The 57,671-nt window shown below is 37.2% G+C and carries 44 protein-coding genes, 4 tRNA genes, 6 pseudogenes and 1 other annotated feature (2 of these 55 cut by a window edge); of the genes and pseudogenes, 16 read left to right on the top strand and 38 right to left on the bottom strand.

Going from position 1 to position 57,671, the window contains the following annotated elements; all coding sequences use genetic code 11:
- The 4 genes from cysS to pnp all read right to left on the bottom strand — a co-directional run.
- On the bottom strand, positions 1 to 5 hold the 5' portion of the coding sequence (gene cysS / locus MHH90_RS09520) for a cysteine--tRNA ligase (protein ID WP_011680619.1). 1,339 nt of this gene lie to the left of the window's left edge; only the first 5 of its 1,344 coding nucleotides appear in the window; its start codon is at positions 3 to 5; its stop codon lies beyond the left edge, outside the window.
- A gap of 381 nt (positions 6 to 386) precedes the next feature.
- On the bottom strand, positions 387 to 1,007 hold the full coding sequence (cysE, locus tag MHH90_RS09525) for a serine O-acetyltransferase (RefSeq protein WP_002948444.1): 621 nt from the start codon (positions 1,005 to 1,007) through the stop codon (positions 387 to 389).
- A 72-nt stretch (positions 1,008 to 1,079) separates the two neighbouring features.
- Positions 1,080 to 1,850 (bottom strand): SseB family protein, encoded by a 771-nt coding sequence (locus MHH90_RS09530; protein ID WP_011680618.1) that lies wholly within the window; start codon positions 1,848 to 1,850, stop codon positions 1,080 to 1,082.
- An 8-nt stretch (positions 1,851 to 1,858) separates the two neighbouring features.
- Positions 1,859 to 4,084: a polyribonucleotide nucleotidyltransferase gene (gene pnp, locus MHH90_RS09535; RefSeq protein ID WP_024704296.1), complete on the bottom strand. Its 2,226-nt coding sequence runs from the start codon at positions 4,082 to 4,084 to the stop codon at positions 1,859 to 1,861.
- 208 nt (positions 4,085 to 4,292) lie between these two features.
- On the opposite strand from pnp, the gene pbp3 (MHH90_RS09540) reads away from it, so the two are divergent.
- Both pbp3 (MHH90_RS09540) and pbp3 (MHH90_RS09545) read left to right on the top strand, forming a co-directional pair.
- On the top strand, positions 4,293 to 5,540 hold the full coding sequence (gene pbp3, locus MHH90_RS09540) for a D-alanyl-D-alanine carboxypeptidase PBP3 (protein WP_041826942.1): 1,248 nt from the start codon (positions 4,293 to 4,295) through the stop codon (positions 5,538 to 5,540).
- A gap of 144 nt (positions 5,541 to 5,684) precedes the next feature.
- A pseudogene (gene pbp3, locus MHH90_RS09545) lies at positions 5,685 to 6,941 on the top strand (D-alanyl-D-alanine carboxypeptidase PBP3).
- A gap of 127 nt (positions 6,942 to 7,068) precedes the next feature.
- On the opposite strand, the gene MHH90_RS09550 reads toward pbp3 (MHH90_RS09545), so the two are convergent.
- Together MHH90_RS09550 and MHH90_RS09555 are read right to left on the bottom strand one after the other, a co-directional pair.
- A complete protein-coding gene (locus tag MHH90_RS09550; RefSeq protein WP_024009698.1) occupies positions 7,069 to 9,519 on the bottom strand; it encodes an ATP-dependent Clp protease ATP-binding subunit in 2,451 nt (816 codons plus the stop codon).
- On the bottom strand, positions 9,520 to 9,975 hold the full coding sequence (locus MHH90_RS09555) for a CtsR family transcriptional regulator (RefSeq protein ID WP_340725908.1): 456 nt from the start codon (positions 9,973 to 9,975) through the stop codon (positions 9,520 to 9,522).
- A gap of 243 nt (positions 9,976 to 10,218) precedes the next feature.
- Here MHH90_RS09555 and MHH90_RS09560 point away from each other — a divergent pair, with 243 nt between their 5' ends.
- Positions 10,219 to 10,689 (top strand): COG2426 family protein, encoded by a 471-nt coding sequence (locus tag MHH90_RS09560; RefSeq protein WP_011225296.1) that lies wholly within the window; start codon positions 10,219 to 10,221, stop codon positions 10,687 to 10,689.
- Positions 10,690 to 10,798: 109 nt separating this feature from the next.
- Here the strand turns inward: MHH90_RS09560 and tsf are convergent, their stop codons facing one another.
- The 5 genes and pseudogenes from tsf to MHH90_RS09585 all read right to left on the bottom strand — a co-directional run bounded on the left by tsf (position 10,799) and on the right by MHH90_RS09585 (position 15,971).
- Entirely contained in the window at positions 10,799 to 11,839 is a 1,041-nt protein-coding gene (tsf, locus tag MHH90_RS09565; RefSeq protein ID WP_002949105.1) for a translation elongation factor Ts, read from the bottom strand.
- A gap of 110 nt (positions 11,840 to 11,949) precedes the next feature.
- Positions 11,950 to 12,717: a 30S ribosomal protein S2 gene (rpsB, locus tag MHH90_RS09570; protein WP_002944541.1), complete on the bottom strand. Its 768-nt coding sequence runs from the start codon at positions 12,715 to 12,717 to the stop codon at positions 11,950 to 11,952.
- A gap of 314 nt (positions 12,718 to 13,031) precedes the next feature.
- A tRNA-Cys gene (locus MHH90_RS09575) sits at positions 13,032 to 13,102 on the bottom strand.
- A 363-nt stretch (positions 13,103 to 13,465) separates the two neighbouring features.
- Positions 13,466 to 14,746: pseudogene (locus MHH90_RS09580) on the bottom strand (ISLre2 family transposase); the annotation flags it as partial.
- Positions 14,747 to 14,795: 49 nt separating this feature from the next.
- Complete coding sequence (locus MHH90_RS09585) at positions 14,796 to 15,971, bottom strand: IS256-like element IS1191 family transposase (RefSeq protein WP_340725732.1); 1,176 nt, start codon at positions 15,969 to 15,971, stop codon at positions 14,796 to 14,798.
- A 283-nt stretch (positions 15,972 to 16,254) separates the two neighbouring features.
- On the opposite strand from MHH90_RS09585, the pseudogene MHH90_RS09590 reads away from it, so the two are divergent.
- Positions 16,255 to 17,324 (top strand): annotated as a pseudogene (locus tag MHH90_RS09590) (IS3 family transposase).
- Between the two features lie 144 nt (positions 17,325 to 17,468).
- Here the strand turns inward: MHH90_RS09590 and MHH90_RS09595 are convergent.
- Both MHH90_RS09595 and MHH90_RS09600 read right to left on the bottom strand, forming a co-directional pair.
- Complete coding sequence (locus tag MHH90_RS09595) at positions 17,469 to 18,353, bottom strand: glycosyltransferase family 92 protein (RefSeq protein WP_340725910.1); 885 nt, start codon at positions 18,351 to 18,353, stop codon at positions 17,469 to 17,471.
- 112 nt (positions 18,354 to 18,465) lie between these two features.
- Positions 18,466 to 18,822, bottom strand: a pseudogene (locus MHH90_RS09600) (IS3 family transposase); the annotation flags it as partial.
- A gap of 182 nt (positions 18,823 to 19,004) precedes the next feature.
- Here MHH90_RS09600 and MHH90_RS09605 point away from each other — a divergent pair.
- Positions 19,005 to 19,853, top strand: a complete 849-nt coding sequence (locus MHH90_RS09605; protein ID WP_174220601.1) for a DUF4097 family beta strand repeat-containing protein — start codon at positions 19,005 to 19,007, stop codon at positions 19,851 to 19,853.
- A 36-nt stretch (positions 19,854 to 19,889) separates the two neighbouring features.
- Here MHH90_RS09605 and MHH90_RS09610 read toward each other — a convergent pair whose 3' ends face one another.
- A complete protein-coding gene (locus MHH90_RS09610; protein ID WP_011681750.1) occupies positions 19,890 to 22,259 on the bottom strand; it encodes a YhgE/Pip domain-containing protein in 2,370 nt (789 codons plus the stop codon).
- Positions 22,260 to 22,387: 128 nt separating this feature from the next.
- Here MHH90_RS09610 and MHH90_RS09615 point away from each other — a divergent pair, with 128 nt between their 5' ends.
- Entirely contained in the window at positions 22,388 to 22,927 is a 540-nt protein-coding gene (locus tag MHH90_RS09615; protein ID WP_002952253.1) for a TetR/AcrR family transcriptional regulator, read from the top strand.
- Between the two features lie 77 nt (positions 22,928 to 23,004).
- On the opposite strand, the gene MHH90_RS09620 is transcribed toward MHH90_RS09615, so the two are convergent.
- Positions 23,005 to 23,367, bottom strand: a complete 363-nt coding sequence (locus MHH90_RS09620; protein ID WP_340725911.1) for a DUF1304 domain-containing protein — start codon at positions 23,365 to 23,367, stop codon at positions 23,005 to 23,007.
- A 115-nt stretch (positions 23,368 to 23,482) separates the two neighbouring features.
- Here MHH90_RS09620 and MHH90_RS09625 point away from each other — a divergent pair, with 115 nt between their 5' ends.
- Entirely contained in the window at positions 23,483 to 23,671 is a 189-nt protein-coding gene (locus MHH90_RS09625) for a hypothetical protein (protein WP_023910021.1), read from the top strand.
- Between the two features lie 226 nt (positions 23,672 to 23,897).
- On the opposite strand, the gene rpsD is transcribed toward MHH90_RS09625, so the two are convergent.
- The 17 genes and pseudogenes from rpsD to yfmF form a co-directional block, all read right to left on the bottom strand.
- On the bottom strand, positions 23,898 to 24,509 hold the full coding sequence (gene rpsD, locus MHH90_RS09630; RefSeq protein ID WP_084829177.1) for a 30S ribosomal protein S4: 612 nt from the start codon (positions 24,507 to 24,509) through the stop codon (positions 23,898 to 23,900).
- Positions 24,510 to 24,706: 197 nt separating this feature from the next.
- Complete coding sequence (locus tag MHH90_RS09635) at positions 24,707 to 25,009, bottom strand: Veg family protein (RefSeq protein WP_002952260.1); 303 nt, start codon at positions 25,007 to 25,009, stop codon at positions 24,707 to 24,709.
- A 23-nt stretch (positions 25,010 to 25,032) separates the two neighbouring features.
- A complete protein-coding gene (gene dnaB, locus MHH90_RS09640) occupies positions 25,033 to 26,394 on the bottom strand; it encodes a replicative DNA helicase (protein WP_002952261.1) in 1,362 nt (453 codons plus the stop codon).
- A gap of 43 nt (positions 26,395 to 26,437) precedes the next feature.
- The gene (gene rplI, locus MHH90_RS09645) at positions 26,438 to 26,896 is read right to left on the bottom strand and encodes a 50S ribosomal protein L9 (protein ID WP_002952263.1); all 459 of its coding nucleotides are present in this window, start codon (positions 26,894 to 26,896) and stop codon (positions 26,438 to 26,440) included.
- 1 nt (position 26,897) lies between these two features.
- Positions 26,898 to 28,862, bottom strand: coding sequence for a DHH family phosphoesterase (locus tag MHH90_RS09650; protein WP_011681753.1), 1,965 nt, complete (start codon positions 28,860 to 28,862; stop codon positions 26,898 to 26,900).
- Between the two features lie 73 nt (positions 28,863 to 28,935).
- Positions 28,936 to 30,837, bottom strand: coding sequence for a tRNA uridine-5-carboxymethylaminomethyl(34) synthesis enzyme MnmG (gene mnmG / locus MHH90_RS09655; protein ID WP_011681754.1), 1,902 nt, complete (start codon positions 30,835 to 30,837; stop codon positions 28,936 to 28,938).
- 274 nt (positions 30,838 to 31,111) lie between these two features.
- On the bottom strand, positions 31,112 to 32,233 hold the full coding sequence (mnmA, locus tag MHH90_RS09660) for a tRNA 2-thiouridine(34) synthase MnmA (RefSeq protein WP_084829182.1): 1,122 nt from the start codon (positions 32,231 to 32,233) through the stop codon (positions 31,112 to 31,114).
- A gap of 143 nt (positions 32,234 to 32,376) precedes the next feature.
- The gene (locus MHH90_RS09665) at positions 32,377 to 34,086 is read right to left on the bottom strand and encodes a hypothetical protein (protein WP_084829239.1); all 1,710 of its coding nucleotides are present in this window, start codon (positions 34,084 to 34,086) and stop codon (positions 32,377 to 32,379) included.
- Positions 34,087 to 34,187: 101 nt separating this feature from the next.
- Positions 34,188 to 34,819, bottom strand: a pseudogene (locus MHH90_RS09670) (hypothetical protein).
- Between the two features lie 239 nt (positions 34,820 to 35,058).
- Complete coding sequence (locus tag MHH90_RS09675) at positions 35,059 to 35,613, bottom strand: LysM peptidoglycan-binding domain-containing protein (protein ID WP_100262447.1); 555 nt, start codon at positions 35,611 to 35,613, stop codon at positions 35,059 to 35,061.
- 303 nt (positions 35,614 to 35,916) lie between these two features.
- Positions 35,917 to 36,711 (bottom strand): energy-coupling factor transporter transmembrane component T family protein, encoded by a 795-nt coding sequence (locus MHH90_RS09680; protein WP_084829184.1) that lies wholly within the window; start codon positions 36,709 to 36,711, stop codon positions 35,917 to 35,919.
- A complete protein-coding gene (locus MHH90_RS09685) occupies positions 36,704 to 37,546 on the bottom strand; it encodes an energy-coupling factor ABC transporter ATP-binding protein (RefSeq protein WP_084829185.1) in 843 nt (280 codons plus the stop codon). Before MHH90_RS09685 ends, MHH90_RS09680 begins: the two co-directional genes overlap by 8 nt.
- A complete protein-coding gene (locus MHH90_RS09690) occupies positions 37,522 to 38,352 on the bottom strand; it encodes an energy-coupling factor ABC transporter ATP-binding protein (RefSeq protein ID WP_084829186.1) in 831 nt (276 codons plus the stop codon). Before MHH90_RS09690 ends, MHH90_RS09685 begins: the two co-directional genes overlap by 25 nt.
- 12 nt (positions 38,353 to 38,364) lie before the next feature.
- Complete coding sequence (pgsA, locus tag MHH90_RS09695) at positions 38,365 to 38,907, bottom strand: CDP-diacylglycerol--glycerol-3-phosphate 3-phosphatidyltransferase (RefSeq protein WP_084826205.1); 543 nt, start codon at positions 38,905 to 38,907, stop codon at positions 38,365 to 38,367.
- Between the two features lie 12 nt (positions 38,908 to 38,919).
- Positions 38,920 to 39,777, bottom strand: coding sequence for a helix-turn-helix domain-containing protein (locus tag MHH90_RS09700; protein ID WP_084829187.1), 858 nt, complete (start codon positions 39,775 to 39,777; stop codon positions 38,920 to 38,922).
- A gap of 58 nt (positions 39,778 to 39,835) precedes the next feature.
- Positions 39,836 to 41,115, bottom strand: a pseudogene (gene yfmH, locus MHH90_RS09705) (EF-P 5-aminopentanol modification-associated protein YfmH).
- Position 41,116: 1 nt separating this feature from the next.
- Entirely contained in the window at positions 41,117 to 42,367 is a 1,251-nt protein-coding gene (yfmF, locus tag MHH90_RS09710) for an EF-P 5-aminopentanol modification-associated protein YfmF (RefSeq protein ID WP_084829188.1), read from the bottom strand.
- 77 nt (positions 42,368 to 42,444) lie between these two features.
- Between yfmF and yaaA the strand changes: the two genes are divergently transcribed.
- The gene (gene yaaA, locus MHH90_RS09715) at positions 42,445 to 42,822 is read left to right on the top strand and encodes a S4 domain-containing protein YaaA (protein ID WP_084829189.1); all 378 of its coding nucleotides are present in this window, start codon (positions 42,445 to 42,447) and stop codon (positions 42,820 to 42,822) included.
- 2 nt (positions 42,823 to 42,824) lie between these two features.
- Entirely contained in the window at positions 42,825 to 43,925 is a 1,101-nt protein-coding gene (gene recF / locus MHH90_RS09720; RefSeq protein ID WP_084829190.1) for a DNA replication/repair protein RecF, read from the top strand.
- A gap of 168 nt (positions 43,926 to 44,093) precedes the next feature.
- Here the strand turns inward: recF and guaB are convergent, their stop codons facing one another.
- Together guaB and trpS are read right to left on the bottom strand one after the other, a co-directional pair.
- Entirely contained in the window at positions 44,094 to 45,575 is a 1,482-nt protein-coding gene (gene guaB / locus MHH90_RS09725) for an IMP dehydrogenase (RefSeq protein WP_084829191.1), read from the bottom strand.
- Between the two features lie 176 nt (positions 45,576 to 45,751).
- A complete protein-coding gene (gene trpS, locus MHH90_RS09730; RefSeq protein WP_084829192.1) occupies positions 45,752 to 46,774 on the bottom strand; it encodes a tryptophan--tRNA ligase in 1,023 nt (340 codons plus the stop codon).
- A gap of 42 nt (positions 46,775 to 46,816) precedes the next feature.
- Positions 46,817 to 47,058 (bottom strand) — a binding site (T-box leader).
- 143 nt (positions 47,059 to 47,201) lie between these two features.
- Between trpS and MHH90_RS09735 the strand changes: the two genes are divergently transcribed.
- From MHH90_RS09735 to MHH90_RS09745, 3 genes are all read left to right on the top strand, one after another.
- A complete protein-coding gene (locus MHH90_RS09735; RefSeq protein WP_064355694.1) occupies positions 47,202 to 48,074 on the top strand; it encodes a YitT family protein in 873 nt (290 codons plus the stop codon).
- A 66-nt stretch (positions 48,075 to 48,140) separates the two neighbouring features.
- Positions 48,141 to 49,763: an ABC-F family ATP-binding cassette domain-containing protein gene (locus MHH90_RS09740; RefSeq protein ID WP_011226709.1), complete on the top strand. Its 1,623-nt coding sequence runs from the start codon at positions 48,141 to 48,143 to the stop codon at positions 49,761 to 49,763.
- Positions 49,764 to 49,812: 49 nt separating this feature from the next.
- Complete coding sequence (locus MHH90_RS09745) at positions 49,813 to 52,419, top strand: YfhO family protein (RefSeq protein ID WP_084829193.1); 2,607 nt, start codon at positions 49,813 to 49,815, stop codon at positions 52,417 to 52,419.
- An 89-nt stretch (positions 52,420 to 52,508) separates the two neighbouring features.
- Here the strand turns inward: MHH90_RS09745 and MHH90_RS09750 are convergent.
- Positions 52,509 to 52,582, bottom strand: a tRNA-Asn gene (locus tag MHH90_RS09750).
- Positions 52,583 to 52,604: 22 nt separating this feature from the next.
- Positions 52,605 to 52,676, bottom strand: a tRNA-Glu gene (locus tag MHH90_RS09755).
- A gap of 189 nt (positions 52,677 to 52,865) precedes the next feature.
- Between MHH90_RS09755 and MHH90_RS09760 the strand changes: the two genes are divergently transcribed.
- Positions 52,866 to 52,939 (top strand) — tRNA-Arg (locus tag MHH90_RS09760).
- 25 nt (positions 52,940 to 52,964) lie between these two features.
- Here the strand turns inward: MHH90_RS09760 and MHH90_RS09765 are convergent.
- Both MHH90_RS09765 and rlmH read right to left on the bottom strand, forming a co-directional pair.
- On the bottom strand, positions 52,965 to 53,648 hold the full coding sequence (locus MHH90_RS09765; protein WP_084829194.1) for a YoaK family protein: 684 nt from the start codon (positions 53,646 to 53,648) through the stop codon (positions 52,965 to 52,967).
- A 15-nt stretch (positions 53,649 to 53,663) separates the two neighbouring features.
- Positions 53,664 to 54,143, bottom strand: a complete 480-nt coding sequence (gene rlmH / locus MHH90_RS09770) for a 23S rRNA (pseudouridine(1915)-N(3))-methyltransferase RlmH (RefSeq protein ID WP_084829195.1) — start codon at positions 54,141 to 54,143, stop codon at positions 53,664 to 53,666.
- A gap of 204 nt (positions 54,144 to 54,347) precedes the next feature.
- Here rlmH and MHH90_RS09775 point away from each other — a divergent pair, with 204 nt between their 5' ends.
- The 3 genes from MHH90_RS09775 to dnaA all read left to right on the top strand — a co-directional run.
- A complete protein-coding gene (locus MHH90_RS09775; protein WP_084829196.1) occupies positions 54,348 to 55,583 on the top strand; it encodes a S1C family serine protease in 1,236 nt (411 codons plus the stop codon).
- 65 nt (positions 55,584 to 55,648) lie between these two features.
- Positions 55,649 to 56,416: a ParB/RepB/Spo0J family partition protein gene (locus MHH90_RS09780; protein ID WP_011681768.1), complete on the top strand. Its 768-nt coding sequence runs from the start codon at positions 55,649 to 55,651 to the stop codon at positions 56,414 to 56,416.
- 238 nt (positions 56,417 to 56,654) lie between these two features.
- On the top strand, positions 56,655 to 57,671 hold the 5' portion of the coding sequence (dnaA, locus tag MHH90_RS09785) for a chromosomal replication initiator protein DnaA (protein WP_084828394.1). 348 nt of this gene lie beyond the right edge of the window; only the first 1,017 of its 1,365 coding nucleotides appear in the window; it begins with the start codon at positions 56,655 to 56,657; the stop codon falls past the right edge of the window.

Below are 57,671 nucleotides of genomic sequence, written 5' to 3' on the forward strand. Positions count from 1 at the left end.
ATCACTAGAGATTCCTTTCAATTAATTGGAGACTATTTTTTATCCCTAAAATGGTTTAAGTATAAACATAAGAGTATAACGAGAATGATAATCCCCATGGCCGCAACTAGCAGACCTTGAGCCAAAAGAAACAAAGCAGAAACAAAGCTCCCAACTATATAAAATAAAAGACCAAAAAAGGATTACTTTTGAACAATTTTTTCACAACTCAAGTCTCACTTGTGACGTTGCTTGTAGACAATACCAGCCCACAAAAAAGAGATACAAAACCATAAAGCAGTCCTGCTATAATCCCCTCTATGTAAAGCAATGTAAACAAGAGCGAGTGGACCTACAACGGTCAGTCGAGTCACCTTTGAACTAAAGAGTCTCATCTTTTTCTTTCCTTATAGACGTGATGAGTGAAAGCTAGCTGCTTTTAGAAGATCTTCTAGCTTTTCGCTATAGTATTCACGACCTTCCTCAATGTCATGAATCACTTCTTCATCCTTTTTACCGTGAACACGTACGACCTTAGCAGGGACACCAACTACCGTAACATCTTCTGGGACATCGGCAACAACCACAGCTCCTGCACCTACCTTGGCATTTTTTCCAATCTCAATAGGGCCAATAATCTGAGCATGGGCTGAAACCAATGCACCCTCACGAACGGTTGGGTGACGTTTTCCGACATCTTTACCAGTACCACCTAAAGTAACACCGTGATAGAGCATAGCTCCTTTTTCAACCACAGCTGTTTCACCAATGACAAGGCCAGAACCGTGATCAATAAAGACACCTTCAGCAATCTGAGCCCCAGGGTGAATCTCAATCTGAGTCCAAAATCGCCAAAATTGACTATGCATACGAGCTAAGAGTCGACAATTGTGGCGCCAGAGAAAATGTGAGATACGATGAGCGGCCAAGGCTTTGAGACCAGGATAGGTTAAAAGAACCTCCAAACTTGTCCGAGCCGCTGGATCATTTTTCTTTACAATATCAATACTTTCTTTCCACCACCCCATATAGGTCACTCCTTATATCATTATTGTTTACTGTCGCCTTATTATTTTTTCAGAGGTTTGATAATACCAGGATTACTTGCTATCATCCTCAAAATAAGCCCAATCGACTAACTCAGGATGCTCATCAAAAGGATTGATGACAACACCTTGAACCTTGTCCAACTCATTTTCGCCACTTGAAGGCTGGTAAATTTCTGCCAATGGCCACTGCAGAATGGTCCCTTTAGCCTTACGGAAAGGTAAACCAAAAGTCTCGCTCCCGTACCATTTAGCAAAGCTCGTCAAGTTTGTAAACACAGGCACATAGCTCTGCCCCTCTGCATTCGACATAGTCGCAAAGAAACGGTCATCCTGACCATCTTCCTCGCGCTTGTGAACAAAGGCTGGAACAAGATAAATCTTATCCTTAGGATCTGCCTTTTGATTTTTCTCACCCAGAAGATTATTAAGAGTCTGAGTAAAATAGTTGATGAATTGAATTAATTCACTGCTTGCAAAAAGAGTGGTGTTCGAGAAGTCACCCTCCTCTTTAAGGTTAAAAGCAAGGCCAAAAAGTTCTGCCTCAACAAGCTGAGATAGAATATCTAAACTTGAACATTTTACCCAAGTCTGCTCTTTGGCACTATCTTGAGTATCTTTAAAGGTTTGCAAATCCTGCTCACTTGTAAAGATAGGAACAACCTTCTTCCCTTCTACTTCAACTGCATAAAGGCTTTGAGTTGCCAATACCGGAGTATGTTGGAGGTGATTAACCAAGGACAGACTAGTCAAAAAATGGTCTGGTTCCGTTAAAAACTCTCTCAAGGTTTCATCAAAGGCTTGCAATTCTTGATTTTCTGTCATTCTTCTATTTATTCTTTCGTTTCTGATTCATCACTTTTTTTCGGTGCTTCCATACTTTCACTATGATGGTCTGGTTTATGATGAGAACAACAGCAGTGACGATGCTCTTCTCCATTTTCCCCGTCTTCATTTTTTTCAGGTTTAGGAAGCAAGGTTTTGATTGAAGCATCAACACGACCTTTTTCATCAATTTTGATAATTTTAACGGTTACCATATCCCCAACCTTAACCACATCTTCAACATGCTCAGTGTGTTTCCAAGCTAATTCTGAAATGTGGACTAAGGCATCAGTCTTATTGAAGAGGTGGACAAAGGCACCGAACTTTTCAATACGCACAACTGGTACGGTGTAGACCTCGCCAACCTTAGCTTCACGTACAAGGTCAGAGATGATTGTTTTAGCACGGTCAATAGCATCCTGATCACTAGAGAAAATCTGAACGAGTCCTTCTTCATCGATATCAATTGTGACACCTGTCTCAGCGATAATCTTGTCAATGGTTTCACCACCCTTACCGATGACAACCTTAATCTTGTCAACAGGAATCTGAATACTATCGATCTTAGGAGCTGTTGGGGCCAATTCCGAACGTGGTTCAGCAATCGCTGACTCAATAACATCAAGAATTTCAAAACGTGCCACCTTAGCTTGAGCTAAAGCTTCCTCAAGAATAGCAGGTGTAATTCCTGAAATCTTAATATCCATCTGAAGAGCTGTAATACCTAGACGTGTACCAGCCACCTTAAAGTCCATATCACCAAAATGATCTTCTAAACCTTGAATGTCGGTTAGAACAGTGTAGTTGGTTCCATCTGAAATAAGACCCATGGCAATTCCCGCAACAGGTGCCTTAATCGGCACCCCACCGGCCATAAGAGCCAAAGTGCCTGCACAAATAGAAGCCTGTGAAGAAGAACCATTTGACTCCAAGACTTCAGCTACCAAACGGATAGCATATGGAAACTCTTCAACGCTTGGAAGAACTTGAGCAAGGGCACGTTCACCTAAAGCTCCGTGACCAATTTCACGACGGCCTGGTGCACCGTAACGCCCTGTTTCACCCACCGAATACTGAGGGAAATTGTAGTGGTGAAGGAAACGTTTCTTATACTCTGGATCCAAACCATCAACGAGTTGTGTATCACTCATAGGGGCTAAAGTCAAGACTGATAAGGCCTGGGTTTGCCCACGTGTAAAGAGACCTGATCCATGAACATTTGGCAGAAAGTCAATTTCAGCATCCAAAGGACGAATTTCATCCACACGACGACCATCAGGACGAATCTTGTCTTCTGTAATCAGACGGCGCACTTCAGCATGTTCCATCTGCTCAAGGATTTCTACCACATCACGTAGAATGGTTTCCTTATCTTCATCTTCTGCAAAACGTTCTTGATAAGAAGCGAGGACCTCTTCTTTAACAGCCTTGGTTGCTGCCTCACGCACCAGTTTTTCTTCCACCTGAACAGCCTTAGCTAACTGATCATAATAAACTGCTTCAATTTCAGCCTTCAAATCAGCATCCACTTGGAACAGTTCAACCTCAGCCTTTTCCTTACCAACAGCCGCAACAATATAATTTTGGAAATCAACCAACTCTTGAATAGCTTCATGTCCCTTCAAAAGTGCTTGCAACATGATGTCCTCTGACAATTCCTGAGCACCTGCTTCTACCATATTGATGGCTTCCTTGGTACCTGCCACTATCAAGTCTAAATGTGAAACTTCTTTATCTGATGCACTTGGGTTGATGATGAAATCTTCCGCTGCATAAGCCACTTGAACCCCAGCAATAGGACCATTGAAAGGAATATCCGAAATAGAAAGTGCTAAAGAACTCCCAAACATAGCGGCCATTGGCGCACTAGCATTCTCATCATAAGAGAGAACAGTATTAATGACTTGAACTTCGTTACGAAAACCCTCCGCAAACATGGGACGAATAGGACGGTCAATAAGACGAGCAGTCAAAGTGGCATCAGTCGAAGGTCGTCCCTCACGCTTGCTAAAGCCTCCTGGGAACTTACCAGCCGCATACATTTTTTCCTCATAATTAACCTGTAAAGGAAAGAAATTTGCAGTTGCCATCTTTTTAGACATAACAGCTACTGACAATACGGTTGTATCTCCATAACGTACTACAACGGCACCATTAGCCTGCTTGGCTACCTGTCCCACTTCCACAACAAGTGGGCGTCCTTCAAAGGTCATCTCAAAAGTTTGTTTAGCCATGTTTGATCCCTCTTTTTATCCATAACCAGCCCCACAAAAATGAACTGGTCAACTTTATATCATTCATTTGATATAACTTCCATTTTACCATATTATAGTCGAAAATGGCAGAGCTTCGGCATAAGTTGCGCTCCAAGCTTTTCTCGATTTCAGATATTTAAGTGGTTTTGTGATATAATAAACACTTATGAGAGACAAAGGAATGACTATGAAAAAATTACAACACATCATTATGATTGCCTTAATCTTAATAGGCCTAGCAACACCTGCCCTAGCACAAGATCAGACTGATTCCTTCAATGTTGCTGCAAAACATGCGATTGCTATCGAAACCACTACAGGAAAAGTGCTCTATGAAAAGGATGCTACAACTCCTGATGGTGTTGCTTCAATGACGAAAATCCTGACAGCCTACATGGTCTACAAAGCTGTTGATCAAGGTAAAATTACTTGGGACACTGAGGTAGGTATCTCAGATTATCCATTCAACTTAACAGTTAATTCAGAAGTTTCAAACGTCCCACTAGACTCTCGAAAATATACTGTCAAACAACTCTTAGATGCCACCCTCATTAGTAGTGCCAACAGTGCAGCAATTGCTCTAGCTGAAAAAATCTCAGGAACAGAGAGTACCTTTGTTGACACTATGACAGCCCAACTAAAAGAATGGGGCATTACAGATGCTAAATTATTTAACGCTTCAGGTCTGAACAATAAATATCTAGGAGATAACCGTTATCCTGGCTCTAAACCAGATGACGAAAATACCATGAGTGCTCTAGATATTGCGATTATCGCAGACCATCTCATCAAAGACTATCCCCAAGTACTCGAAATCACCAAACAAACCGAGGTTGATTTCGAGGGTGACAACAAATTGACTACCCACAACTATATGTTAGAAGGCCAAGAAAACTACCGTGAGGGGGTTGATGGGCTTAAGACTGGAACAACTGAACTAGCTGGGGCATCCTTCGTAGCCCACTCCAATGAAAATGGCATGAGCTTGATTACAGTCGTTATGAATGCGTACAATGGTGGGGACGATGAATCTGCACGTTTCACAGCCACAAATGAGTTGCTAGATTATGTGACACAAAACTGGGAAATCAAAACCCTCAACACTAATGGACAAATCGTCAAGAAAAATGATATCAAGGTAGCCGATGGAGACAGAAAAACCATCTCTGCTAGGCTCGAATCAGATCTTACAGTCGTCCAAAAAATAAATAGCCGAAATGATTCAGTAAAAATCCAAGCCAAAACCGTGACAGCTCCTATCAAAAAAGGAGATACCATTGGAACAGCAATCTATGATGATAAAGATCTCGTAGGAACAAGTTATATTTCTGATCCACCTCAAGTTGATGTCACAGCCAACCAGTCCATTAAGAAAAGCTTCTTCTTAAAAGTTTGGTGGAATCATATCCTTAATTTCTTCACAGGAAACAAGTAAACACAAAACTATCTTTTAATATCAAAAGATAGTTTTTATTTGCTTTGAAAATCGTGGTATAATCGTAAAAGCTCCTTCTCAACACCTTAAGTTCCTCTCAAAATGTGGTATAATAAATATCCAAAACACATGAAAGAACAAACCATGAAAAAACTGATTACGCTTATTATGACCTTCTTACTCTGTCTAGGAAGCGTAGCTCCTACTTTTGCAGCAGATAAGAAAAAAGGATTTGATGCCTCAGCCAAGCATGCTATTGCTGTCGAAGCAACTACCGGTAAGATTTTATACGAAAAAGATGCGACTACCCCTACTGGGATTGCTCTATTACCAAACTTCTAACAGCCTATATGGTTTATAAAGCGGTAGACCAAGGAGACCTCAAATGGAACACTAAAGTCGACATTTCTGACTATCCCTTTGAATTGACTGTCAGTGCCGGAGTGTCCAATATTCCACTAGATGCCCGTAAGTACACTGTCAAACAGCTCCTCGACGCAACTCTTATTTGCCAGTGCCAACAGCGCAGCCATTGCCCTAGCCGAGGAAATCGGAGGCACTGAGAGTAAGTTTGCCGATATGATGAAAGCCCAACTCAAAGACTGGGGTATCACTGATGCCAAGATTGTCAATGCCTCTGGTCTTAATAATTCCTATTTAGGTAATAATATTTATCCAGGTTCTAAATCAGATGAAGAAAACACCATAAGTGCCAAGGGTGTTGCTGTCATTGCACAACATGTGATTAAAGAATATCCCGAAATCCTCGACGTCACTAAAAAGACAGAAGCTAATTTTAATGGTGTCAATAAACTCAAAACCTTTAACTATATGCTTAAGGGACAGCCTAGTTACCGCAAGGGAGTTGATGGGCTCCAAACGGGTACCACTGATTTGGCCGGAGCCTCCTTCGTAGCCCGTTCAAATGAAAGTGGGATGAGTATTATCACAGTCATCATAAATGCTGAGCACACCGATACGGATGACTATGCCTGGTTTACCGCAACCAATGAACTCCTTAATTACGTGGTCTACCATTGGGAAAGTAAGACTATTGCTAAGAAAGGACAAGCCATCAGCAAAAGCCAAGTAGATGTCCTCGATGGTAAATCCAAGCAAGTGTCTGCTGTCGCTAAGTCTGACTTTAATATTATCCAAAAAATAGATGCTAACAATAACAAACACATTAAAGTCACTACCAACCAGATTCAATCCCCTGTCAAGTCAGGAGACAAGGTGGGAACAGCCACCTTTGAAGATAGGACTCTTGTAGGAGATGGCTACCTACCTAACCAAGGCATGCCAAGCATGGAACTGGTTGCTGGTAAAGAAGTTAAGAAGAGCTTCTTCCTCAAGGTTTGGTGGAATCACTTTGTCACCTTTGTCAACGAGAAACTCTAATACTTACAGTCGAGCGTGGCTCGGCTTTTTCTTTTACGCCTGCTTTACGGAAAGGTTGACTCTATCTTGACTCTTATCGACACAAAAAGACAGATTATGGGTATAATCTGTCTTTGATGTTTAATATTTACACTACTGTAAAGGTTAATTTATCTTTCGAGCAACCAATCTTAAGGGTCTGTCCGCTAACAACTTGGCCACCTAGTAATAACTCAGACAACTTGTCCTCCACTTGAGTTTGAATCGTACGACGTAATGGACGAGCTCCCATCTCAATATCATAGCCATCCTTAGCCAAATGCTTAAGAGCAGCTGGTTGGAATTTTAAGCTTATACCTTTATCGGCTAGAGCTGAAATTAATGGTTTAACCATAATCTTGACAATGTCATGTAGTTGTTCTTCCTCTAAGCTGTGGAAGACAACCTTCTCATCAATACGGTTAATAAATTCTGGACGATAGGACTTCTTAAGCTCTTCCATAATGCGTGCTTGCATGGCTTGGTGATTATGAGAAATAGTTTGAGCACCAAAACCAACAGTTTTATCATCACGAAGAGCTGTAGCTCCCAAATTTGAGGTCATAATGATGATAGTGTTTGAAAAATCAACCTTACGACCACGGCTATCTGTTAAAACACCGTCATCCAAAACCTGTAAGAGAATGTTGAAGATATCTGGATGAGCTTTCTCAATCTCGTCAAAGAGAAGAACTGAGTAGGGCTTATTTCGAACTTTCTCTGTCAACTCTCCACCCTCATCATATCCGACATACCCTGGAGGAGCACCATTAAGGCGACTAGCCGCAAATTTTTCCATATACTCCGACATATCAAAGCGAAGCAAAGCTGATTCATCATCAAAGAGAACTTCCGCCAAAGCCTTAGCCAATTCTGTCTTACCAACACCAGTAGGTCCAAGGAACATGAAGGAGCCAATAGGACGTTTTCCAGTACGAATACCTGACTGATTACGACGAATAGCACGGCTGATAGCCGAAACCGCCTCATCTTGACCAATAACACGTTTGTGGAGTTCTGATTCAAGATTCAGGTAACGCTTGCTGTCAGTCTGCGTCATCTTCTCAACAGGGATACCTGATAAACGACTAAGAGTTTGCATAATCTGATCCGCATCTACCAAAGCAGGTTTAGGAAATTTTGCCTTTTGGTTAGCCTTATACTGTTTAACAGCAGCCCCAATATCCCCAGATATAAGTGCTTCATCCAAAGGCGTTATCTCACGTTTGGCCTCTTTTTTGATACGAACTTGAACAGTTGCACTCGCTTCATCTAAAAGGTCAATTGCCGAATCAGGCAAATTCTTACTCGTCAAATAGCGATGCGCTGCCTTGACTGCCGTCTCAACTGCCGCGTCCGTAATAGTCACACGATGATAGTCTTCATAAGACGAACGCAAACCATTTAAAATATCGATTGCTTCAGATACACTTGGTTCTTCAATTGTAATTTTAGCAAAACGACGGGATAAAGCTGCATCTTTCTCAATATGCTTTTGGTATTCAGCTTGCGTGGTTGCTCCAACCATGTGAAGTGTCCCGCGCGCAAGGGCCGGTTTCAAAATATTAGCCGCATCCAAGGTACTATCAATACCTGAACCAGATCCAATAATCGTATGTAGTTCGTCAATAAAGAGAATGATTTTCCCATCAGCTTCAATCTCATCAATGATCTGATTCATACGCTCTTCAAAATCACCACGGAAACGTGTCCCTGCAACAACGCTCATCATGTCAAGCTCTAAGATACGCATATCAGCCAATTCAAATGGTACTTCGCCTGAAGCAATACGTTGCGCTAAACCAAGAGCAAGTGCTGTCTTACCGACACCAGCTTCACCTACCAAGACAGGATTATTCTTCGTTTTACGACTCAAAACCTGAATCATACGTGAAATTTCTTCATCGCGTCCAATAACGGGATCAAGATTTCCTGACTCCGCTAATGCAGTTAAGTCTTTGGTATAATCTGCCAGTTCACCAGTAGATGATTGAGGAGGTTGCATCATATTGGCAAAATTCGCAGATGCTTTTGATTTCTTAGGTTTACGAAGATCGTGAATTGCCTTCAAATCTTGCTTGCTAAGACCAGCATTACGCTCCAAAGAACGTCGTAAATCTATGATGCGAGGTTTATCGCTATCATCTTTATATTGAAAACCAGCCACTTCAAGGAGGCGACAAACCATTAAATCCTTATGAAGAAGGAAGGCCATCAATACATGTTCAGACCCCACCTCTACAGCACCAGTCACACTAGCGATTCCTTGCGCCTCTTGCAACATAGCCTCTAGCGCAGGTGACTGTGCACGTAAATCGATAATATCTGATTCCGACAAGTCTTTTGGCCTCTTCTCCATAGCCAATACAGCAGCTGTCTCAATCTCTTCCGAATGAATACGGTCCTCAAAATCAGTAAATGTTAAGTAGGCTACAGATCCCGGAACCTCAACCATAGCTAGAAGCACATGCCAAGTCTCCAAGAAAGGACTTTCAAAACGCTCCGCTTCAAGCTGAGCACGATGGAAAATGGCCTGCATTTTTCTTGAATATATCGTCATCTAATTCCCTTCTCTATCCAATCTAAGTAATAGCGAGCGTTGAATACGCGAACGAATGATAGCCGCATCTTCGCCTAAAACATCATCACTAGCAGTCGCTAAAATCAAATTTCCCTCACGCTCAGTGATAATCTTTTCATCAAAAAGCAACTGAATGAGGTCTGTAAAGACTTGTTCGCTGAGCTGATCTGCCAAATTTTGCAGCAAATCATTAATCATATGGTGTTTGTCGGAGAATCTAACTTTGACAATGCGAATATAGCCGCCACCACCACGTTTGCTCTCAACAATATACCCACGACTCTCTGTAAAACGAGTCTTGATAACATAGTTAATCTGACTTGGTACTACTTGAAAAGCATCTGCTAAGTTCGAGCGTTGAATCTCAGCAGTTCCAGACTGGCCCAGCAATTCTTTAATATATTCTTCTATACTATCTGATGTATTTCTTGCCATCTTAATTCCTCCAGTCTAATTTGACTATAACTGACTATTATTATACCAAAAATGTTAGCACATGGGAAACTATACTCTCGAAAAGCTTTTTAAAGTTGTCATTAGAGAACATATAAGATACAATAGATAAGACTAAAAATAGTAGGTTTCTCAATTTTTTTACTGAAATATCCTGAACACCACGATAAAACTCACATTCCTTGAATTTTATCTCTTATTCCATTTCCTTATGAAAGGTTACTCATGAAATACATCATTGCATTCTTAATCTCTATGACTCCCCTTGTTGAACTCCGCGGAGCAGTTCCTATTGCTATCGCCTCAGGTATTCCTTGGTGGCAGGCCCTTGTCCTTTGTATGATTGGGAACATGCTTCCAGTTCCAATTATTTTCTTCTTCGCCCGCCGTGTTCTCAAGTGGGGTGCTGACAAACCTCTTATCGGTGGTTTCTTTACCTGGTGTCTAAAAAAAGGCCATAGTGGGGGTCAAAAGCTTGAAAAAGCTGCTGGAGACAAGGGTATCTTCTGGGCCCTTCTGCTCTTTGTAGGAATTCCACTTCCAGGAACAGGAGCTTGGACTGGTACGCTTGCAGCATCTATCCTAGACTGGGACTTTAAGCGCAGTGTTCTAGCTGTTATGCTCGGAGTTATCCTCGCAGGTATCATTATGGGAACTCTCTCTCTTCTATTTGGAGTAGACACTCTTGCTCATTAATAGAAATGTTTAGACATCTGGAGAAATGCTCAGATGTTTTCTAATTACAACAAAAAAGAAGTTACGATTGATTCACGTAACTTCTTTTCTTTTTATCTAGCAACTAGAATTAGTTGTTAAGAGCTGCTGCCATTGTGGCTGCAACTTCTGATTCAAAGTCGTTAGATGCTTTTTCAATACCTTCACCAACTTCAAAGCGAACGAATTCTACTACTGAAGCATTTACTGATTCAAGGTAAGCTTCAACTGTTTTGCTATCGTCCATGATGTAAACTTGGGCAAGAAGAGTGTACGCTTGGTCAACTTTAGTGTTGTCAAGAATGAAGCGGTCCATTTTACCTGGGATGATTTTATCCCAGATTTTTTCTGGTTTACCTTCAGCAGCCAACTCAGCTTTGATATCTTCTTCAGCTTGAGCGATAACTTCATCAGTCAATTGAGCTTTAGATCCATATTTAAGGTGTGGAAGAGCTGGTTTATTAACCATTGCACGGCTTTCGTTATCTTGATCGATAGCATGGTTAAGTTGTGCCAATTCATCTTTAACAAATTGTTCGTCCAATTCAGAATATGAAAGAACAGTTGGTTTCATCGCTGCGATGTGCATTGAGATTTGTTTTGCAATAGCTTCATCTCCACCTTCGATAACTGAAACAACACCGATACGTCCACCGTTGTGTTGGTAAGCTCCGAAGTGTTGTGCATCGGTTTTCTCAACAACTGCAAAACGACGTAATGAGATTTTTTCACCGATAGTAGCTGTAGCAGTTACGTATGCAGCTTCAAGAGTTTCACCTGAAGGCATAGTCAATGCAAGTGCTTCTTCATTGTTAGCTGGTTTACCTTCAGCAATCACTTTAGCTGTTTCGTTTACCAACTCAACGAATTGAGCGTTTTTCGCAACGAAGTCAGTTTCAGCGTTAACTTCAACAACTGCTGCAACGTTACCGCTAACGTAAATACCTGTCAAACCTTCAGCTGCAATACGGTCAGCTTTCTTAGCTGCTTTAGCCATACCTTTTTCTCGAAGTAATTCAATCGCTTTTTCGATATCGCCATCAACTTCAACCAATGCTTTTTTTGCGTCCATGACACCAGCACCAGATTTTTCACGCAATTCTTTAACAAGTTTAGCTGTAATTTCTGCCATTTTGTTTTTCTCCAAATTTATTTTATAAAACTAAGGGGCTGGGCTGAGCCCCGCCCCTTAGGTGTTTGTCGTATCTTTAGTGGGCAACACGCCCTAACCAATCTTAAAGATTAGTTGTTGTCACCTTCGACAACTTCAACGATTTCTTCGATTGAATCAGCTGCAGCTGCTTCTTGGAAATCTGCAGAAGCGTCTTCACCTTGATTACCTTCGATGATAGCGTCAGCCATTTTTGAAGTGATCAATTTAACGGCACGGATAGCATCATCGTTAGCTGGGATGATTACATCGATCTCATCTGGATCAGCATTTGTATCAACCATTGCTACAACTGGGATACCAAGTTTCTTAGCTTCTTTAACAGCGATTTGTTCTTTGTGTGGGTCAACGATGTAGATTACATCTGGAATACGAGGCATATCTTCGATACCACCCAAGAATTTTTCAAGACGTGCACGTTGTTTGTTAAGAAGTGCAACTTCTTTCTTAGGAAGAACTTCGAAAGTTCCGTCAGCTTCCATTTGTTTGATTTCTTTCAAACGAGCGATACGTTTTTTGATAGTATTCCAGTTTGTAAGAGTACCACCCAACCAACGGTGGTTGATGTAGTATTGACCAGCACGAGTTGCTTCTTCAGCAACTGCTTCAGCTGCTTGTTTTTTAGTACCAACGAACAAGATTACTGCATCGTTAGCTGCTGCTTCACGAACGAATTCGTAAGCTGTGTCAACCATTTTTACAGTTTGTTGCAAGTCGATAACGTGGATTCCGTTACGTTCTGTGAAGATGTACTTAGCCATCTTAGGATTCCAGCGACGAGTTTGGTGACCAAAGTGAACACCAGCCTCAAGAAGTTGTTTCATTGAAATTACTGCCATGAGTATTTCTCCTTAAAAAATTGTTTTCTCCTCTCCCAGACTTCATCTTGCAAACCCACCCATAAAGAGCAACAGATTCACAATACATCCAGAATGAGTATTTGTTGCATAGTACAACTATCATATTTTACCATAAAAGCCCCATTTTGACAAGTCAAATGCGACCTTAATAAATCTTTTCTTTAAAGTATTTTGGAAAAGATTTTTGCATACTTCCTATCATAAAATATCTGCCATGATAAATTATTGTTCCCTTATTACGAAAATAAAAGCCCGACAGAATCGGGCTTTTTGTGTGTAAACACATTATACAAAGGCGGTAGACGGATTTGAACCGACGATCAAGCTTTTGCAGAGCCGTGCCTTACCACTTGGCTATACCGCCATAACTAATAATATTCTACCTTAAAATCTAAATGGCGTCAAGTAGTTTTCTTAAATTGTTTGTGTCTATTTTTTTGAGAATAATCATCAAGCCTATAAATCAAGAGATTTCTCTGTTGAATTTTTTCAAAAAAATACCGAAACAAAGGTTTCCTTGCTTCAGTCTTGACTTTATTGGCTTTTTCGTGTTACAATAACTTCAGACTGATTAAGCAAAGTGTAGATTTGTCTTAATCGGTGGAGTAGAAGCTGTAACTTCTACTCCTTTTTTGATTTTCTATAAAGGTATTATAACAAAATTGTCAGAAAAACGCAAACAAAAACAACTTAAAAAAGCCTTAAAATCCAAAAAATTTTAAAGTTTTTAATACTTAAATTTTTGGCGGTCAAGAGAAGTAAATTTCCCAGCACGTTGAAAAATTTTGCGTGATTTAAATATCGTTTGTTCCTTCGCTTCTCGGAGATAACCAACGCTTAAACGTTGATTTTGATAGTATTCGTACTCTTTTCGCCAATTACCAAAAAATAGATCATCAACAAGATTAATTCTATCTAGAATAATTAATCTCGACATTGTGTAAGCACCTTTCAAAGACCAATACATTCCTCTATGCTTCATGCGATAAGTAATTTTTCGATGCTGACTCTCCATGACACCTATTCCTTTGGCTGATAAATTTCTTAATTTAGCAGGCTTTGTGTATTTGAAATTATTAAGAATTTTTCGGCGAAAATTAAAATAATTATAGTGTTCTTCATCATCTCCATCAGCAATTAAAGACTCAACAGTATCAAGAACGGTTTTCATCAGCTCTCTTTTATGAGTATTAATTGCCTCAAAAGCTAGTTCTTTTAACTCAGCTGGATATTTTTTAAAAAATATTTTTATCTTTTCGTTTAGATGATAAGCATCCCAAAAGTGCTCGTGTATTTTAATGCCAAGCGCTTTTTTAATTTCTTGAAAAACTTTTGGAGTATAGCCTTTACCATTATCAGAATTAGTGATTAATATCGTCTCATCTGTGATCTCGTAATGATTATACAAATAGTCTAGTAATTCTTCTTTTGCCTTTTCGTAATTTGTGTGAATTATCTCATGCTTATTTTCCAAAACATAACGATTTTTAGCAATTTTTTTAGAACCTGTGTGAAGAAGAAAGTGTGCTAAATCAACATTTCTTTTGTCATCTCTAGCAGAATCTGATGATTTCACCATCACGCCATCGCCTTCAATATAAAGGATTTTTGGATTAATTTTCTTGGTCGGTTCTTCCTCTAGCCAAAAGCGAAATTTTTCTTTTTCAGATAGCAATTCCCCAGCTCGCTTAACGGCTTTTAAAACAGTATCCTTAGTAATCTCAAGATGATAAAACTCTTTAACAAAATGACACACTTGACGATATGACATTACTGTAGCCATTTTAGCTACATGGCAAACCAATTCAGGAGAAAAACGCATGTACTTTTTGAGTCCTAGCCATTCATCAACAGGATAACGTGTTTTGCTTCCTTTTCTCCAGCGAGACCTTGAAAAAGTTACTTCTCCAAAAGTAAAAGCAACCGTTCTCTCTGTTTGATTGATACGTTTGTATCCAGCTATCCGCATTGCTGAGGCAATATTTGCATCATACGTTTCAACTCTTTTTGATACTATCAATAATTATGTGTAAACACTCAAGTAGAGTTGAAGAATGTTAATCAAATAAGCTTTCAAGTGTGTCAGCACATTGGCCAAACCCTTTATGGATGCGTTGATTTTGCTTGAAATTATAATCTTCAAACAGGGTAACTAAATAACGTTCCAGAGCCTCCTCGTTAGGAAAAAGAACCTTCTTTTTCGTTTGACGTTTGATTTCTTTGTTAAGAGACTCAATGAGGTTTGTCGAATAAATGCTATGCCAAATCTGGTAGGGAAACTGATAAAAAGTTAAAAGATTATCCGTATTCTCCAGACTTTCCATGACTTTCCTATACTTTGGTTTCCATTCGGCGATAAAGTTCTCTAAAATTTGCACTGCCATTTCTAAATTTTCAGCACGATAAATCGTTTTAAATTGCTCCAGAATAACCGCTCTATCTGCTCGTTTCACTTTACTAGCTAGATTTCGACTAATATGAATTAAGCAACGTTGTTGTTTAGCTAATGGGTAAGCCTGATTGATAATCTGTTCAAGCCCCTTGAAGCCATCGGTCACTACAAGAGAAACCTGTTGGATTCCTTGGTTTTGAAGCTTGTCTAACAGGGTGGACCAAGAAGCATTGTTTTCATTTGGGGCGATTTCATATCCAAGAACAGCCTTCTGTCCTTCTGGTGTAATGCCAAGTGCGATATGAATACATTCTTTACTAACGGTTCCACGTCTTAAGGGAAGATAGGTTCCGTCAAGAAATAAAACAGAGTAATTGGCTTCTAAGCTTCGCTCATGAAAAGTAGCGACATTCTCCTGAGTTGCTTTTGAGATATTAGAAATTGTGGCAGGACTATAGTGATGACCATACATTCGCTCGATGATATCACTAATTTCTCGAGTCGTTACACCGGTTTGATAGAGTTTGATAACCATCTCTTCCAAGTGGTCATCTCGACGTCCATAAGCGGGAAGCAAAGCTGGACTAAAGTTCCCATTACGATCTCTAGGAATACTCAACTGAACAGTCCCATATTTGGTTTCGAATTTCCGTGCATAGCTTCCGTTACGACTATTCCCAGAATTATAGCCTAATTTATCGTAAGGTTCATACCCTAAAAAGGCTGATAACTCTGCTTGAAGCAGATCATTCATTGCTGTTTCAAGAGAAGTACGGAAAAATTCATCAATATCTTGCTTTTGGGCTAGGAAGTTAAGTAGTTCTGTGGTAAACTGAGTCATAGGAATAAATCTCTTTCTAGTAATGTTTTGCAACTCTACTATAACGGATTTATTCCTTTTTGTGTTTACACAACTTATTTTACACTACCGAAAATAGTGGTAGAAATGATAGTTTAGCAAAGAAATATCATAATTCTTGATTAACTGATATAACTTTTGTTTAGTTGTACCACTTACTCTTGCATTGATGTTATCCTTAAACCTTAGAGTCACTATTGTATAATTTAGACAAAGGACAAAAACATGAAAAAAACGCTACTCAAAAGAATTTAAAGAAACCCTTATCGCCTTCTATCATTCTGGTCAATCCGTCACCCAGCTGTCTAAAGAATACGACGTGGCCCCTGCAACAATTTATAAATGGATCGACCTCTATTCTAAATCTAATGAAAGCTCCGTCTCTAAAGCTGATTTTCTAGAATTAAAAAGACAACTGGCTAAAGTTAAGGAAGAACGAGACATCTTAAAAAAAGTATTGACCATATTCGCCGAGAAAAAGAAGTGAGTGCTGCGGATATGGCTCAAACCATACAAACTTTAGCACTCAATGTCAGACTAAGCTGTCAACTCCTTGATGTTCCTGAATCAAGTTATTATGAACGGATTAACCGACATCCATCTAAAACTCAATTAAGGAGACGATACCTGTCACTCAAAATTTCTCAACTCTTCAATGCTAACCGAGAAATCTATGGTGCTCCTAAAATTCATCATCTTCTACTTAAACAAGGGGAAAAAGTCGGGTTAAAACTGGTACAGAAGCTAATGAAGCAACTTCAACTCAAGTCTGTAGTCATTAAGAAATTTAAGCCTGGATACTCACTAAGTGATTACATCAATCGAAAAAATCTCATACAGACTGAATCTAAAAAAAAATAAGGTTTGGTCAACCGACATTACTTATATTCCTACTCAACAAGGATGGGCTTATCTCTCAACCATTATGGATCGTTATACTAAAAAAGTCATTGCTTGGGATTTGGGCAAGCGAATGACTGTAGAATTAGTGCAAAGAACTTTAAATAAGGCCATTAAATCACAAGACTATCCAGAAGCTATTATTCTTCATTCTGACCAAGGAAGCCAGTATACGAGTCTAGAGTATGAAGAGTTGCTTAAGTATTATGGGATGACTCACTCTTTCAGTCGAAGGGGATACCCTTATCATATGCCAGTCTTGAATCTTGGCATGGACATTTAAAAAGAGAGTGGGTGTATCAATTTAAATATAAGAACTTTGAAGAAGCCTATCAGAGTATTTTCTGGTACATCGAAGCCTTTTATAATTCAAAACGAATCCATCAAAGTTTAGGGTATCTTACACCTAATCAATTTGAAAAGGTAAGTGCTTAAATAAATAGATTAAAATTCTACGTTTGTTACTCTAAAAACTTGACTTAACGTCAAATTTATTTCATAAACGAAAGATAAAAATGTTGTAAAAATTATTCCAAAAATATAAACTATCAATTTATTTTCCTATTTTTTTATTTCTCTCTAATATATTTTTTTAATAATTGGAATATACTTGTCCATTATTGGATCAAAAATATCATTTTTGTCTTGAATAATAAAAGTTTTTTCATTTCTATAATTAGGATTTTGGTGAGTTGCTACTCCAGATTTCCTTTTATTCATATATTCTTCGAAACTTCTAGTGAAATAATGATTAATTCTTATATTTTTGAAGCAAGCTTCACGTTCCAAAAACATAATATCATTTTCTTTATGATCAGTATTCACACTTTTTAAATGTCCAAAATATTTATGAACATGAACACTAGCTTGAAGAACTGTTCGAGGGTTGCATATTGTTTTCACATTTTTATTTACCTCGAAACTCGGTAGTGAATGATTCTTAAATCTCTCAATTACTAATCCCTCTCGTTGTTTTAACTCTCCACTACTGCCATATAACAACCAGTTCACTTCAACACCAGGCGCATATTCGAATTCCTTTAGTATCTTAGGAATACTATCTTCACTTATTGGAACAATAAATTCATCTGTATCTATTAAAGCTAACCATTTTGATTTTTTTTCCGCACGATTTATTGCATCATTACACATATATATTTGTCTATGTTTCCCCGGAAAATAAATATATTCGACGATCCCCTGATCAATATATACTTTCAAAATATTTTTTAAATCATCCGTGGATTCATTATCATAAATATAAAATTTATCAACTCCTACTAATAAATGATATTCTATCCATTCTTGAATATATTTGGATTCATTTTTTATCATTAAAGCAAGGCTAAGATAATTTTCAAAATTATTTTTTTCTTCTCTAAATTTCCAATTTATATATCTTTTTATATTAAAAAAACGAATTATTTTTATAATTTCTTTTAATTTAGTCAATTTAGTATTCATTTACCTTAATCCTTATTATATCTTATTATATATATAATAGTAAGTATATCTCATATTTTGACGTTAAGTCAAGTTTTTAGAGTAACAAACGTAGAATTTTAATTTATTTATTTTAAGCACTTACCTTTTCAAATTGATTAGGTGTAAGATACCCTAAACTTTGATGGATTCGTTTTGAATTATAAAAGGCTTCGATGTACCAGAAAATACTCTGATAGGCTTCTTCAAAGTTCTTATATTTAAATTGATACACCCACTCTCTTTTTAAATGTCCATGCCAAGATTCAAGACTGGCATTATGATAAGGGTATCCCCTTCGACTGAAAGAGTGAGTCATCCCATAATACTTAAGCAACTCTTCATACTCTAGACTCGTATACTGGCTTCCTTGGTCAGAATGAAGAATAATAGCTTCTGGATAGTCTTGTGATTTAATGGCCTTATTTAAAGTTCTTTGCACTAATTCTACTTCTTTACAAGCTTCTCTCTCTTAAGTGTTTCATTAGATTCAACACTGTTTGGAGTAGGTCTAGGTCTATTAATGTTTGGGAGAGCACTTTTACTATTTTTGATTTCATTTGAAATCTGTAAACTTATTGTAAAGCTAATTACTCCATCAATTAGATGACACATCAAGAAGGTAAGAAAATCATGAAAACTTGGAAAAAGATTGTCCATGAAGTATCTCTCATATCTCTATTTTTAGGCGGGGGATTAGCAACTTGGGTTTATAGTCAAGGTAGCTTGACAGATTTACAAAATCAAAATAAAAGTGAGCTAGATTATGTCAAGAAGGAAGTTGATAACTTCAATAAGATTGATATTAAAAGTAGCAGCTACAATGTACTAATTCAAAGTTCTGAGGTTAACAAAGCTACACTTTCTTACTACCAAAAAATAAAAAATACAATTGACACAACTGTAAAGGATGGTCAATTAACTATTAATGATAACAACTCTAAATTAGATTCGACTTCTAAAAAACACATTAACTTTTTCGAATTAAAAGATTTAATAAGCCTCTCTTCTGCTATCGACCAGGAAGTCAGAAAGCAAACCATTATTATTACACTTCCTAAAAAACAAACGATTGATTTCTTAAAGGTTGATTTAGCAACTGGAAATCTAGATTTAAGCCATAGCACGGTTAGACAAGTAGACATTAATCTAAATATGGGGAACCTTAATTTTAATAAAATGATAGTCAGCAACCTAAAAGCTAACCTTGATGTTGGTAGTGTTGATAGTGATAATACCCTTTTTACTAACGCAGATTTATCTATTGCAATGGGAGAATACTCTGGTAATAACTTAATTTTTAACGGTCACAATAAACTTGACGTCACAACCGGTGAAGTTGAAATAGCTCTTAAAGATTACACTATCAATGTTCAAGCAGATAGTCACTCAGGAGAGGTGGATGTTACGAATAACCTTAAGAACTCAAAAGATAATACACTTACCATCACCTCCGATCTCGGTAATATAACTGTCGAATAACATAAAAAAGCCAGCTCAAATTAGCCGGCTTTTAGTTTATACATTCTCAGTTTTTGGTCTATAAATAACAATACCTACAACTACAAAAATAAGTAAGAAAATGACTAGCATACGTACTTGATCTGAGATTTGTCCTGTCATAGAAATAGTTTGACGAAGGCCTGACACAGAGTAGGACATTGGTAAGAATGGTTGTACGACCTTAAAGAACTTAGGACTAAGTTCAATTGGATAAGTCCCTGCACTAGAACCTAACTGTAAAAGCAACAGAATCATGGAAGCAAATGCACCATATCTATCATCCCAACCTACAAGGGCTGTAACGAGCGCCATTAAAGTCCATGCTGCAAGAAGAATCATACCAAATGTAGCTAGTGGATGATTTGGTTCAACTCCCATAAATCGAATAGCAATATAAAGGGCAATTGCAGCCATAGTTGCAATAATACCATTGATAAATAACTTATTTTTAGACCAGTCAAAACGACTCGTAAAGCTTCTTCCTGTCAAGCTTTTAGCAAAGATAACATTTGTTGAAAGAGCTACAACCATAAGAGAAACCGAAATCATATATGGGGCCATTCCCACACCATTAGTGTCAACCTTATCCTTATCAGTTTTCTTCACTTTTAGAGGAGCACTGACTATCTTAGCATTTTCTGAGTTTACAGAAACAAGTGATAACTGTTGATTAGCCTTGTTTAATGAGTCAGACAAGGTAAAAAGATTAGTTGACAGATTTGTCAATCCATTTGTTAAATTATTTCCTCCAATTGCCAATTGTTGGACACCTGTATTAAGAACATTTGTACCACTTTTAAGGGTAGAAAATCCATTCATTAAGGTACTACTGTTAGCATCTAGAGTTTGTGCACCACTAGCAATCGTTGACACAGCACCAGTGTAGGTTGACAAACCTGTTAAGAGATTGCTTGCACCTGTGGCTAAAGTACTTTGAGCTCTTGACACACCTGAAGCAACTTGAATTGCCCCAGGTGATAATTGATTAACAAGTACTGAGTTAACATTAGCAATATTAGCTTGCATTGATGATATAGTTGAGGAAGCTACAGGAAGAAGAGTATTTGCCGAACTTGCAATGCCTGAAATAGACGTTTGTAGAGAAACTAAGTTGCTTGATTCTCCACTACTAGTTGTTGTCGTGCCTGCCAAGCTAGACAAAGCTGTTGACATGCTTGACACATCTGATGCAATAGTTGAAGCATAGCTACTAGCTGTAGAGCCAGCATTACTAATTGCTGAAGCAATCTCTGCTTGTTGATCTGCTGTCAAGCTTTGATATGCAGCTGTTCCTTGTACCGCAGCCAAATCGTTCGCTTTGTCAGTGGCACTAGCTGTAGCTATAGAACTAGCTGTAGAAGAAATATTTGAAAGATAAGTCGCTATTGAACTTGTATCTACTGATGTTGTTGATGTTCCACTAGGGAATGATGTATTACTTACTGCCGTATTAAGATTTTGAATTGCTGTATTTAAATCAGTTAAATTAGCTGACAAGCTTGACAACTGTGTTTGCTGTTCTTCAGATAAACTTGTTGCTGTAGCCATTTGACTAAGCGCCGTTGACAAAGAATTCGCACCTGTAACTAAGGTATTCATAGCTTCTGCTCCTGATGCAAATTGACCCGCAGCAGAATTAACAGCCTCTGAGTTACTATTCAACTGTGACAAAGCACCTGACAAAGTTGACACACCTGAAGTATAGGCAGATGCGCCCGAACTCAAGGTATCAACACCTGTCGCCAATGTTTGAGTAGAACCAGCAAGAGTTCCTAGACCATTTGATAAGATCTGACCTCCAGATTGAAGTGCTCCTGCACCTGCATATAATTGACTGGCCCCATTCGCTGCAGTTCCCATCCCACCCTGCAGTTGAGACATACTCTTAAAGACAGCTCCAACATAAGTTGACGTAATATTTTTAGAAACAGTCTCCTTTAACTTAGACATGGCAGAATCGCTCATTTTCGAAGAAACGAAGCTATGCCCTGCTGTTGTCTGATAAGAAATTTCTAGTTTCTTAGGATCATTTGTCAGAAGACTTGCTGCATTACTTGAGAGGTTTTCTGGGAAAGTGATAACCATATAGTAATCACCGTCTTCTATTCCTTTTTGTGCTTCAGTTTCAGTTACAAAATGATAGTCCAAATTTTTATTTTTAGACATATTGTCCACCATATCATGACCAATATTAAGCGCCTTATCTTGAAATCTAGCACTCTTATCTTTGTTCACCACTGCCACTGGCAGATGTTTCACATTACCATAAGGATCCCATATAGAAGATAAAAATATTAAATTATACAAAGCGGGTATCAATGAAACACCAATAATGGTTATCCATAGCTTTGGACTTTTTAGAAGAGCCTTTAATTCTGCTAACATATTTCTCCTTTTTAGACATCGTGTATATTTTTATGATATAATCAATTATAAGCTCATTAATTTATAAATCAATATTTAAAAACTATTTTTTGGACACATTATATAAAACTGTGTGAAAGGAGAAATACATGACAAAAGATCAAAGGCGTTCACTGACTAAAAAAGCTCTTTTAGATGCTTTGGTAATATGCCTTAAAGACCAAGATTTCAATGAGATTACAACTATTCGTCTAGTTCAAACAGCTGGGATTAGCCGTTCAAGTTTTTATACTCACTACAAGGATAAATTTGAAATGATAGATAGCTATCAGAAAGAATTGTTTCATAAACTAGAGTATATCTTTGATAAATACGAAGGAAAGAAAGAAGGGGCCTTTCTCGAAATCTTTGAAATTCTTACTCGTGAAAAACTTCTTTCAGCTCTATTATCTACAAATGGAGCAAAAGAAATTCAAGATTTTCTGATAAACAAACTTCAGCGTATGATAGCTAAAGACTTTATTGACCCTACTGCTGAAAAAAGAGCTCTCAAAGGATTCGAGAAGGACTATGCCAGCATTTATCTTGCTCATGCTATTTTTGGAGCTTGTCAAGCATGGATAAAAAATGGCAAAAAGGAATCACCTCAAGAAATGACAGACTTCCTTCTACGATTTATTCCACAATAAAATAACACCAGAAGCACAAAAAAAGCTACAAAGTATCTCGGTAGATAAAGTAGCTTTTTTCTCTTATAATTAAATTCCTAGAACAATGAGATAATAAGTGAAAACAAGGTCAATATTGCGGGTTCACCTTGCGTAAAAATAATCTTCTTATTAGCAGTTACAGCACCATAAACAGCAGCAAAGAAAACATTAAGAACAAAAACAGTTACAAGTAGCTGACTATTTGTAAAAATACCATACAAGAGGAATACAGCGATTAAACCATTGTAAATACCTTTATTTTTAAATAAGTTTGTAACAGAATCGCGTTGAAGCTCTTCTTTGCTCATATTAAAAATTCTACTAGTTGTGTCTGAATGTGTTGCAAAAGTTTCCAAATACATGATATAAAGATGCTCCAATGCAACAATCCCAGCTAAAATTAGTATAATAATAGACATAGTTTCTCCCTTCTTAAACAACTTTGACAGTATATCAAAAGTAAAGCATTAAAACAACACACATGTTTTATAAAATTTAAAATATGGTAAAACAAAGACTGAAAGAGAGGTCCTAATGACAAAAACAGAAGTAATACAACGTCTACAAAAAGACTTGAAAATCTCTAGATTTCAAGCTTATATAGAGGATAAAGAATACTCTGAAGAAAGAGTACAAACGACTAAAAAAGATTTTGAAGCCTACTTCACCAACTACGTTTCAAATGTTTCAGCAGACTTTGAAGGTGGACTGGAAAATAAATGAACTATACCTCAAAATCACATATCATAAGATAATGGAACAAGCTCCTAGTCTAATACAAATGACTAGGAGCTTATTATGTTAGAAAACAAAAAAGCCGTCTCATTCTGTGATATAGCTCTAAAATCTATATAGAAGTAAGCAAAAAGGTAAGCAAATTTCTGAAACAGTCTTTTAAAATAAGCAAAAAGCCCATAATAACGGGCTTTTCGATACAATAATATTAAAATTAAAGCATTTTGTTGTAGAATTCAACGACAAGTGCTTCGTTGATTTCTGGGTTGATTTCATCACGTTCTGGAAGACGTGTCAATGAACCTTCAAGTTTTTCAGCATCAAATGATACGAATGCTGGACGTCCGATAGTAGCTTCTACTGCTTCAAGGATAGCAGGAACTTTAACTGACTTTTCACGAACTGAGATTACTTGACCAACTTCAACGCGGTATGAAGGGATATCAACACGTTTACCGTCAACAAGGATGTGACCGTGGTTTACAAATTGACGTGCTTGACGACGAGTTGTTGCGAGACCAAGACGGTACACAACGTTATCAAGACGACGTTCCAAAAGAACCATAAAGTTGAAACCAAGTGTTCCACCTTTAACTTTAGTAGCTTGTACGAACAAGTTACGGAATTGTTTTTCACTCAAACCGTATGAGAAACGAAGCTTTTGTTTTTCAGCCAATTGCAAACCGTACTCTGAAAGTTTTGAACGGTTATTTGGGCCATGTTGACCTGGTACGTAGTTACGACGTGCCAATTCTTTACCTGTGCCTGTAAGTGAGAAACCAAGGCGACGTGATTGTTTCCATGATGGACCTGTATAACGTGACATTAATAATGTCCTCCTATAAAAAATATTTTTAGGAAATAACATTTTAGATAAACCTGATTCGTTCAGAAAGACTTCGCCCAAACAGCAAAGGTTACTTTTCTAGCTGACTTCCTGTTGACGAGCTTCATTTTATCCTGCTATTATTTCACATACTCCGCTATTTTACCACGAAAAAAAGCCCAAGTAAAGGCTTTTTCTTATTTATTTTCGATTTCAGCTTGTTCCTCGGGACTCAAATAACGAATGAGAGTCTTTTCAGTCAAAATATCTGAATAAGTATAAGATTCAACATAACTATTATTAATAGCGTCAGCTTGAGAACCGAAGTCCTGATACTCAACAATAAACAATGATGGATAGACTTCTGTCAAACGACCAATCTTATTCTTTTCACGTTTACGTCCATTCTCTAAAGTCAATTCTACCAACTGACCTTCATGAGCTTTAATAGCTTCCTTAATATTTTTCATTTTAGCAACATCTGCAAATGCGTCACTCATATATATCTCCTTAAATCTGAAAGTTACGATTCCTCAAACTGAGCAATCGATGAAAATTTATTATATTCTTTTTGGAATAATAACTTAACTGTTCCACGCGCACCAGCACGGTTTTTTTCTAAGATAACTTCGATTGTATTATCTTCAATCGCATTCTCTGATTCTTCACTCTCTTTTCGATAGTAATCATCACGATATAAGAAAGCTACAATGTCGGCATCCTGCTCGATAGATCCTGATTCACGGATATCAGACAAGACTGGTCGTTTATCCTGACGTTGTTCAACCCCACGAGATAACTGACTCAAGGCAATTACAGGAACTTTGAGCTCCTTGGCTAAGATTTTTAACTGTCTTGAAATATCTGAGACCTCTTGTTGGCGATTTTCCGGTCGCGTCCCTGTAATCAACTGCAAATAGTCAATCACAATGAGACCGAGACCACCCTCTACTTCTTGTGACAATTTACGGGACCGTGCACGAATCTCAGTAATCTTTATACCAGGGGTATCATCTATGTAAATAGGTGCCTCAGCCAGTGCCCCTTGAGCAATCATGACATTATTCCAATCTTGCTCTGTCAATTGACCTGTACGTAAAGCATGAGAATCAATCATACCTTCAGCTGCCAACATACGATCAACCAAGCTTTCTGCACCCATCTCTAGGGAAAAAACTGCAACAGCTTTATTTTGCTTGGTACCAACATTCTGAACGATATTCAACACAAAGGCTGTTTTACCAACAGCGGGACGAGCTGCTAAAATAATTAATTGGTCCGGGTGTAAACCTGTTGTAATCTTATCAAGGTCACGGAAACCTGTCGGTAATCCAGTTACATCTGATGTTTGCTGTGAACGCATCTCCAAAGTATTAAAATTGACATCAAGAACTTCAGATATTTTGCGGAAACCACTACTATTGCTATGCTCTGAAACATCAACTAAGGCTTTCTCAGCATTTGCAATAATTTCATCCGATTCAGTTGTCCCCTCATATGCTTGATTGACAATTTCTGTCAACCTATTTATAATACGCCGAAGCATGGCTTTCTCAGCCACAATCTTAGCATAGTACTCAGCATTTGCGGATGTTGGGACACTATTGACCAAATCTACAAGATAAGAAATACCCCCTATGTTTTGGAGGTCATCTTGGTCATCTAAAATAGTACGTACTGTCGTGGCATCAATGGCATCATTTCGATCCGACAGCGTTACCATTGCTTTAAAAATGACACGATGGGAATACTTGTAAAAGTCATCTGCTTCGATAAACTCTCGAACCGTAATTAACTTTTCCGGGTTAATGAAAATAGCCCCCAAAACAGACTGTTCCGCTACTAAATCATGAGGTTGCACTCGTAATTCTTGAGCTTCTGCCACAATTATTCCCTCCTTTACAAGATTTACTTATAGTGTCAACGAATTACTCAGCACTATTTTTGATGTTAAGCTTAATTTGTGCATTCACTTCTTTATGAAGCTTTACAGGAACCTCAATCAAGCCAATCGCTCGAATAGGATGTTCAAGTTCAATATGACGTTTATCAATCTTGATTCCAAACTGTTTCTGAAGTCCTTCCGCAATCTTTTTAGCTGTAATTGAACCAAATGTACGACCATCTGGCCCAACCTTCTCAGTAAATTGAAGACGATTTTCTTCTTTCTCAAGTTGTTCTTTAACGCGTTTTGCTTCAGCTAACAACTCTGCAGCATGCTTTTCTTCTGATTTTTGTTTTCCTTTCAACTCCCCGATAGCTTGCTTTGTTGCTTCTTTAGCAAGATTCTTTTTAATCAAGAAGTTTTGAGCATAACCTAATGGTACTTCTTTAATTTCACCTTTTTTTCCTTTACCCTTAACGTCTTGTAAGAAAATAACTTTCATTTTAATCCTCCTTGGGAGCCAACTCTCCCATAATAGTTTCAATTAATTTATTTTGCGCTTGAGAAACACTACAGTCTCGTAATTGGCAGGCGGCTAGGTTGAAATGTCCACCACCACCTAATTTTTCCATAATACCTTGTACATTAATCGCATTATGGCTTCGAGAAGATATGTTTACAGTCGAGTGACTTGTTCGAGCAACAACAAAGGTTGCTTCGATTCCAGCCATTGCAAGCATAGTATCTGCCGCCTTAGCAATCACAACATTATTATAGCACTTGTGGTTATCTCCTGTAGCAACGATTATATCATCAGTAATTCGTTCGCCTGCAATAATTAACTCATTAATACGTCGATATTCGTCAAAATCCGTAGCAGAAATCATTTGAATTTCTCCACTGTCACTTCCTAAACTACGAAGGTAAGAGGCAACATCAAAAGTTCGACTAGTAACACGAGTAGAGAAATTCTTGGTATCCAGCATTATACCTGCCATAAGGATAGAAGCTTGGATTTTACTCAAACGTTCTGGAGCCCCTTGAAATTGTAACAACTCCGTAACCAATTCACAAGCAGAGCTTGCTCCACTTTCAATAAAAGTCAAAACTGCATTTTCAGGGAAGTCGTCATCTCGACGGTGATGATCTACGACAATAACTTCATTAAATCGATCATAAAAATCCTGAGATAGGGTTAGATTGATTTTTGAGTGGTCAACCATAATTAGCAATGAGTGTTGGTTGACTAGTTCTTCAGCTTCTGAGAGTGTAATAAGGGGTGACTGCCCATCTTCTTTCAAACGTTCTACCGCACGCTCAATATCCGTATTCATAGCCATATCATCATAAACAGCATAGCTCTTTCTAACAATCTGACTAGCAAAATGGGCCATACCAACAGTAGCCCCTAAGGCATCCATATCAAGATTTTTGTGACCTACAACAAATACTTTTTCGACTGTTTTTAACTTATATGAAATTGCAGTCATCATAGCCCTTGTTCTTGTACGAGAACGCTTAACTGTTGAGACAGAGCCTCCTCCAAAATAAAGAAGTTCCTTGTGATCATCATTTTCCTTAACAACAGCTTGATCTCCGCCTCGAACAAGTGCAATATTAAGGTTCTGCAAAGCAACTTGCCCGATTTGATCATGCTTAAGCGTACCAAAGGATATTCCCATACTCAAAGTCAGTGGTAAACCACGTTCTTGTGCTTGTTGACGAAAGTCATCCAAGACAGAAAACTTTTGATCCATGAATTCTGTCAAAACACTGTAATTGGTAAAGAAGTAAAAACGATCCCCTTCAATACGTCGATAATGAATATGCTTAGCCTTAGCAAACTCAGAAATAAATCCTACTACAAATGTATTGATTTTTGAAACATCTGCATCTGGCAAACTTCCTGTCACATCGTCGTAGTTATCAACTGAAATAATCCCAATAACAGGTCGAGTCATATTTGGATCAACATTTTCATCTTGATCATAAACATTGTCAATAAAATATGTCAGCTTATTGTCAAAATCCACAAAGGCAGCGTATTTATTGTCACCAACAGTTATTACATTCGAAGGTGACCCCTTTCGTTTCTGGGAGATAAAATCTGCAATCAACTGCTTATTGAAGTTCCCATATTCATCTGAAAGCACTAACTTAGCATAGGGGTTGAACCATTCAATATGGTCATTTTCGTCAAAAGTAACGACTCCGACAGGCATCTTTCCAAGAAGAGTCTTCAAAGAAGCTTCCACATCCTGATTCAGTTCATCTAATTGTTCTATTTCCAAAGACTCATATGTTGTCTTTTGGTAATGCAATAGTGCAACAACTACTACCATAATGATAAAAAGCGCAAAAATGAGTGCAGACTCCGTTTGTAATACGCGGACAAAAATGGTAGCAATTCCAAAAAGAACTAGTCCTATCATTATCAGGTGAATAGTTGCAAAGTGAAATCTTTTCATATAAAACCTCTTAATCTAACAATTATAACATAAAAAAGCCTTAATTAAAAGGCTTTTACAAGTGTTACGACTGTTAATCCACTTTACGTCGAGCTTTATTATTGCCTTCAAGGTAAACCATCAAAATAGAGATATCTGCTGGATTAACCCCTGAGATACGGCTTGCTTGACCAATGGTTTCAGGATTTATTTTCTTAAATTTTTGACGAGCCTCAGTTGCAATAGAATCAATAGCATCCCAATCAATATTTTCCGGAATCTTTTTTTCTTCCATTCGCTTCATCTTAGCTACTTGATCCAAAGCTTTATTGATATACCCTTCGTACTTGATTTCAGTTTCAAGTAACTCTATAACCTTAGCATCCAAATCTTCTGCAGCTGGACCGACAAACTGAGTAGCTGTAGCGTAATCAATCTCAGGTCGACGCATAAACTCTTTGGCTGTCATGGCATCTGTCAAAGGCTTAAATCCTAGAGCTTGAATTTTTTCATTTGTTTCTTTGATAGGCTTTAATTTTTCTTTTGACAGACGTGTCAACTCTCTGTCAAACTGATTTTTCTTAATTTTAAAGATATTCCAACGTTCATCATCAACCAAGCCAACTTCTCTACCAATAGGTGTCAAGCGCATGTCAGCATTATCATGACGTAATATAAGTCGATACTCTGCGCGTGAAGTTAATAAACGATATGGTTCCAAGGTTCCTTTCGTGACAAGATCGTCAATCATTACACCAATATAGGCATCACTACGTTTGAGAATAAGCTCTGGTTTACCTTGGACTTTAAGAGCTGCATTAATACCAGCAACTAGACCTTGACCTGCTGCCTCCTCGTATCCAGAAGTTCCATTGGTCTGTCCTGCTGTAAAGAGACCTGAAATCAACTTCGTTTCAAGTGTTGCACGTAATTGATGTGGAAGGACAATGTCATACTCAATCGCATAGCCAGTTCTTATCATCTCTGCCTTTTCCAGACCTTTGATTGAGTGAATCAACTCTTTTTGAACATCTTCGGGTAAGCTTGTTGACAGACCTTGTACATAGACTTCTTCAGTCTCTCTTCCTTCGGGTTCAAGGAAAAGTTGATGACGATTTTTATCAGCAAAGCGGACAATTTTATCTTCGATTGATGGACAGTAACGAGGTCCTACTCCCTTGACAATACCTGAGAACATCGGTGCACGGTGTAAATTGTTATTGATAATATCATGGCTCTCTTGATTCGTATAGGTTAGCCAACAAGGAATCTGATCCTGAAGATAGTCTTCATCCTTCGACAAAAATGAAAAATGATTCGGCTTTTCGTCGCCTGGTTGAATCTCGGTCTCTTCGTAATTAATTGATGATGCCTTGACACGAGGAGGAGTACCTGTTTTAAATCGACCAATTTCAAGCCCAAGCTCCTTCAAATTATCAGCCAAAGTAACCGATGCAAGACTATTATTTGGTCCAGAAGAATATTTGAGATCACCTATGATAATTTCACCGCGTAAAGCCGTTCCTGTTGTTACAACAACTGCTTTAGCTCCATATTTTTGATTTGTGGCTGTTCTTACACCGACTACCTTGCTATCTTCAACAAGTATTTCATCAACCATTGATTGACGTAGAGTCAAGTTTTCCTGACACTCAACTGTATGTTTCATTGTCATAGCATACAAGGCTTTGTCTGCTTGAGCACGCAAAGCTCTAACTGCGGGTCCTTTACCAGTATTCAACATTTTCATTTGAATGTAGGTTTTGTCGATGTTTTTACCCATCTCTCCACCAAGAGCATCAATTTCACGAACAACAATCCCCTTGGCCGATCCACCGATAGAAGGGTTACACGGCATAAAAGCCAGCATCTCTAGGTTAATGGTCGCTAATAAAACTTTACATCCCATACGGGCTGCAGCCAAGCTAGCTTCCACACCGGCGTGACCAGCACCAACGACAATTACATCAAAATTTTCATCAAACTCGTAAGACATTTTTAGATTTTTGCAGTGATTTACAGTCAACTGCCTCATCCTTTCTTTGTTTTTTCCTACAAAAATAGTCAAAACTCTAGAAAACTGTACGCAAAAACGCACAATTCCCATGAGCTTTGACCATCATGACTATTGTTAAAATTATTTTATCAAATCAAATCGTTTTGTCAATTCAAATCACTATTTGATTAGAATAAAGAGTTGAAATTGGATTCATTATAGCGAAAAAGACCATAAATGCATTAAAAATTGGAAACTCAGATCTTTACTTCAGTTAAATATACTGACAAACTTTTCCGTCTTTATATGCTTGATCAATAATACCGCCGCCCAAACATTCCTGACCATCATAGAAAACAACGGCTTGACCAGGTGTAATAGCACGCTGAGTTTCAGCAAAAACAACCTCTGCTTTATCACCCTTAACCTTTACAGTAACTTTACTATCAGGTTGACGATAACGGAATTTTGCTGTGCATTTCATTTCAAATTCTTCCGGCATATCTCGAGTAAAGTGAATCATTGAAGCGTCAAGTGAAGTTGACATCAACGACTCATGGTGGAAACCTTGACCCACGTAAAGAATATTTTTAGAAAGATCTTTCCCTACTACAAACCAAGGAGCATTATCTCCGCCTTTTTGGCCACCAATACCCATACCACCACGTTGACCAATGGTGTAATACATGAGTCCGTTATGTTCACCCATATCACGACCATCGACGGTCATCATACGGCCTTTTTGAGCTGGTAAGTATTGACTAAGAAACTCTTTAAAGTTTTTCTCACCAATAAAACATATTCCTGTTGAATCTTTTTTCTTGGCTGTTGCAAGACCTGCACGTTCAGCAATCTTACGAACTTCTGGCTTTTGTAGATGTCCTAAAGGAAACATCGTTTTCTGCAACTGCTCTTGCGAAAGTTGACTAAGGAAGTAGGTTTGATCTTTATTGTTATCTGCACCACGCAACATATGGATAATACCATTTTCATCGCAAACAACTTGAGCATAGTGCCCTGTAGCCACATAGTCCGCTCCCAATGACATAGCATAGTCGAGGAAAGCCTTGAACTTGATTTCCTTATTACACATAACGTCTGGATTAGGGGTACGCCCTGAGCGGTACTCTGCTAAGAAATACTCAAATACACGGTCCCAGTACTCTTTTTCAAAATTAACAGAGTAATACGGGATACCAATCTGATCAGCTACTGCCGCCACATCTTTATAATCTTCGGTGGCTGTACATACACCGAATTCATCTGTGCCATCCCAATTTTTCATGAAGACACCAATTACATCATAGCCTTGCTCTTTTAAAAGTAGAGCTGTTACTGATGAATCAACGCCACCACTCATACCGACAACAACACGTGTTTTTGAATTATCAGTCATTGATAACTCCTCCCATCAAATAAAATTCAACATAGACTTGAAGGGTCTAGTTATTCAAATATCGATTTGAAGGTCGATTTTGAAGCGTAAAAGCACGCAAACTTAATTATATCATGATTAAAGAATAATGCAAAAAGGTTACACTAGGGAACCTTTTTTATATTTATTTTAATGTAAACCCACTGTAAAGATATTACTCCCCAGACTATTATTGGAATCCATACGGCTATAACTAACCATCTCGGTTCTTGGTAACTTAACACCAGTTTATTCTGCCCTTTTTGTGATGAAACTATTGGTGTACCTATTGTTGACAATCTATAATCAGCCTTGTTAAGTTCTTGACCATTTAGTGTCAAGATGGAATCTCTATAGACAACTATTGGTAAGTTTAACTCCTCTCCTTCAGCAGCTTGCCAAGTTAATACAAGATAACCATCTTCGAGCATCTTTTCTGCACTCTGATTCTTAACAACATTTTTATAATAAAGATCGTAAGTATTCTGCTTACCTATTGTCCCATAAATTGGAACATAATCTGGTGTTGGTTTAACAACTAAATTTAAAAATTGTGACAAATCACTGTCATCCATAGTAAGATTTATCGTCTGGTAATCTCCTTCAACGTAAGTATGTTTAACAATGGTAATAAGTTCACCATCTTGTGCCGCAGTTTTTACACGATCGGTAGTATCCATCATATTCTGAATGAGACCAATGCCCGCAAAGGCAAAGAGTAAAACAGCAATACTTTTTCGCCAGTTTACAAATCGCGTGACCGTTAACCCCGTAATTGCTAAAAGTAAAATGGTAGCAGGAACAAAGAATCTAAATGGAAATTGAATCAGTTCAGCAAATGTATTTCCATTTTCTACTAGATACTGCCACGGAAAAAGACCTGTTGATAAGAAAAAGAAGACAAAATAGATAAAATGCAATATTTTTTTCCATTTGGCCAATTTCTTCCAATTCAAAATAGCATAAACAAACTGTAAAACGAGTAACACCATTAAGGAAATTGGAGTATATAGCCAGTATCTTGCTGTTCCATCAATTCCATTCTTACCTATTTCCCTATTTATAAATGGATCTAAAAGATGATTCGTGCCTCTCAAATATAGGAGTATTAACCAGACATTGACAGTCAGCAAGAGGAAAAGAATGACTGCTATAAAGACTTGCAAGAAGGTTTCCTTCTTCTTAGCGACGGATAACGTTACAAAGGTGTAAAGATAGAAAGGAATATACATCATCACTAACATTAAAGCGCTAAGCACATGAACTTGAAAAATCAAGGCCATGGATAAGGTAAGTCTAATTGGTTCTACTTTTTGATAAAAAATGTAGCGAATTGCTGGGATAAAACAAAAAGGTAATAAAGCTGCTCCCCAACTAGAAAACCCCTGACGCATCGTCCAGTACTGGATAGAGAATGTTGTAGCATAGAGTAAACCTAATGACAAGGCAATGGTAGTCTTAACTTTACACTGCTTGAGCAAAGCATACATTGAGGACTCAGCTAATATATGTAGTAGTATCCTCGACACAATCTGATAACGAAACCAAGTGCCACTTATTAAAACAAGTCCTCCTTGTAAATAAGCAAAAAAAGGACCGTAAAGAGCATTGACAATGCGGCCTGACTGTTGGAAGCCATACAAAGATAAAAAGTAAGAAAAGTTACCATTCTTTAATTGCATAGCGGCTTCATAAAACCTATTATAGTGAAAAACGGAATCTGAACCTAAAATGACTTTTTTTGTAAATAATTGTGGCGTAACCAATAACACAGCAAAAGATACAATAATAAGGGGAACCCATAGCTTTTCTTTTGATTTAAAAAATTGTTTCATTGCTAAACCTTTCATTCCCCATTATAACAAAAAGCTCCGTGAAAACGATTACTAATATCCGAAATAAAAAGCTGAAAGATACCTCCCAACTTCTATAAATCTTAGTAATTCCAAGCTGACAATCCTTGTGCGTTATAGGCATTCAAGGCTGATTGAATTTGATCTTCAACTGTTGCAGTTGAACCCCATCCTGGCATTGTTTGGAAGAGACCTGATGCCCCCCTGAACTGCTTGCTACAGTATAATCACCATTTGATTCACGCGCAATAATCGACTCCCAGGTTGACTGTGGGACTCCAGTTACTGCTGCCATCTGTACTGCTGCATAAGAACCGATTTCTCCTGCAGTGTTGCCATTTGAGATAATAACTAAACCATTTCCAGTAGTCGAAGCAGCAACCGAAGAAGCTACTCCATTATTTTGAGTAAACGTAGCGTCAATGCTTGCTGTTGTAGCAGACTCTGATTGAGGTTTTTCTGATGCTCCTACTGTTTCGGTCGTTGTCTCTGATTGAGCTTTACTTTCTTCAACCTTTTCTTTATTCTCTTTGCTTGAGCTAACCTCTGTTGATTTCACCAAATCTGCTGTTGATTCTGACGTTGTTGATGTTGTTGAAGGAGTTGGTATAACTGAATCCGAGAATGCGTTAACCAATCCTTTATTAACTAAAGGAGAGAGTGAAACTGCCAAAATGACACTAAAACTCGTTACAATTGCTACTGGTACCGCCAATGATTTTTTTACTGCTAATTTGATACGACGTCCCTTATAACTTTTTTTTAAACATTAATCTCTCCTAGTTTCTTCTAGTTATATTCATCATAACCTAGTAATATTACTGCCGATTATTCATATTATGCCTAATGTTACAATGATTTATCATTTCAATAAAAAAATACCAAAAATCTGGCATTTTTTCTCTTATTTGTATGAGTTTCTACTTTATTTTCTCACAATTCAATGACAAAATTTTAGTACCAGCCATTGGCGTTCCAGAAAGCAAGAGCTGCTGTCCATGAACCATAACGACTTGCTACATAATTATCTGCTACTTTTTCTTGGTTCGCAGGAGAAAAATCACCATTCAAATATGATGAAGATAATTGATAACGTCCATAATATTGTCCGTTTTGGGCTGTGTAGCTACCACTTGACTCACGTTGAGCGATTTCTTCCTTAGCAGCTGCCTCTGAAGAAGAAAGATTTGTGTCGGTCGTTTGGTTACTTTCACTTTGGGTAGAATCTGTTGATGTTTCTACTAAAGCAGGTGTCTCTGCTGGCTCCTCAGTAGTTTCATTAATCGTTAATTTTTGACCAATATAAATCTTATTAGCATCTTGGATGCCATTTTTTGAGACGATTTCGTCCACTGTCGTACCATTCTTCTTAGCAATAGCTGAAAGGGTATCTCCTTTTTGAACTGTGTAAGTTTCTGCATTAGCTAAAGCTGTTGCTCCAAGTGTTGCCACTGTAACAAGTCCAAAAAGACCTAGTTTTTTAGTGTTAAATGTATTCTTTGTTTGCATGACAATGCTCCTTTATCTATTTATAGTCCAATCCATATTAGTAAAAGTTATTAAATTATTTTATTTATGACCAATAGGTTAATAGTTAATCAACTGGCTTATTCACTATAGGGATTCTTTAATCCAGATTAAGCTGAAGAACTATAACCATGTATCTATAATACCGTGCAAATATAACATCTTCTTGTTAGTGATATTAAAAATATTACAGGTAGATTGAGATTAGACGAAAAAGAACGCCTACGTAGACGTTCTTCAAATACTTCTAGGTCTTAAGACCTAGTTTTTATTCATTTTTACGAATTAACTCTTAAGATAAAAAAGTATTAACCCTAAAGCTAAAATAGCAATAATTGACAAGGTATCTCGACAGTTCCATAAAAGTCGACGATATTTTGTTCGCCCTTCACCACCCTGATAACCTCTGGCTTCCATAGCTATAGCCAGAGCATCTGCTCGTTTAAAGCTAGATGCAAACAAAGGAATTAAGATTGGTATAATTGACCGAACCTTTTGAATAATATTTCCTTCACCAAAATCAACACCACGCGCCTTCTGAGCATTCATAATACGCGTTGTATCGTCCATCAAGGTTGGTACAAAACGTAAACTCAAAGATAACATTAGACCAATTTCATGTGCCGGTACTTTAAAAATAGTCAGCGGTTTTAAAAGTGACTCTACTGCATCAGATAAACTTAACGGCGTAGTTGTTAAAGTAAGTAAGGTGGAAAAACTAATAATGAGTATAAACCTGAGAAATATCATCCAACCTTGATTTAAACCAACTTCCGTAATCTTAAAAAATCCGATGGACCAAAGCACATTCCCTCTTGTATTGAAGAAAACTTGAAACAGGGTAGAGAATAACATAATCCAAATCATTGGTTTAATACCACCCAAAAAGAAACCAAGCTTGATTTTAGACAAGAAAACCAAGAAAAGTGTAAATAGAGTTATCACAGCATAAGTTACAGGATTATTAGCCCAAAAAATGACGATAATATAAATCAGCATTGCTAATAATTTACTTCTAGGATCTAATCGGTGTATAAAAGAATCACCAACAATATAACGCCCAATAATTAACTTATCCATGAACCAACACCTCTACGAATTCCTCTATTGTAATAGGAAGACTTTCAAAGCTATAACCTTTTTCTTGCAGTTGTAGCGCAAACTCTGTGATTTTAGGAACACCTAACTGCTTTTCTTTGAGAAAAGCGACTTTTTGGAAAACATCTTTAGGAGTTCCTGACAATACTAGGCGCCCTTTTTCCATAACATTTACAGCTGTTGCATAATCTGCAACGTCATCCATCAAATGTGTAACCAAGACAATCGTTATTCCAGAAAGGTGTAACTGCTTAAAGAGTGACATTAACTCCTTTCGTCCTTGAGGATCTAGACCAGCAGTCGGTTCATCCAACACTAAAATATCTGGTTGCATAGCTAGAATACCTGCAATAGCAACACGTCGCATCTGCCCTCCCGATAAATCAAAAGGATTCTGATCACGTAACTCATCTGAGAGACCAACTAATCTTAGACTTTCCAGAGCACGCTGTTCGGCCTCCTCCTTAGAAACTCCGAAATTTTGAGGTCCAAAAGCAATATCTTCTAAAACAGTTTCTGCAAATAACTGACTCTCCGGAAATTGAAAAACTAAACCGACCTTTTTACGGATTGGCTTTATTTCCTTATTCTTGGATTGACTATTTATAATAGTGTCATCAACTTTAACCTGACCACTAGTTGGTAAATAAAGTCCATTCAGCAACTGCATAATTGTTGATTTACCACTCCCTGTATGTCCAATAAAGGCTGTATACGAACCATCTTTTATCGTAACTGTCATATCAAAAAGGGCACGCCTCTCAAAAGGAGTACCCGATTGATAGGTATAACTTACATTTTCGAGATATATTCCCATAATTGTTCTACCAATTCCTTTTCTGTCAGATAGCCTTCACAATCTATCAAACCTTGATTTTTAAGTTTCTGAGTTAGTAACGCACTAAAAGGGATATCAAGACCTAAGTCAACCAACTCTGAGCCTCTGCTAAAAAGTTCACGAGGGCTTGAAATGGACTCCACTTTACCTTGTTTTAAAACTAAAACACGGTTGCTCATCGCAACCTCATCGAGATCATGAGTAATTGATAAAACAGTCATTCCATATTGCTGACGAATATCCTCAATAGATTGAATTAATTCCTGGCGACCTTCTGGATCAAGCATACTTGTTGCTTCATCCAAAATCAAAATAGATGGTCTCATGGCAATAATTCCAGCAATAGCCACACGTTGTTTTTGACCTCCAGATAGTCTGGCTGGTTCTCTATCCTTAAAATCCATCATGCCTACAAAAGACAATGCCTCTTGAACTCTAGAAACCATCTCTTTATAGGGAAGTCCCTTATTTTCAAGACCGAAAGCAACATCATCTTCAACAGTAGCTCCAACAAATTGATTATCTGGATTTTGAAAAACCATACCAATTTTATCACGAATATCCCAGACAGTCTCTTCTGTTAATTCCTGACCATCAACAATGATCTGCCCAGAATCTGCCACTAAAAGTCCGCCAATTAGACGTGCTGTCGTGGATTTTCCAGATCCGTTATGGCCTACAATGGATAACCATTCCCCACGTTTCACGTGAAACGATACATTATTCAGGGTATAGGAGGTTTGATCTTGATTATATTTAAATTTTAAATTTTTTATTTCAATCATTGGTTTATCGTACTACTTAAAGGTGTCCTTAAACAAGAAACCTGCACCCTTGAAATAATCATAGCCTGAGTAAATCGTAAAGAATAAAGCTACATACAGCATGATTGTCCCTACAAAATGCACATGACACAATAACAAAATAATAGATAACATCTGAGTCACTGTTTTAATCTTACCAGGCATAGCTGCAGCGAGAACTGTGCCACCGTTTTCGACTAACAAAAGACGAAGTCCTGTAACTGCCAACTCCCGACAGATGATAACTGAAACAACCCAAGCAGGTGCTTGATTAATACCTACTAACATAATAAAAGCTGACATTACCAACATTTTATCCGCTAAAGGATCTGCAAATTTCCCAAAATTAGTAACAACATGCCATTTTCGTGCCAAATAGCCATCTAAATAATCTGTAATGCTAGCAATGGCAAAAACAACTGCTGCCGCAATATGCATCACATTGCTCGACGCAAGTGATGTCATCAATAAAAAGATGGGAATTAAGATAATTCTAGCAAGTGTCAATAAGTTAGGTAAATTTTCTTTTTTAAACATTTCTTCTCGATTCTATTGGATTCTTAATGTTAGGTAGCTAGGTGTATTTTGATCTAGTTGAGATAAATCAAGTGACTCTCCATTTACCTTGAGAGTAACTTTTGAAGGTTGAGCGATAATAATTTGAGTTGTTTTGATTTTATCAGAAAGATCCAAAGAGTATTTTGATTTATTAGTTTTTGAAAGATAATAACTCTCTGAAGTATCTGAGTTATCTACAGAAAACCATGTATCGTTACTATTTTCTGATAACTCCACTTCTAAAACTACTGAAGATTTTACATTGGAGAAATCAACCATTAATTGATTTCCTTGAGTTGTTGTTGTAAAATTGGCCCCCGATACTGTAACCTCAGAAATGCTTCGAGACGACTTAGCTCCACTTGCAATTGATAAGTGATTAGCTGTAGAGATAGTATTGGGCTTAATCACCTGAGGTTGGTTAGAAAGGTGTCTAATAATAATATATCCAACTGAACAGATGATAAGTAATGAAACCGCACTCAGAATTAGTAAAGGGATATAGTTAGACTTTCTTTTTTCTTCACGTTTAAGTTTTGAAAAACGTGACATGGGGACTTTAGTATCTAAAATATCTTCCTTACGTTCAACTTGTTTCTTTTCTTCTTTAACTTTTCGCTCATTCTTTTTCTGCTCTTCGTACAGATGTTTTCCATCTAAATCAACCGAAGTAGCGTACTTTTCAAGTGCTTCTTGCTGAATGTCCTTGGGTAAAGCTTTAAGTTGATCCATTTCCATAGCTAGAAGATACTGCGCTTCAACCCCTGAAACTTTTTCTGCATCATATAAACTTAATTCTTTTTTTATTCGTGCTGCACGTAATTGCTCACCAAGAGAGTATCGCTTCATTTTTCCCCTTTCTAATATTCTTCTTTGTTTTAGTGTTTATATTATAGCAAATATTTACTTATTTAGGGAAGACAACAAAATCGGTAATCACCATATTTGAGAGATAGTGATTAAAAAATTCTTCAAATCCTTATAAGTAATACTCATCAATTCCTGACCAAAATCAAAGTAAGTTTTGCCATCATCTGAGTAAGCTAAATACTGGCTACCTAAATTCTGAATATTGTCTAAACTACGTAAAAATTCACCATACAAAGCTTTCTTTTGTAGATCCAATGCTTCTTCTGTCAACAATCTTTGTTTATCTGCCGATGTCATCACTTGACGAATTAAACTTGACATACGGATGGGTTCTGCAGTGTCCATAGTCATAATAACAAATGAATATCTACTAGATACCTCATATTCAATTGACATAGACTCATCTATTTTTCCTTCAGCATACCAATTTTTATAATAAGGCGATGTCCATCCAAACAATAAATTAAATAACAATTGTACCAATATGCTCTCTCTCATATAATTATCGGAAAAATGGACGTTCTTAAAACCAATGGCTAGTTTTGAAATCGAGATGTCCATTTGAAGACTATCTAACTTTTGGATATTCTCCTCAATGGGTTGCTTTTCTTTTTCAACTGTTTTATGAGATATTGTAAATTCACTTCGCGTTTCCTTTACAAATCTGTAAATTTGTTCAATGTCAAAATTGCCTATTAAGACAAGATGACAGTTCTCCGGTCTATAAAAATAATCAAAATTATTTTTTAAATCCTTTGCAGTAATTTTTTTAATGCTATCAATACTTCCAGCAATATCTTGACCTAATATAGTATTGGGATACAAGCTTTGTAAACACCCTAAATAAACTCTATAATCAGGATCATCCTGATACATGTTTATTTCTTGTTCAATGATTCTTTTTTCATGGTTGACAGTATCTTCGGAACTTGTAAACTCACTTGTAAACCTCAGCAAAAGCTCCAGTGACTCCTCAAAGTGATCAATTGTTGAAAAATAGTATGTTGTCCTATCCAAGGTGGTAAAAGCATTGACATCAGCTCCTAGCTTTACAAAGTCCAATGTAACATCCCTTCCCTGATCATCCTCAAATAACTTGTGTTCAAGAAAATGAGCAATACCAGCAGGGTATGTCTGCAACTTACCATCAATATAAAAGTGGTTATCTAGTGCCCCAAAATTTGTAGACAGAAAGGCAGCTTTTTCAATGAATCCTTTTTTCTTGATAATAGATAACGACATACCATTATCTAAAGTTGCTAAATAAACTTCTTCAGCAATCTTTGGATAATAACGTTTTTTCAAAGCAGCAGCCATTCTAAGACACTCCTTCTAAAAAGAACAAACTTTGTAGCTTGACTTGACGTGCTATACGGCAAACATCTTTTTTAGTAACCTTCTCGATTTTATCTAACCAATCCTCTAATGAGATATTTTTATCGCCAAAAATAACCTTATTAAAATGTTGTTCTACTAGTGTTAATGCATGATCCTCAGAGAGAAGGGCATTCATCCGTATAATTTTTTTGGTTTGATTAAAAAGGGAACTTGAAAAACGTCCTAATTTAATGTGATTCAACTCTCTGATAATCCCTCGCATAGCTTGATTTCTATTAGATTTTTCAATTCCAGCGTAAATTTCTAGTAAACCTGTAAAGGCATCAAATTGACTACCAATTGAATAAGCTAATCCTTCTTTTTCTCGAATCTTTGTAAATAAAGCTGAGTGAGCAAATTCACCCAACATGCCATTAAATACAATTAAAGCAAAATAATCTTTATCTCCATATTGACAAGGAAATTGATAACCTAACTGTAAAATAGATTGACTAGTCTGTCTAGTCTCTATCTTTTCTTTCACAACTTTAGAATAAGGTTGATTATAACTAAACTGTAAATCAACTTGGCGTCCCTCTAAAGGAAATCTGTGTAAACCTCGGAGTACTTGATAGTCATCAAATTCCCCAACCATAAAGATATCAATTCGATCTTTAGTTAACATGCTTTGAAATTCTTGATAAGCTGTAAACGATGTCTCGGCTTCAACAAGCTCTACTCGCCCATACTTGGGAACTTTCAAAGCCTCGTTTACAAAGTAAAGCTCTCGTCCCTGAACTTCACTATAGTAGTAATTATTCTCTGTATCAACATCCAGGTAGGTCATTAGATTTTGTTTTTCTATGTCAAATACTTTGTTTTGGTATTGCGCTACTATTGACAATGGATTGTAAAGACAATCCTTCAAAAAACCTAAGACTTCCCAAAATAAACTTTTATTCATTGGAATAAAGAAGTCTTTCAGGTATGTCAACTCTATGTCAACACTATGTGTCAACCCTTTTGTTGACACTTTAGTTGATAACTGTGTCCCATAAAGTGAAGCTAATCTCTCTTTGAAAGACTGTACTGTTGGATATGTCTGATTAGCTGTAGCTAACATTTGTGAAACTAGAGCCCGTTTAGCAATTGTTTGTTTATTCAAAGAACCTGTCATTCGAAAAACAATACGGTTAGTTTTATATTTTTGTGTTGGAATGAAGTGTACATATACACCATCAGCAATTTTCATTGATAACCTCTAGAAAGTTTATGCTTTCAATTATACCATTTTTATGCTATCTTATCTCAAGAGAAAGTTGAGGTTCTATGGAATATAAATTATTTGATGAATACATAACACTACAGGCACTTTTAAAAGAATTAAGCATCATTCACAGTGGTGGAGCTATTAAGGGCTTTTTAGCTAACAATGTTGTTTTATTCAACGGTGAGGAGGAAAAACGGCGTGGAAAAAAACTTCGTTATGGAGATGTTATTACCATACCGTCTGAAGAGCTTGAAATTACTATCGTAGTTCCTACACAAAGTGAAATTGAAAAACATAAAAAAGAAGTCGCTGAGAGAGCACGTTTTTATGCTATTGTAAAAAAAATGAATAAAGATAACAAAAAGAAACAAAAAAAACACCAAACAAAAGAAAGTAATAAAACAAAAAGGAAACCTGTCCGTTTCCCAGGAATCTAACCATGTGGCTTGAAAAAATTGATATTCAACACTTTAGAAATTATTCTGAAGCCTCTGTGAGCTTTTCACCACATCTCAATATTTTTCTTGGACGAAATGCCCAAGGAAAAACAAATATTCTTGAAGCTATCTATTTTCTAGCCTTAACACGTAGTCATCGGACCCATTTAGACAAGGAACTAATTCAGTTCCAGCAAAATAGTCTTAAACTAAACGGCATCGTGCGTCGTCATAGTGGAAATCTACCTCTGGAAATCAACTTATCTAATAAGGGACGAGTTACAAAGGTCAACTACCTCAAGCAGGCAAAATTATCTGATTATATAGGTCACATGACGGTGGTACTCTTTGCTCCTGAGGATTTACAACTTGTAAAAGGATCTCCAAGTCTAAGACGTAAATTTATAGATATTGATTTAGGACAGATTAAGCCTGTTTACCTCTCAGACCTATCAAATTACAATCATGTTCTTAAGCAGCGTAATGCCTATCTCAAATCTACTGACAAGGTAGACATTAATTTCCTCTCAGTTTTAGATGAACAGCTTGCCGATTTTGGAGCACGAGTTATTAAACATAGACTAGAATTTATCAAGCAATTAGAAGAGGAAGCTGATGGACATCATAGTATTCTCTCAAATCAGATTGAGCGTCTTAAAATTTCCTATGAATCTAACATCCCAATACAAAATAGCAAAGATATTCGAGAAGCATTTTTAACTACATTAAACCAGAATCACAAAAGAGATATCTTCAAAAAGAATACCGGTGTTGGTCCACATAGGGATGATTTAAGATTTTACATTAATGACATGAACGCATCTTTCGGTAGTCAAGGGCAGCAACGTAGCCTTATTCTTTCATTAAAAATGGCTGAGATTGCTCTGATTAAAAAAGTGACAGAGGAATTTCCTATTCTTCTCCTTGACGATGTCATGAGTGAACTTGACAATCACCGTCAACTTAAATTGCTAGAAAATATTGATGAAGAGGTCCAAACTTTCATGACGACAACCTCACTCGATCATCTTAGCAACCTACCACCCAATTTAAAGACCTTCTTAGTTAAGAATGGTACTATTTATGAAAAGCAAGTCGATTAATGAACTGCTTTTTTTGTTGACAACTGTGACAATAAATATTGGATATCTTGTAAACAACTTTCTCCTAAATCCTATATTAATAACTCTATTGTCGTGAATGTATTGTAAACTTAATGTAAATATTGATGCACAAAAGTACTTGCCTCTTGGCAAGTACTTCTGTGTCTTTTAATGAGCTGAATAGTTAGGCGCCTCGTTTGTAATTTGAACATCATGAGGGTGACTTTCTATAAGCCCTGCACCTGACATTTCAACAAACTGAGCTTTGTCATGTAAAGCTTGGATATCTTCTGCTCCTGTATAACCCATACCTGCGCGGATGCCTCCAATCAATTGGAATACGATATCAGCAGCAGAACCTTTATAAGCTACACGGCCTTCAATTCCTTCTGGAACTAGTTTATTAGCTTCGTTCACAGCGCCTTGGAAGTAACGATCACTTGATCCTTTCTTCATAGCTGCAATTGATCCCATACCACGGTAAGACTTGTATTTACGACCTTGGAAAATCTCAGTTTCACCTGGTGCTTCATCAGTACCGGCAAACATAGAACCAAGCATTACAGCGTTACCACCTGCTGCAAGTGCTTTTACAATATCACCTGAGTATTTGATACCACCATCAGCAATGATTGTTTTTCCGTATTCACGCGCAACACTAGCAGCATCGTAAATAGCAGTCACTTGAGGTACCCCCACACCCGCAACCACACGTGTTGTACAAATAGAACCTGGTCCGATACCTACTTTAACGACATCAACACCTGCTTCATAAAGCGAACGCGCACCTTCAGCCGTTGCAATATTTCCTGCAATCAAAGTACGGTCTGGGAAGTGAGCACGAATTTCAGAAATTTTGCGAAGAACACCTGCTGAGTGACCATGTGCTGTATCAATAACAATAGCGTCTGCACCTGCCTCAAAGAGAGCTTCTGCACGTTCAAAAGTATCAGAGGTAACCCCAACAGCACCTGCTACCAATAGACGACCAAATTCATCCTTAGCTGCATTAGGAAACTCAATAACTTTTTCGATATCCTTAATAGTAATGAGTCCTGACAAACGACCTTCTTCATCAACTAAAGGCAACTTTTCAATGCGGTGCTCATGAAGAATGCTTTCAGCAGTTTCAAGATCTGTTCCAACTGGAGCAGTGACCAATTGCTCAGAAGTCATATGTTCTGAAATTGGTGTCTCGTAATTAGAGATAAAGCGCATATCACGGTTTGTGATAATACCAACCAATTTACGATTTTCAAGTGTCTCAACGATTGGAACACCTGAGATACGATAGCGTTCCATCAATTCTTCAGCTTCAGAAACTTTATGTTCTGGTGTTAAGAAGAATGGATCAATGATTACACCATTTTCAGAGCGTTTTACTTTGCGAACTTCTTCAGCTTGTTCCGCAATAGACATGTTTTTGTGAATAACACCCAAGCCACCTGCACGAGCAATTGAGATAGCCATCTTACTATCTGTTACTGTATCCATGGCTGCAGTGATGATTGGAATATTTAATGTCAAATTTTTAGCCAATTTCGTCTTCAAGTTGACGTTGTTTGGTAGAACATGACTTTCCGCAGGAATAAGCAGTACGTCATCAAAAGTGTAACCTTTTTTCAAGAATTTAGTGTCCCAATTTGACATTATAATCGTCCTCTTTTCTCAAAGTTTTGAGGTACAAAAACCCCTGTCTATTTTTTAATTGATAATATCATATCATGCTAAATAGATTTGTCAACAGGTTTCGCATAGGATTATAAGAAAAACTTTTTCCAAACAAAAATAGGGGTCCAGATAATCTGGACCCCTATTTTTATTTCTTAGAAATATTTAATTCCCATCGCTTCTTTTACTTCTACTAATGTTTGTCCAGCAACCTCGCGCGCAGCTTGACTACCATTTTCAAGCATACGGAACACTTCTCCCATATCCTTGGCATACTCTAAACGACGTTCACGAATTGGAGTCAACTCACGTTCTAAAATTTCTAGAAGATAACGTTTTGTTTTCACATCTCCCAAACCACCGCGCTGATAATGTTCCTTCATTTCAGCAATTGTAACAGCATCTTCTTCGCGACCAAAGATATCAAGATAATGGAAAACCATATTACCTTCGATTTGGCCTGGATCTTCCACACGAATATGATTTGGATCAGTATACATGCTCATAACTTTTTTACGAACAGTATCCTCATCATCTGAAAGGAAGATTCCATTACCCAAGGATTTAGACATCTTAGCATTACCATCTAGACCTGGGAGGCGTCCTGCAGCCTCATTTTCAGGGTAGATTCCCTCTGGTTCAACCAAAATATCGCAGTTGTAAGTATGATTAAAACTACGTACAATTTCACGTGTCTGCTCAATCATTGGCTTTTGGTCATTCCCCACAGGAACATAATTAGCTCTAAATGCCGTGATATCAGCTGCCTGAGAAATTGGATAAACTAGAAATCCTGTTGGAATAGATTCTCCGAAGCCTTTTTGAGCAATTTCCGTCTTAACTGTTGGATTACGCTCTAAACGAGCCAATGAAACTAGGTTCAGGTAATACATAGTCAACTCAGCTAACTCAGGAATCTGACTTTGAATAAAAATAGTCGACTTCGCTGGATCTAAACCTACAGAAAGATAATCTAAAGCAACATTCCCAATCGATTCTTTTATAATTTCTGATTCTTTAGCGTGATCAGTAAGGGCTTGCTGGTCAGCTAAAAATACAAACATCTTGTATTTATCTTCGTTTTGTAACAGTACACGATTCTTTAGACTACCTACATAGTGTCCAAGATGTAGTTTTCCTGTTGGACGGTCTCCCGTCAAAATAATAGGTTTCGCCATATAATTACCTCTCTAATATAAAAATCCCCACGCAAAAATATGCGTGAGGGCGTTAATCACTTTTGATACGCGGTACCACCTCAGTTGATAACTCTTTGTAAAGCTATCATCTCAAAACTTCTCAACAAAGAAGTTGCACGATAAGGGGTGCCAAACCTAACGTTTATGTGTTCACGTTACTCGTCAATTTTCCTCAGCCCATTCATTCCACCTTCATTCTGGTTTACACCTACCACCAGCTCTCTAAAAAAGAAAGGAAGAATTACTCTTCTGATGACTATTATTCTACATTGTTTTATCCATTTTTGTCAAGGTTATATTTCTAGTTTCACGTGAAACATAACCTTCTAAACAATCAAAATAGTCATTACTTGACGGATACTAAAAAAGACTTGATAATAGGAATATCATATTTAGGAGATAATATATGAAACGTCGAATAATAGACATACTTTTAGTTACAATCGGTTCTTTTATATCTGCAGTTGGTTATAACTCACTTTTAGTTAAAAATAATATTGCTTCAGGTGGTGTCGGAGGGCTAGCCATTAGTTTAAATGCTCTTTTCGGTTGGAATAATGCTAACTTTGTCTTAGCGACAACTATCCCTTTGTTAATTTTATGTTGGTGCTTCCTTGGCCGCGAAGTTCTCCTAAAAACTTTATATGGATCTCTAGTTTTCCCGACTTTTATTAAATTAACCGAAGGTTTACCTACGCTTACCAAACAACCTTTGTTAGCATCAATTTTTGGTGGAATTATACTAGGATTAGGTCTAGGAATAGTCTTTTATGGGAATTCCTCAACTGGGGGAACAGGGATTATCACACAAATTCTTAATAAATACACACCTCTACCTCTAGGAGTGGTCCTACTCATAGTTGATGGAATCATTGTCGCCATTAGTGCCATAGCCTTTTCTCCTGATACTGTTATGTACTCCATTTTATCTCTTTATGTCGTATCCCTTACAATTGACAAAATGATGGTAGGACTCAATTCATCACGGAATCTCCTAATCATTTCACAAAAGAGTGATCAAATCCTAAACTACATCACTAATGGTGCTGATCGCGGTGCAACAAAAATTCCAGTTCTTGGTGGACATACTGGACATTCTCAAAATATGATTATGACCACCTTGTCAACTCATGAGGTCCCAAAAGTCCAAGAAGAAATCCAAAAAATAGACGAAACTGCCTTCATTGTCATTATCCCTGCTTCTACAGTTATGGGACGTGGATTTAGCCTTCAAAAAGATTACAAGAGTGTTCCAAATGACTTTATTAATCCCTTATAAAATCAATTGAAATAAAGTCTAATTTCTCGTAAAATAGTATTTAAGAATAAAAATAAAGGATATTATATGCTTACTGTATCAGATGTATCGCTTCGTTTTAGCGATCGTAAACTTTTTGATGATGTTAACATTGCCTTCAAACCTGGTAATACTTATGGGCTTATCGGTGCTAATGGTGCTGGTAAATCTACTTTTTTGAAAATTTTAGCAGGTGATATTGAACCCACAACAGGACATATCTCACTTGGTCCTGATGAGCGTCTTTCTGTTCTTCGTCAGAACCACTTTGACTATGAAGATGAACGCGTCATTGATGTGGTTATCATGGGAAATGAACGTCTCTACGATATTATGAAAGAAAAAGACGCCATCTACATGAAGGAAGATTTTTCAGATGAGGATGGTGTTCGTGCTGCTGAATTAGAAGGTCTGTTTGCTGAATTAGGTGGTTGGGAAGCTGAAAGCGAGGCCTCACAATTACTCCAGAATCTAAATATTTCAGAAGACCTTCACTATCAAAATATGAGCGAATTAGCTAATGGTGATAAGGTGAAAGTCCTTCTTGCAAAAGCGCTCTTTGGTAAACCTGATGTGCTTCTTCTTGACGAACCTACCAACGGTCTTGATATCCAGTCAATCTCTTGGCTTGAAGATTTCTTGATTGATTTTGAAAATACTGTAATTGTCGTATCCCATGACCGTCACTTCTTGAACAAGGTTTGTACGCATATGGCCGACCTTGACTTTGGTAAAATCAAACTCTATGTTGGTAACTACGACTTTTGGAAACAATCTTCAGAATTGGCTGCACGCTTGCAGGCCGACCGTAATGCCAAAGCAGAAGAAAAAATTAAAGAACTTCAAGAGTTCGTTGCACGTTTCTCTGCCAACGCTTCAAAATCTAAACAAGCGACTTCTCGTAAGAAAATGCTTGATAAAATTGAGCTAGAGGAAATCGTTCCATCAAGCCGTAAATATCCGTTTATCAAATTCAAAGCAGAACGTGAAATCGGTAACGATCTTCTAACAGTTGAAAATCTCACTGTTAAGATGGATGGTGAAACCATTCTTGATAACATTAGTTTCATCCTACGTCCAGGAGATAAGACAGCTATTATCGGTCAAAACGATATTCAAACCACTGCTTTAATTCGTGCCCTAGCTGATGATATCGACTATGAAGGTACAATCAAATGGGGGGTTACAACTAGCCGTTCTTACCTCCCAAAAGACAATTCTAAAGACTTTGCATCTGGTGAATCAATCCTTGAATGGCTTCGTCAGTTCGCTGAAAAAGGGGAAGACGATGATACCTTCTTGCGTGGATTCCTTGGTCGTATGCTCTTCTCAGGAGATGAAGTCAATAAGTCTGTTAGTGTCCTCTCAGGGGGAGAAAAAGTCCGTGTCATGCTTTCTAAACTCATGCTTCTGAAATCTAACGTTCTCCTTCTAGATGATCCAACTAATCACTTGGATTTGGAGTCAATCTCAAGTCTGAATGATGGCATCCGTGACTTCAAAGAGTCTGTTATCTTTGCCAGCCATGACCACGAATTTATCCAAACGATAGCGAACCACATCGTAGTTATTTCTAAAAATGGTGTTATTGACCGTATCGATGAAACTTATGATGAATTCCTTGAAAATGAAGAAGTTCAAGCTAAAGTCAAAGCACTGTGGGCTGATTAAACTATAAAAAGATGCAGGTTGGGATATCCCAACCTGTCTTATTATCATTATGACAAATAAAAAATACTATACGACCTTATTATTCTATCTGGCTGCTTTTTTCTTGCCAGTACTAATCATGATAGGTGTATTATACAGCCAAAAAATCTATCCTGGTAGTGAGAGAACTATTTTAACAAGTGATGGTTTTCATCAGTATGTGATATTTGCAACCGAACTGAGAAATATACTTCATGGAGATGGGAGCCTCTTTTACACCTTTACAAGTGGATTGGGGCTTAATTTCTATGCCCTAACAAGTTATTACTTAGGTTCCTTCTTGTCTCCACTCTACTATTTCTTTACCGTCAGCCAAATGGCCGATGCTTTTTATTACATAACACTGCTTAAGTTCGGACTTACTGGTCTGTCAGGAGCCTTCAGTTTTAAGCATCTCTTTACCAAAGTCTCAAGAAGTTTCATCTTATGTCTTTCTACAGGATTTTCTTTGATGAGCTTTGCTACCAGTCAGTTAGAAATTAATACTTGGCTAGATGTCTTTATTTTAGCACCTTTAATCATATTAGGGTTACACCTTTTACTAAGATTCAATAAACGCGGGCTATATTTTTTGAGTCTGACCTGTCTTTTTATCCAAAACTACTATTTTGGATATATGATGTCTATCTTTTTAACCCTTTACACTATTATACAACTAATAACTATCACGGGATGGAAGAGTAAAATCCTTCATTTTATAGACTTTGGAATCGTCTCTATACTAGCTGGTCTAAGCAGCACTATCATGCTACTCCCAACATTACTTGATTTAACTACACATGGTGAGAAGTTTACAGCTCCATCAAGTTTGTTGACAGAATCCACATACTATTTTGATTTCTTTGCCAAAAATCTGGTCGGAGTTTACGATACTACTAAATTTGGATCAATCCCTATGATTTATGTGGGACTCTTGCCTTTGATTCTTTTTCTACTTTTCTTCATTAGTAAGGAAATCAAGCTATCACTACGTTTAGGCTACTTCTTGTTATTAGCTTTCTTTATTGCTAGTTTCAACTTACAACCTCTTGATTTGTTTTGGCAAGGTATGCATGCACCTAACATGTTTCTCCATCGCTATTCTTGGCTTCTTTCTCTCTTAATTGTTCTTTTGGCAGGAGAAACTCTCAACCGAATTGAAAAGTTTTCTCTACAAAGGCTGCTCCTACCTTTCGTAGGATTGAGTGTCGCTTACTTACTAACTTGGATTTTTCAGTCTCACTATAGTTTCATTGAACCAGTTTCCTGGCTATTAAGCCTAGCATTTCTATTAGCCTATGCCATTCTATTTATTAGCTATTTTAGACAGCAGATTCCTAGGAGTGTTTTTCGCTGTTTCACCTTCTTATTCTGCATTTTTGAGCTTGGACTAAATACTTACTATGTTGTTGGAGCTCTTGGAAATGAGTGGATTTTTCCAACTCGTGAAGGATACCTACGGAATATGTCGGCAATTTCAAAATTGGTTTCAGATACGAAGCAGACTAATAAGAATTTTTACCGTACGGAGAGGCTTGAGGCTCAAACTGGTAACGACAGTATGAAATTCAATTATAATGGTATTTCTCAATTTTCATCCATTCGAAATACTGCTTCAAGCTCAACACTAGACAGGTTGGGGTTCAAATCTGAAGGGACTAATTTAAACCTACGTTACCAAAATAATACACTTATTGCTGATAGTCTCTTCGGAATAAAATATAATTTATCGAACTTTGACCTGAATAAGTATGGTTTTAATTACATAGCTTCTGAAAAGACAGTAAGACTTTATCAAAATGATTATGCTAGCCAGCTCGCTATCTTAACTAATGGGATTTACACTAATGTTGACTTTACTGTCAATACACTTGACAATCAAACTAGCTTAATAAATGCTCTAGCTGGACTTAACTTAACATACTTTAGAAGAGTTCCATCCCAACTTTCTGATAATGATGCTAAATCTTTGAATCAGCGCGTGGCTAAAAATGTTAGCAACTCGAATAACGATTTTGCTACTATCACTTATCAAGTCATTGCTCCGCCACATAGTCAACTCTACGTTAGTATTCCTAACATTTCTTGGTCCGATGACAATAATCACTCTTTGTCAATTACTGTAAATGGGGTGACAAGGAATCAAGTTACTGACAATACTTTTGATTTCTTCGATCTTGGCTACTTTGAAACAGAAGAAGCAATTACCATCAATCTTAATTTTCCCGGAAATAAAGCAATATCCTTTGATAATCCTAGTTTTTATGCCCTTGATACTCAAAACTACAAGATTGCTATGGATACTATTAATGAACGTGATACCAAGGTTACTACATCAAAAAATAAAGTATTTACTGATTATAGTAGCCACACAAATGCTTCATTATTTTTCACCATTCCATACGACAAGGGGTGGACAGCAACAGTAAATAATAGAAAAGTTAAAATTCATCGAGCTCAAAAGGGGTTCATGAAGGTTGATGTCCCTAGTGGTAAAGGAAAAGTTGTGCTTACCTTTATTCCCTATGGCCTTAAGATTGGCTTGATTATTAGTTGCTTGGCATTTGGAATATTTTGTTGCTATGCTTACTTCATCGGTAAAATAAAAATTACTCAAAAAGCTACTCGCCCTAAATAAAAACCTAAAAGGTCTAGAACGAATGTTCTAGACCTTTTAGGTTTAGGGTACAAAAAAACTCAAGCTATACAACTTGAGGTGTCTTATCACTCCGCCAGTAGGACTCGAACCTACGACATCATGATTAACAGTCATGCGCTACTACCAACTGAGCTATGGCGGATAAAACTGCTAAGTAGCAAAAATAGTCCGTACGGGATTCGAACCCGTGTTACCGCCGTGAAAAGGCGGTGTCTTAACCCCTTGACCAACGGACCAAGTTTTGAGATTTTTATCTCGCTAATACTCTTATTATTATATCAGAATATTCGATTTTGTCTATACTTTTTTTCAAAAAAATAAAATTAAATTTTGCTGAATTTGTTCGAATTTTACGTTAGTTTTTATCTAGCTTTTTACAAAGTATTGACATGTTGCTATATATTTTGTAAACTAATAGAGTTATTGGTCCCATAGCTCAGCTGGATAGAGCATTCGCCTTCTAAGCGAACGGTCGCAGGTTCGAATCCTGCTGGGATCAGATGAAAAAACGCAATCTAGAATCTCTAGTTGCGTTTTTCTTTTGCTTCGATAAATAGAAAATAATTTAAAATAAACAAAGGGAGCAAAGTTGTGTATAGACTGTACTCATGTAAATATTGGGCAAACCAAGTTGATGCTGCGACTCCCACCATAAAGGTAAAGATGATAATAATAGTGTAAGAAGCTTGTTTTAGTACTTTAGGATCACTCTCATCAATAGCTCTTGCAACTGTTAGGGAAGTATTAGTGATATTACCAGTCATCATGAAGGAGGCATAATTTACTCCTCTGACCCGCTTAAAAATACCTACTTGGAGAGAGGCAAAGAATGCCAAGCCTGCAATAGTAATAATGGAATCAACATAAGGTGTGATAGTTGCAAGAATAGTCATCAATAGTAAGGCAAGCCTAATTGCTTGTAAATGCCATCTCCATTTATGGTTGATAAGCCACTTCTTAACAAAAAAAACAAAAAACTGACCTAAAATAAAGAAAAAAATAGGTATTGCATAGCTAAAAGCTCTTGCAATATTCCCTTCAACAAGGTGAATGACTAAATAGAGAAGATTCCCTGTCTGAATACTTGCGAATCGTTCGTCTTGAGTATTGTAAGTATAGGCATCAATAAATCCCCCTATATAACTAACTAAAGTTGCTACTCGTAAACCTTCAAAAACACGATAGGAGCGTTTTTTCATTTTGAACATGTCGATTTCCTTTTTCTACTTATGATATGGACTTCCTTGCTGAATCATGAATGCACGATAAATTTGTTCCACTAATACAAGGCGCATAAGCTGATGAGGAAAAGTCAAAAGACCAAAACTCATCAATTGATTAGCCCTCTTTTTCACTTTAGGGGATAGCCCCAAACTCCCCCCTATAATAAAAGTAATATCTGAATAGCCTCTAAGGGTCGCTTGCTCTAACTCTTTGGCAAACTGTTCTGAGGGAAATTGCTTTCCCTCAATTGCTAAGGCAATGACGTAATCACGGTCACCAACCTTAGCCAAAATACGCTGTCCTTCTTTGTCTAGGGTAGCTTTATTTTCAGCTTCGCTTGCATTATCAGGCGTCTTCTCATCCGTCAACTCTATAGACTCAAATTTTGTGAAGCGTCCTAGTCGTTTGATATACTCTGCAATGCCATCTTTCAAATATTTTTCTTTCAATTTTCCAACAGTAATCAATTTAACTTTCATAGGTTCATTATAGCACATATCCACAATCTTTTAACACCTTATCCACAGCTTTTCATATTTATTAACCCCTATTTATTCCATCTATAATAGCCTATCATCTACAATTTTTTTACTTATCCACAGACTGTTGATAACTGTTTTTTAAATCACTTTATGATATAATTAAGCTTACCTTGATATGTTTATCAAGAAGGAGGACTAAACATGAAAAAATTTAACTGGAAAAAAATAGTCGCGCCAATTGCAATGCTAGTTATTGGCTTACTAGGTGGTTTACTTGGTGCCTTTATCCTACTAACAGCAGCCGGGGTATCTTTTACCAATACAACAGATACTGGAGTAAAAACGGCTAAGACCGTCTACACCAATATAACAGATACAACTAAGGCTGTTAAGAAAGTACAAAATGCCGTTGTTTCTGTCATCAATTATCAAGAAGGTTCATCTTCAGATTCTCTAAATGACCTTTATGGCCGTATCTTTGGCGGAGGGGACAGTTCTGATTCTAGCCAAGAAAATTCAAAAGATTCAGATGGTCTGCAGGTCGCTGGTGAAGGTTCTGGAGTCATCTATAAAAAAGATGGCAAAGAAGCCTACATCGTAACCAATAACCACGTTGTCGATGGGGCTAAAAAACTTGAAATCATGCTTTCGGATGGTTCGAAAATTACTGGTGAACTTGTTGGTAAAGACACTTACTCTGACCTAGCAGTTGTCAAAGTATCTTCAGATAAAATAACAACTGTTGCAGAATTTGCAGACTCAAACTCCCTTACTGTTGGTGAAAAAGCAATTGCTATCGGTAGCCCACTTGGTACCGAATACGCCAACTCAGTAACAGAAGGAATCGTTTCTAGCCTTAGCCGTACTATAACGATGCAAAACGATAATGGTGAAACTGTATCAACAAACGCTATCCAAACAGATGCAGCCATTAACCCTGGTAACTCTGGTGGTGCCCTAGTCAATATTGAAGGACAAGTTATCGGTATTAACTCAAGTAAAATTTCATCAACGTCTGCAATCGCTGGTAGTGCTGTTGAAGGTATGGGGTTTGCCATTCCATCAAACGATGTTGTTGAAATCATCAATCAATTAGAAAAAGATGGTAAAGTTACACGACCAGCACTAGGGATCTCAATAGCAGATCTTAATAGCCTTTCTAGCAGCGCAACTTCTAAATTAGATTTACCAGATGAGGTCAAATCCGGTGTTGTTGTCGGTAGTGTTCAGAAAGGTATGCCAGCTGACGGTAAACTTCAAGAATATGATGTTATCACTGAGATTGATGGTAAGAAGATTAGCTCAAAAACTGATATTCAAACCAATCTTTACAGCCATAGTATCGGAGATACTATCAAGGTAACCTTCTATCGTGGTAAAGATAAGAAAACTGTAGATCTTAAATTAACAAAATCTACAGAAGACATATCTGATTAATTATTGACAAATCTGTCAAAAGACCTTTACAATAATGTAAAGGTCTTTTTTGGGAAAGGAATACCATGTCAGAACAACTCAAAACTTTATCTATTAGTGAAATTTACCCCAATCCTTTTCAACCTCGTCTAAAATTCTCCGATGAAGAGTTAGTAGAACTAAGTCAATCAATATCAGAAAATGGTTTAATACAGCCAATTATTGTACGAAAATCTGACATTATTGGTTATGAACTAATTGCTGGAGAAAGACGTTTACGAGCCTGTAAACGTTTAGGGATGACAGAAATCCCTGCAGTTGTAAAGGAAGTTACAGATCAAGAGAGTCGTAAACAAGCTATTATTGAAAATCTACAACGATCAAATCTCAATCCTATTGAAGAAGCAAAGGCCTATCGTAATTTAATTGATGAGTTAACTTATAGTCACGAGGAGCTCGCTAAAGCTATGGGAAAATCTAGACCATATATTAGTAACGTTCTTAGACTACTACAACTTCCGCGAGAGATACAAACGAGTATTGAAAACGGAAGTCTGAGTCAGGGACATGCTAGAGCACTCTTAGCTATTGAGGATTCTCAAAAGCAGTTAACCATCTTTCAGCAGGTTGTGGCTGAAAGATGGTCTGTTCGTACTCTAGAAAAAAAACTTCAGGAACTTCCTAGAAAACAAAAATCTAAAAAAGATACCCATGTAAAAGATAAAGAAAAAGAACTTGAAAGATCACTAGGTCTCCCTATAACTCTACGTTATCACAAAAATCACTCAGGAACGATTCAAATACACTTTTCGACAGAAGAAGATTTTAACAGAATTATCAACAAGCTTATCTAAGCTGTTAATTGTAGAAAAAGGAAAATCAGACTTATCCACATCGTAAAAATAGTGTCTACCCTTTATTTTAAAGGGTTCCTTTATTATCAACAGGCTGTGGATAACTTTTATCCACAGTGTGAATAACCTTTTTTATGGTTGTGGATAACCTCAAAATTTTTCTCTTTCTGACCTGTGGAAAACTTTTTCATTTTATGATAGAATCAGAGGACAAGAATAAAGATGGAGAATTGATAAAATGACCGAAAAAGAGCATTTTTTTTGGAATAAGCTCTTAGAGCTGGCCAAAGAAGAACTAACACAAGCCACTTTTGATTATTATGTCCTAGATACCAAGCTCATCAAAATTCAAGATAACGTTGCTACAATTCTGCTTGAAGAAGTCAAGAAACTATTCTGGGAAAAGAACATGCAATCTTTCATTTTGATGACTGGATTTGAAGTCTACAATAGTGAGATAAAAGTTGAATATGTCTTTGACGAGGCTCTCGTTAGCGAAACAAAACCAACTTTAGCAAACAATGACTTCAGCAATAAAAGGGAACAACAAACACCTGATCTTCCCACTTTGAACTCGGACTTAAATAGTAAGTATACCTTTGATAATTTTATTCAAGGAGATGAAAACCGCTGGTCTGTAGCAGCATCTCTAGCTGTAGCTGATTCACCAGGAGCAACTTATAACCCTTTATTCATTTATGGGGGACCTGGTCTAGGAAAAACTCACTTGCTCAATGCCATTGGTAATAAGGTCTTACATGATAATCCCCAAGCACGAATCAAATACATAACTGCCGAAAATTTTATTAATGAGTTTGTTTTACATATCCGTTTAGATAAAATGGATGAACTAAAGCTAAAATACCGCCATCTAGACGTGCTTTTAATTGATGATATACAATCGTTGGCTAAAAAGTCTACGCAAGCCACTCAAGAGGAATTTTTCAATACTTTCAATGTCCTTCACGATAATAATAAACAAATTGTCTTGACTAGCGACCGAAATCCAGATCAATTGAATGAGATGGAAGAGCGTCTTGTCACGCGCTTCAAATGGGGCTTGACTGTAAATATTACACCGCCTGACTTTGAAACCCGAGTTGCTATTCTTACCAATAAGATTATGGACTATGATTACCATTTTCCACCTGAAACAATTGAGTATTTAGCTGGCCAATTTGACTCAAATGTCCGCGACTTAGAGGGAGCTTTGAAAGATATTAGCTTAGTTGCAAATGTCCGCCAGTTAGATACG

It is taken from the genome of Streptococcus sp. FSL E2-3488 (assembly GCF_038003585.1).
In the GTDB taxonomy this organism is placed as follows: domain Bacteria; phylum Bacillota; class Bacilli; order Lactobacillales; family Streptococcaceae; genus Streptococcus; species Streptococcus thermophilus.

What these genes read in the sequence shown, in the direction of transcription:
- cysE (WP_002948444.1), bottom strand. Translation starts at nt 1,007, where the DNA reads ATGGGGTGGTGGAAAGAAAGTATTGATATTGTAAAGAAAAATGATCCA.
- MHH90_RS09550 (WP_024009698.1), bottom strand. Translation starts at nt 9,519, where the DNA reads ATGACGATATATTCAAGAAAAATGCAGGCCATTTTCCATCGTGCTCAG.
- MHH90_RS09605 (WP_174220601.1), top strand. Translation starts at nt 19,005, where the DNA reads ATGAAAACTTGGAAAAAGATTGTCCATGAAGTATCTCTCATATCTCTA.
- MHH90_RS09635 (WP_002952260.1), bottom strand. Translation starts at nt 25,009, where the DNA reads ATGAGTGACGCATTTGCAGATGTTGCTAAAATGAAAAATATTAAGGAA.
- MHH90_RS09650 (WP_011681753.1), bottom strand. Translation starts at nt 28,862, where the DNA reads ATGAAAAGATTTCACTTTGCAACTATTCACCTGATAATGATAGGACTA.
- MHH90_RS09775 (WP_084829196.1), top strand. Translation starts at nt 54,348, where the DNA reads ATGAAAAAATTTAACTGGAAAAAAATAGTCGCGCCAATTGCAATGCTA.
- guaB (WP_084829191.1), bottom strand. Translation starts at nt 45,575, where the DNA reads ATGTCAAATTGGGACACTAAATTCTTGAAAAAAGGTTACACTTTTGAT.
- MHH90_RS09620 (WP_340725911.1), bottom strand. Translation starts at nt 23,367, where the DNA reads ATGTCTATTATTATACTAATTTTAGCTGGGATTGTTGCATTGGAGCAT.
- pnp (WP_024704296.1), bottom strand. Translation starts at nt 4,084, where the DNA reads ATGGCTAAACAAACTTTTGAGATGACCTTTGAAGGACGCCCACTTGTT.
- tsf (WP_002949105.1), bottom strand. Translation starts at nt 11,839, where the DNA reads ATGGCAGAAATTACAGCTAAACTTGTTAAAGAATTGCGTGAAAAATCT.
- rpsD (WP_084829177.1), bottom strand. Translation starts at nt 24,509, where the DNA reads ATGTCACGTTATACAGGTCCATCATGGAAACAATCACGTCGCCTTGGT.
- MHH90_RS09610 (WP_011681750.1), bottom strand. Translation starts at nt 22,259, where the DNA reads ATGTTAGCAGAATTAAAGGCTCTTCTAAAAAGTCCAAAGCTATGGATA.
- MHH90_RS09625 (WP_023910021.1), top strand. Translation starts at nt 23,483, where the DNA reads ATGACAAAAACAGAAGTAATACAACGTCTACAAAAAGACTTGAAAATC.
- MHH90_RS09615 (WP_002952253.1), top strand. Translation starts at nt 22,388, where the DNA reads ATGACAAAAGATCAAAGGCGTTCACTGACTAAAAAAGCTCTTTTAGAT.
- MHH90_RS09765 (WP_084829194.1), bottom strand. Translation starts at nt 53,648, where the DNA reads ATGTTCAAAATGAAAAAACGCTCCTATCGTGTTTTTGAAGGTTTACGA.
- rplI (WP_002952263.1), bottom strand. Translation starts at nt 26,896, where the DNA reads ATGAAAGTTATTTTCTTACAAGACGTTAAGGGTAAAGGAAAAAAAGGT.
- MHH90_RS09700 (WP_084829187.1), bottom strand. Translation starts at nt 39,777, where the DNA reads ATGAAGCGATACTCTCTTGGTGAGCAATTACGTGCAGCACGAATAAAA.
- pbp3 (WP_041826942.1), top strand. Translation starts at nt 4,293, where the DNA reads ATGAAAAAATTACAACACATCATTATGATTGCCTTAATCTTAATAGGC.
- mnmG (WP_011681754.1), bottom strand. Translation starts at nt 30,837, where the DNA reads ATGTCTTACGAGTTTGATGAAAATTTTGATGTAATTGTCGTTGGTGCT.
- yaaA (WP_084829189.1), top strand. Translation starts at nt 42,445, where the DNA reads ATGGAATATAAATTATTTGATGAATACATAACACTACAGGCACTTTTA.
- MHH90_RS09530 (WP_011680618.1), bottom strand. Translation starts at nt 1,850, where the DNA reads ATGACAGAAAATCAAGAATTGCAAGCCTTTGATGAAACCTTGAGAGAG.
- MHH90_RS09685 (WP_084829185.1), bottom strand. Translation starts at nt 37,546, where the DNA reads ATGGGAATATATCTCGAAAATGTAAGTTATACCTATCAATCGGGTACT.
- MHH90_RS09675 (WP_100262447.1), bottom strand. Translation starts at nt 35,613, where the DNA reads ATGCAAACAAAGAATACATTTAACACTAAAAAACTAGGTCTTTTTGGA.
- rlmH (WP_084829195.1), bottom strand. Translation starts at nt 54,143, where the DNA reads ATGAAAGTTAAATTGATTACTGTTGGAAAATTGAAAGAAAAATATTTG.
- MHH90_RS09745 (WP_084829193.1), top strand. Translation starts at nt 49,813, where the DNA reads ATGACAAATAAAAAATACTATACGACCTTATTATTCTATCTGGCTGCT.
- recF (WP_084829190.1), top strand. Translation starts at nt 42,825, where the DNA reads ATGTGGCTTGAAAAAATTGATATTCAACACTTTAGAAATTATTCTGAA.
- MHH90_RS09555 (WP_340725908.1), bottom strand. Translation starts at nt 9,975, where the DNA reads ATGGCAAGAAATACATCAGATAGTATAGAAGAATATATTAAAGAATTG.
- MHH90_RS09780 (WP_011681768.1), top strand. Translation starts at nt 55,649, where the DNA reads ATGTCAGAACAACTCAAAACTTTATCTATTAGTGAAATTTACCCCAAT.
- trpS (WP_084829192.1), bottom strand. Translation starts at nt 46,774, where the DNA reads ATGGCGAAACCTATTATTTTGACGGGAGACCGTCCAACAGGAAAACTA.
- MHH90_RS09735 (WP_064355694.1), top strand. Translation starts at nt 47,202, where the DNA reads ATGAAACGTCGAATAATAGACATACTTTTAGTTACAATCGGTTCTTTT.
- pgsA (WP_084826205.1), bottom strand. Translation starts at nt 38,907, where the DNA reads ATGTTTAAAAAAGAAAATTTACCTAACTTATTGACACTTGCTAGAATT.
- MHH90_RS09585 (WP_340725732.1), bottom strand. Translation starts at nt 15,971, where the DNA reads ATGACTCAGTTTACCACAGAACTACTTAACTTCCTAGCCCAAAAGCAA.
- rpsB (WP_002944541.1), bottom strand. Translation starts at nt 12,717, where the DNA reads ATGGCAGTAATTTCAATGAAACAACTTCTTGAGGCTGGTGTTCACTTT.
- MHH90_RS09690 (WP_084829186.1), bottom strand. Translation starts at nt 38,352, where the DNA reads ATGATTGAAATAAAAAATTTAAAATTTAAATATAATCAAGATCAAACC.
- yfmF (WP_084829188.1), bottom strand. Translation starts at nt 42,367, where the DNA reads ATGAAAATTGCTGATGGTGTATATGTACACTTCATTCCAACACAAAAA.
- MHH90_RS09680 (WP_084829184.1), bottom strand. Translation starts at nt 36,711, where the DNA reads ATGGATAAGTTAATTATTGGGCGTTATATTGTTGGTGATTCTTTTATA.
- mnmA (WP_084829182.1), bottom strand. Translation starts at nt 32,233, where the DNA reads ATGACTGATAATTCAAAAACACGTGTTGTTGTCGGTATGAGTGGTGGC.
- MHH90_RS09560 (WP_011225296.1), top strand. Translation starts at nt 10,219, where the DNA reads ATGAAATACATCATTGCATTCTTAATCTCTATGACTCCCCTTGTTGAA.
- MHH90_RS09595 (WP_340725910.1), bottom strand. Translation starts at nt 18,353, where the DNA reads ATGAATACTAAATTGACTAAATTAAAAGAAATTATAAAAATAATTCGT.
- MHH90_RS09740 (WP_011226709.1), top strand. Translation starts at nt 48,141, where the DNA reads ATGCTTACTGTATCAGATGTATCGCTTCGTTTTAGCGATCGTAAACTT.
- MHH90_RS09665 (WP_084829239.1), bottom strand. Translation starts at nt 34,086, where the DNA reads ATGAAACAATTTTTTAAATCAAAAGAAAAGCTATGGGTTCCCCTTATT.